The organism is Piscinibacter sp. HJYY11 (genome assembly GCF_016735515.1).
Classification (GTDB): Bacteria; Pseudomonadota; Gammaproteobacteria; order Burkholderiales; family Burkholderiaceae_C; genus Rhizobacter.
This window is the reverse complement of sequence record NZ_JAERQZ010000001.1, coordinates 3,446,844-3,501,267: the sequence shown is the minus strand read 5'-3', so window position 1 is coordinate 3,501,267 and position 54,424 is coordinate 3,446,844. Positions and strand designations below refer to the sequence as shown.

Sequence of the window (54,424 nt, the reverse complement as noted above, 5' to 3'; positions counted from 1 at the left end):
CTCCAGGCTTACGGCAAGGGCCGCGGTGTTGTCGAGCACCCGGCCGCGCTGCACCACCGTCGCCCCCTGGGCCGAGATGAGGCCGAGCGAACGAGGCGCCCCCTGCGGCGGCACGGCCCAGAGCTCCAGGGCCTTGTCGGCCTGCAACGACACCTGCTGGATCGGCCGCGTGACGAGTGCACGCCCGTCGCCGCTGATGCTGGCGACGAACGACGCCGGCACCACGCCGTCGGCGCCGGCCTGAGCTCCGGCGGCCGACAGCACGACGACGATCGGCGGCTGCGCAGGCGGCGGCTGCACCAGCAGCACTGCGAGCGTGACCGCCGCGGTGGTGGCGATGCCTGTCAGCGCGCGCCACACCGCAAGCCGCCCCCACCAGCCCGGCTGCGCGGCCGCAGGGCCGGACGCGACCACCGGCGCAATGCGACGCTGGATGGCCTGCCACACCTGCGGCGGCGGCGTCACCGGCTCGACCGCGGCGGTGAGCGGCATCAGCCGCGCTTCCCAGTCGCGCACGGCCTGGCGCAAGCCCGGGTGCACGCGGGTCAGCGCGACGAAGCGGCGGCGCGCCGCACCACGCAGCGTGCCGGCCACGTAGGCGGCGGCGAGGCGGTCGGCGAGTTCGGGGCGGCTGTAGTCCATCGTCGTCATTCCGCCTGCAGGTCGCGCATGTCACGCACCACGGCGCCATCGAGGCAGGCCTTCAAGGCCAGCAGCGCCCGCCGCACCCACGACTTCACCGTGCCCAGCGGCTGGCGCATCTGCTCGGCCACCTCGGCATGGCTCAGGCCGTCGTAGAAGGCCAGCGCCACGCTCTGCCGTTGCTGCGGGCTCAGGCCCTGCATGCACTGGCCGAGCGCGCGCGCATCGGCAGCCTGGCTCAGCAAGGCCAGCGGCCCGGGGGCGGTGTCGGCCACATCGTCATACACGTCTCGTTCCTCATCGCCCTCGCTCGACAGCAGCGCGGGCTGGGTCTGCGGCTCCGCCTGCCGGCGGCGCAGGCTGTCGATGGCCCGGTTGCGCGCGATGCTGGTGAGCCAGGTCAAGGGCTGGCTTTGCGCCGCATCGAAGGATTGCGCCGCCCGCCACACGTTGACATAGACCTCCTGCAGCACGTCTTCGGCCTGGGCCCTGTCCCGGTTGATACGCAGCACCACCCCGAACAGATGCGGGCTGGTGCGCTCGTAGAGCTGTGCGAAAGCCGCACGGTCGCCGAGGCCGCTCTTGGCCAGCAACTGGGAGAGCTCACGGCTGCGTTCGGTCCAGGCGGTGGGATCAGTGCGCATGATGGACGTTTGATGAGGTGGGGATCATGCCGGCGTCTTGCGTGCAAAGCGAGGCCCGTCCGTACAATTCCGCGCCATGCCGCCGTCCACTGCACCGCGCTCGCGCGAATTCGTCCTCACGCTCTCGTGCCGCGATGCCAAGGGCATCGTCTACGCCGTCTCGGGCCTGCTCTACCAGGCGGGCTGCAACATCGTCGACTCGCAGCAGTTCGGCGACCTGCCCGACCAGGGCAGCGCGCACGCCACCGGCCTCTTCTTCATGCGGGTGCACTTCGAGGCGCCACCGCACCTGGCCGACACCGACACGCTTAACCGCCTGTTCACCAGCGTGCGCGAGCAGTTCGGCATGGAAGCCAAGTTCCACAGCCTCGCACGCAAGCCGCGCCTGCTGCTGATGGTGAGCCAGCACGGACACTGCCTGAACGACCTGCTGTACCGCTGGCACTCGGGGCAGCTCGAGGTCGACATCCCCGCGGTGGTCTCGAACCACGCCGTGTTCGCCGAGCTGGCGGAACGCTACGGCATCCCCTTCCACCACCTGCCGCTCGCCGCCGGCGCCCCGGCCGAGGCCAAGCGTGCGCAGGAGCAGAAGGTGGAGGCGCTGGTCACCGAGCACGAGGTCGACCTGGTCGTGCTCGCGCGCTACATGCAGATCCTGAGCCCCGGGTTCTGCGCCTTCCTCAAGGGGCGCGCGATCAACATCCACCACAGCTTCCTGCCGAGCTTCAAGGGCGCCAAGCCCTACTTCCAGGCGCACGACCGCGGCGTGAAGCTGATCGGCGCCACCGCGCACTACGTGACGCCCGAGCTCGACGAAGGCCCCATCATCGAGCAGGACGTCGCGCGTGTGGATCATTCGCTCAGCGCCGAAGACTTCACGGCGGTGGGCCGCGACGTCGAGTGCATGGTGCTCGCGCGTGCCGTGCGCTGGCACGTGGAGCACCGCGTGCTTCTCAACGGCCAGAAAACCGTCGTCTTTCACTGACGTCGTCTTTCAGAAGAGACAGGAACCCGATGCCGCGTCCGAACAAGCCGCCCGAGATCGCCCTGATGACCTCGTCCGACGATGCCGAGGCGCAGTTCTACGAAGCCCTGCAGCGGGCCGACATCGAGAAGCTGATGGCCGTGTGGTCGGACGAAGACGACATCTGCTGCGTGCACCCCAACGGGCCGCGCATGATCGGCCCGGCGGCCATCCGCACCGCCTTCGAGGCGATGTTCGGCAACGGCGCCATCGACGCCCGCCCCGAGCGCGTGCGCCGCGTGCAGACGCACGACAGCGCGGTGCACAGCGTGGTCGAGCGCATCCAGGTGCTCACCGACGAAGGGCCGCAGATGGCCTGGGTGCTGGCGACCAATGTGTACGTGAAGACCTCGCTCGGCTGGCGCCTGGTGGCGCATCATGCAAGCCCGGGCACTGCGCAGGAGTTGCCTGAGGTCGGCGAAACGCCTTCTGTCCTGCACTGAAGCATGATTGACTACCGCGCGCCGCGCTGGCTCGCGGGCGATGGCCCGTGGGGCGGCAACCTGCAGACGATCTGGCCCGCGCTGTTCGCGCGCAGCCACCAGGGGCCGCGGCCGGTCTACCGGCGTGAGCGCTGGACCACGCCCGACCAGGACTTCATCGACGTCGACTTCCAGGTCACGCCGGACGACGACGGCCGGGTGCGCCCGATGCTCGTGCTCTTCCACGGCCTCGAAGGCTCGTCCGACAGCCACTACGCCCGCGCCTTCGCCCACTGGGCGCGGCAAAACGGCTGGCGCTATGCGGTGCCGCACTTCCGTGGCTGCTCGGGCGAGCTCAACCTCGCCCCGCGGGCCTACCACTCGGGCGATTTCGAGGAGATCGGGTGGGTGCTGCAGCGCCTGCGGGCCGGCCACACCGGGCCGATGGTGGCGGTGGGGGTGTCGCTTGGCGGCAATGCGCTGATGCGCTGGGCCGAAGAAGCGGGCGAGACCGGCTCGCAGACGGTGAGCGCGGTGTGCTCGGTCTGCTCGCCGCTCGACCTCGCCGCGGGCGGGGCCGCCATCGGGCGTGGCTTCAACCGTCAGGTCTACACCCGCATGTTCCTGCGCACGATGGTGCCCAAGGCACTGCAGAAGCTGCAGCAGCACCCTGGCCTCTTCGACGGCCAGGCGCTGCAGCGTGCGCGCGACCTCTACGACTTCGACAACATCTTCACCGCGCCGCTGCACGGCTTCCGCAACACCGAGGACTACTGGGCCCGCGGATCGGCCAAGCCGCACCTGCACCGCATCCGCATCCCCGCACTCGCGATCAACGCACGCAATGACCCTTTCATCCCTGCTGCCAGCCTGCCGAAGCAGCACGAGGTCGGCTCGTTCGTGACACTGTGGCAGCCGGAGCATGGGGGCCATGTGGGCTTCCCGCGCGGCCGCTGGCCCGGCCATGTGCTCACGCTTCCGGAACAAGTGATGGGCTGGATGGGGCAACACGTCGGAGACCGCCATGGATGACATCGTCAAAGCCGCATTGAAGAAGTGGCCCAACGTGCCGGCCTGCTACGGCTGGCTGGCGCTCGACGCGCGCGGCGACTGGTACATGCGCGACGACCGCATCCAGGCCGCAGGCCCCTTCCCCACGGTGAAAGGCAGCCGCATCAACCACGACAAGCTGCGCGAGTTCATCGAGCGCAACTACGAGCACGACGAACACGGCGACTGGTTTTTCCAGAACGGCCCGCAGCGTGTCTACGTGGAGCTGGAGTCGGCGCCCTGGATCTGGCGCCTCGACGCACGCGCAGGCCAGGCACCCGGCATCCGCTCGCACACCGGCCGCGACGCCCGCTTCGAGGCGGCCCTCGTCGACGAGAACGGTCGGCTCTACCTCGCCACCGACCTCGGCCTCGGCATCGTGCACACGCTCGACATGGAAACCGCGGCCGACGCGATCGAAGCCGGCCACTGGCGTCCTGAAGACTGCAGCGCGGCCGAGCTGCCCCGCCGCTACGGCCACCGCCTCAGCCCTCAGCGTGAGCGCGGTGCCGCAGCCGCCGCTCACATGCCGTAGAACACGTAGTCGGCCGCGTAGGCCACCTGCTGGCGCTGGCCCTTGGCGGCTGCGGTGCAGGCTGCGCTCGGCGCCACGCCGCCCTTGGTGTTCAGGCGCTGGATGTAGGCCACGCCTTGCATGGCGCCATTGCCCGTCGCCGGGTCGGCCTTCACCAGCTGCAGCGGGATGTTGCCGGCGCCGCCGGGCGCCACGGCGACCTGCTTGCCGGTGACCTTCGAGCCGTCGTTCGACTCCCAGGTCGGGCCGCCGTAGTACTTGCCGACGACCTTGTCACCGGGGCCATAGAGCGTGGCCACCGGGCCGACGAAGGCCCACTCGAACTGGCCGGGCATGTCCTTCTTCTCGCGGCACTCGTAGGTCAGCTCGCCGCGGCCCACCGTCCACATCGTCTGCTTGGTGCCGGCCGGCGCGCGCACCGCGTCGGGCAGCGCCATGTTGTCGACCATCATCGGGGCAGGGGTGGTGGAGCAGGCCGACACGAGAGCGGCCAGGCCGGCGAGCAAGAGGGTGTTTTTCATGGTCATCTCCAGGCATTCAGTGGAAAGGGATGGAGCGGCCGGGCAGCCGCTAGAGCCCTCTACGCAGCACCGGCGCAACTGGATGCATGACCCTTTCCGGGCATGAAAAAGCCGACCCGCAGGTCGGCTTGTTCGGGAGCGTGAAGGCCGCTCAGTTGGACGCTGCCGAGGCCGCCGCGGGCGCCTTCGGCTCGGCCAGCTTGCCGCCGCTCTTGTTGCCGAGGAACACCACCGCGCGGGCGATCTCGAAGTCGCTGAAATCGCCGCCGGCTTGCGGGCCCATCGCGCCCTTGCCCTTGAGGGCGCTGTTCAGCAGCACCTCGAAGCCCTGCGCCAGGCGCGGGGCCCACGCGGCGGTGTCGCCCAGCTTGGGCGCACCGGCCACGCCGGCCGCATGGCAGGCCGCGCATTGCGTGGTGAAGACCTTTTCGCCACTGGCGAGCGACGCGAGATCGGAGGCGTCCTTCACTTCCACGGTGGCAACCGGCTGGATGCGGCGGGCCACGGTCTCAGGCTTCAGGCTGTCGCTGCCGGCACCGGCACGGGTGTCGGCGCCCACGCGGCTGACCAGCAGCACGATGACGGCGATCGGCACGACGAAGGCGAAGATCACCGCAGCGACGAGCTGCTTGACGTTCTTGATCGGCCCTTCATGCGGGGCGTCATCGTGTTCGGTGGCGTGATGGTGGTCGCTCATGAAATCCTCGAAGGCTGGCCGCTTCAGTGGTTGGCGTAAGGGCGTGGCGCAAAACCGCGGGATTATAAACAGCCGACCCCGCGCCACCGGTCGTGAAAGAGGCGCGCGCTAGAATCGCGGCCCTGCGCGTCCGTAGCTCAATGGATAGAGTACTGCCCTCCGAAGGCAGGGGTTGCTGGTTCGATCCCAGCCGGACGCGCCAAGTCTTCAGCGCACCCCGCGCCGCCGCACCGCCCGGCTGCCCAGCGCCACCCCGAGCGCAAACCCCGCATACACCCACACCAGGCCCTGCACCGACAGGCGCTTCTCGAATCCGGGCGTGAACCGCTTCGGCGTCATCACGAAATCGACCGTCGCGGCCGCTGCAGTGGCCACCGCCGCATCGCGCAGGTCGGCATGCAGCGGATGCGCCGGTTGCCGGCTGGCGAAGAAACGTTCGTAAAGAACGCCCCAGAACAAGGCCGCGCCCTGGTGCACGAGCAGGCCGACACCGGTGTAGCGCCAGCTTGCGTCGTCGCGCCGCAGGGCGCGGTCGCTCCAGAGCCAGTGGCTCGGCGCGTTGACGGGTGCGAACGCGCTGCCCGTCTCCTTGCGGCCGCGCCAGGCCAGCATGCCCAGTGACAACACCCCGGCCGCCATGCCCGGCCACACCCCCGCGCGCAGCGCCTGTGTCCATGTCTTCATCGTCTCTCCTTGATGTGCGGCGAGAGGCACATGCCTTGCCGGACTCCTGCATGACGGACTTCGGCAAATGCCATGCCTCGGCCACCGGGGGCGCGCGATGAAGGTGCTGCTGACGGGTGCGACCGGCTTCATCGGCCGTCATCTCGCGATCGCACTGGCACAGGCCGGGCACGAGGTGGTGGCGGCAGTGCGCACGCCCGGCCGGGCGCTGCCGGGCGTGCGTGCGCAGATCGCGGGTGATTTCACGCGCGACCAGCAGCCCGCCGACTGGCAAGGTCGCCTGACAGGCATCGACGTGGTGGTGAACACGGTCGGCATCCTGCGGGAGCACGGCGCCCAGCGTTTCGACACGCTGCACGAAGCCGCGCCGATCGCGCTCTTTCGTGCCTGCGTGGCCGCGGGCGTGCGCCGGGTGGTGCAGCTCTCGGCGCTCGGGGCCGACACCCATGCGCGCAGCCGCTACCACCTGAGCAAGAAGGCCGCCGACGACACGCTGCTCGCGCTGCCGTTGCAGGCGAGCGTCGTGCAGCCGTCACTCGTCTACGGGCCCGGTGGTGCCAGCGCCCGGCTCTTCAACCTGCTCGCGAGCCTGCCGGTGCTGATGCTGCCGGGCAAAGGCTCGCAGCAGGTGCAGCCGATCCACATCGACGACCTGGTGCAGGCGCTGGTCAAGCTCATCGAGCGGCCCGAGGCGCGCAGCCGGCGCATCGCGCTCGTCGGCCCCGAGCCGCTCGCGCTGCGCGAGTTTCTCGCCCGCCTGCGCGCGGCGCTGGGGCTGCCACCCACCGCCGCATGGCCGGTGCCGATGCCGCTGGTGCGCCTGGTCGCGAAGGCCGGCCGCTGGTGGCCAGGCGCGCTGCTCGACGACGAGAGCCTCGCCATGCTCGAGCGCGGCAACACCGCCCCGGCCACCGACACCACCGCCCTGCTCGGCCGCCCGCCGCGCCCCGTGAGCCAGTTCATCACGCGCGAGCAGCTGCCGGCCGCGAGCGTGATGGCCCAGCTCGGGTGGCTGCTGCCGCTCCTGCGCGTGAGCATCGCGCTGGTGTGGATCGTCACCGGCGTGCTTTCGCTCGGCGTCTACCCGGTCGAAGGCAGCTACGCGCTGCTCGCGCAACTGGGCGTCGGGGGTGCCCTGGCGCCGCTGCTGCTCTATGGCGCCGCGGTGCTCGACCTCGCGCTGGGCGTGCTCACGCTCACGCTGAAGCGCCATCGTCCGCTCCTGTGGCTCGCGCAGATCGGCCTGATCCTCGGCTACACGGTGCTCATCACCTGGCGCCTGCCCGAGTTCTGGCTGCACCCGTTCGGCCCCATCCTGAAAAACCTCCCGATGCTCGCCGCCATCGCCTTGCTGATGGTGCTCGAGCGTCGCCTCGAGAGACCGCCATGGAATACCTGATCGTCAAGTGGCTGCACATCCTGTCGTCGACGGTGCTCTTCGGCACCGGCATCGGCTCGGCCTACTACCTGCTCTTCACGAGCCTCGCGGTGCGCAAGACGGGCGACCCGCGGCCTGTCGCGGTCGTCGCGCACAAGGTCGTGCAGGCCGACCTGTGGTTCACCACCACGACGATCATCCTGCAGCCGCTCACCGGCTGGTACATGGCGCACCTCGCCGGCCTCCCGCTCACCAGCAAGTGGCTGATGTGGAGCTACGGCCTCTACCTGCTCGCCGGGGCGTGCTGGCTGCCGGTGGTGTGGATCCAGCTCAAGATGCGCGACCTGGCGCGCGAGGCCGATGCGCGCGGCCAGCCCCTGCCGCCGCGCTACTGGCGCTTCCTGTGGATCTGGACGGCGCTCGGCGTGCCGGCCTTCTTTGGCCTGGTCATCGTGTTCTACCTGATGGTGGCGAAGCCGGTCTGACCGCCCGCGCGCGTTGCCACTCCTGCAGGAAGGGCAGCACCACCATCAGCGCCGCCCCGGCCAGCACCGCCGCCTTGGCCGCGGCGGGCACCGGCGGCTCGCGCAGGCGAAGCGACCAGTCGACCGCCTCGGGGCCGAGCCCGAGCAGCGCCAGCGCCTGCCCGCGATGGGCAATGCACAGCGTGAGCAGGCCCAGCCAGGGCAGTCCCATCTGCAGGCCGTGCACCCATTGCTCGATGGGTGGGATCACGCGCTTGCTGCTCGCATAGGTGAGGTCGAGCCAGAGCGTGATCTCGTGCAGCACGCAGGCCACGAGCACCAGCAGCAGCACCGTCGCGGTGACCTGGCACCAGAGCAGCAGCAGCACCGCGAGCCCGAGCTCGCCGAGCATCAGCAGGTGCAGGGCCGATTCCTTCCAGCCCGCGCTCAATTCGATGCGCTCGCGCCGGTGGCAAGCCCAGTCGGCCAGCCCGGCCAGCATCCACACCGGCAGCAGCGCACCGAGCAGCAGGCGCTCCAGCAGGTGGGCGGTGGGGTCCAATCCGCTCAGCGCGGCCGGCGCGCCGCCTGCAGGCCCAGCCACACCGCGCCGCCCACGGCAGCCCAGAGCCACCACCTGGGCGACTCGGCGCCCTGCCGGTAGCCGCCGTCGATGGCGTTGCCGAGCGAGGGTGCGTAGAGGTTGCCGTCGCTGCGCGGCGCGGGCTCGGCCTGCTTGAGGTAGCGCTCCACCACCTTCGCGCCGACCCAGCCCGACAGCGCCGGCGACACCGCGTGCCCCATGCGCAGGGCCGTGGCGGCCGTGCCCACCGTCACCGACGGCCGTGGCTCGCGTGCCAGCGAGACGATGGCCTCGGCCGCGAGCCGCGGGTCGTACAGCGGCGGCGCCGGCTTGAGGCGGCGGCCTGTGTAGTTCGCGGCGTGCGCCATGCCGGGGGTGTCCATGAAGGCCGGGTAGACGTCGCACACGTGGATGTCGGGCCAGCCCGACATCTCGCCGCGCAACGCCTCGCTGAAGCCGCGCAGGCCGAACTTGCTGGCCGAGTACGCGGCTGCATAAGGCACCGCCGCCCAGGCGCCGACCGAGATCATGTTGATCAGCACGCCACGCTGGCGCGCCACGAAGTGCCGCAACACCGCATGCGCACCGTGGAAGTGGCCGAGCAGGTTGGCATCGATCACGCGCCGGTGCGCCTCGATCGGCGTTTCGGTGAACGAGCCGACCGCCCCGACACCGACGTTGCTGACCCACACGTCGATGCCGCTGAAGCGCTCGACTGCGGCCGCTGCGAGGGCGCGCACCTGCTCGGCCTGGGTCACGTCGGTCGGCACGACGAGCGCCTGCGCATTGCGGGCGCGGCACTGTTCGGCCACGTCCTCCAGCGCCGCCTGGTTGCGCGCAGCCAGCACCAGGTGCGCGCCAGCGTCGGCAAAGGCCAGCGCCGTGGCGCGGCCGATGCCACTGCTGGCGCCGGTCAGGACGACGACGCGGCCGCGCAGGTCGCGCGGCTTCACTGGCTCGCAGCCGAGGCCGCGGGCGACGGCGTGGTCGGGCTCATGCTGCCCGGGGTGCCCGTCGAGCTGGTGTCGCCCGGGGTCGTGGTGCCGCCACCCGGGGTGGTGGACGTGCCGCCCGGCGCGGTGCTCGTGCCCGGGCCGGCGCCGGTGGCCGGCATGTCGTCGCGCTTGTTGCAGCCGGCGAGGGTCAGGCCGGCCGCGGCCAGCAGAGCGCAGGTGAGTGTGGTGAGGCGTGTCATCGGTTCTCCTTCAGGGTTGTTTCGACTAGAGCGCTTTCCGGCAACGGTAGGTTTTGCCGAAAAGCGGATCGCGAGGACCTCGCACAGGGATGAAACGAGTCCACGGCCGATGTCGCGGCAAGCGATGTGCCGCGAAAGTGAACGCTCAGCGCGCCGGCAACGAGGCCGGGCCCTCGCCCAGACCCTGGATCACCCCGGCCACGAGCCGGCCCGCCTGCACCCGCCCACCGCCCGCCTCGTGCGTGAGCCCGAAGCGCACGATCACGAGGTGCTGGCTCGGCACGACGATCAGGTACTGGCCGAGGTAGCCATAGCCGAAGTACGCGTCGGCCGGCGCGCCCGGCAGGCCCCAGGGGAAGCCAAGCGGGTGCCGGCTCGTGGCCGCCACGTTGAGCCAGAAGCCCGCGCCGTAGCCGACGTCGAGCGTCTGCGTGGCCGCCTGGCGCGCCCAGTCCGTCGGCAGCAGGCGCTGGCCGCCCGCCTCGCCGTTGTGGAGGTAGAGCAGCCCGAGCTTCGCCCAGTCGCGCGCCGTGCCGTAGAAGTGGCTGGCACCCACCGGCGTGCCGGTGGCGTCGAACTCCATCACCACCGAGCGCATGCCCAGCGGGCCGAAGAGCTCGGTGTGGGCGAAGCGCTGCACATCGGCCGCACTGCCGCCCACCGCATCGCGGATCGCTTTCGACACCCGCTGGTAGCCCGGGTCGCTGTAGTCCCAGCGGGTGCCGGGCGGCACCGCCTGCGGGCGCGACTCGGCGTAAGCGGCCATGTCGGGCTCGAGCGACCACATGCGTGTCGCGTCGTCGAAGCCGGTGTAGCCACGGAAGGGCGCCTTGCCCTCGGTCATGCGCAGCAGCGGGTCGAGCGGCGTCGGGTCGAGCCGGCCCTTCCACGCGAGGATGCCCACCATCGCGTGCGTGGCCGACTTGCTGATGGAGTGGGCGTGCCAGGGGGTGTGCATCGTCACGTCGGGCGCATAACGCTCGGCGACGACACGCCCACGGTGCACGACGACCACCGCCTTGGTGGCCTGCCACGATGGGTCGAAGGCCGCATCGACCGCTGCCTTCAGCACCGGGCTAGCCGCCGCCACCGGCTGCGGGCCGGCGATCTCGGGCAGCAGCACGGCCACGGGGTCCGGCACGAACGGGCTGGCTGGCGGGATGCGGCCGTGATCGATCAGGCAGCCCATGCCATCGCGGTAGACGGAACGGCTGGGGTACGCGCCATAGACCCGGGTGCGCACCTCGCGCCGCTCGCGGTCGAGCTCGTAGTGCAGGCCCCAGTCGACCATCCACATGCCGCCTTGCGGGCGCATCTCCTCGCGGTAGGCCTGGTCGATGTCGCGGCCCGACACGAAGACCGCCGAACACAGCGTCTGGCTGACGCCGGCCGTGGCCACCTTGAGGCCGTGGCCGGGCGACAGGGTCGTGCAACCGGCCAAGGCACCGAAGGCCGCCCCGGCGGCCAGCAGCCCGCCGAGCCGCCAAGAGAAGGTCGTGGTCATGAAAGCTCCTGTGGATGTGGAGCCCTCAGGATGCGAAGCGACGCGTCAGCGGTCTCGCCGATGCCGGAATCGGCTGGTCGATTCCTGGAATCGACCAGCGAAACGGCGAAAAAGCCTCAGGCGGCGCCGGTCTGGCCCGCCTTGCGGAATTCCGTGGGGGTCTGGCCGGTCTCGGCCTTGAAGGCGCGGTTGAACGGGCCGAGCGACTGGAAGCCGGCGTCCATCGCCAGCGTCAGCACCGGCACGGTCGCCTGGGCCGGGTCGGCGAGCGCTGCTTTCACCTCGTCGACCCGGTAACGGTTGAGGAAGGCGTTGAAGTTGCGGTACCCCAGGCGCTGGTTGATCGCCCGGCGCAGCCGGTACTCCGGGACGGCCAGCCGCTGGGCGAGTGCGGCGATGGTCAGCCCTTCTTCGCGGTACACGCGCTCGGCCTGCATCAGTGATTCGAGCCGGCCGACGAGGGCCGCCTCGGCCGGGTCGTCGGGCTTGTCGTCCCCCCGCGGCTGCGGCAGCCGGGCCTCGGCGACCGTGCCGGTGAAAACGTCGTCGGCCACCCGGAGGATGCGCCCCGCCGCCACCACCGCGATGGCCGAAAGCGCCAGCAGATCGAGCTGGCCGCGCCAGACCTCGCCGGCGGTGCCCGGCAGCAGCCGCAGCCCCATGTTGACGAGCGTGTAGGCGCCCCCCGCCCCGACGATGAAGACCCGCAGGCGGCGCCGCCGCTCCACCAGGTCGGCCCCCCAGGACGCCAGCGACTGCACGATCGCCAGGCCCGCAAAGCCCAGCGTGGCCAGCGCCACCGCCAGGTCGATCGCCGGCCGTGCCGGCACGAACCGGTAGGCCAGCGCGAGCACCGCCATGGCCGCCCACGCCAGCGCGTGCGCCGGCCGCAGGCGGAACTCGTCATCGAACACCGAGCGCGAGAAGAGCCAGAACACCACCGCGTTGCCGGTCGACAGCACCGCCAGCGGCGCGCGCACCGCGACGGGCCAAGCCATGAAACCGGCGCTCGACTGCAGCGCATAGGCGGCGACGCCGACGCACAGGGCAGCGCCCAGGCCGAGCGCCGTGCGCACCCGGCCCGGCGGCAGGCCGGCGCAGCGGCCGGCGAGCAGCGCCGCGACGAACACCATCAGCGTCACCAGGCCGATGCGCAGCACGAAGTCGAGCGTGTGAAGAGGCGTCTGGGTGTCCATGCCGGAAGGGCCGAATCCGGAAAACGGCGGGCGCATCGTAGCCGGCCATGGCACGATCGCCGCCTCCTGGTCCACTGCCCAGCCATCGATGAAACCCCTTGCCCTGATCAGCACCTTGGCCCTGGCCTGCGCTGCCCACGCCGCCCCGGCCACCTACACCGTCGACCCGACGCACACCTTCCCGAGCTTCGAGGCCGACCACATGGGCATGTCGATGTGGCGCGGCAAGATCAACAGGAACGCCGGCACCATCACGCTCGACAAGGCCGCCGGCACGGGCAGCGTCGACATCACGATGGACATGGCCAGCATCGACTTCGGCCTCGACATCATGAACAGCAAGGCCCGCGAGCCCGACCTGTTCGACACCGCCAAGTACCCGCAGGCGCGCTACAAGGGCCGGCTCGAAGGCTTCCAGAACGGCGCGCCCTCGCGCGTGGTGGGCGAGCTCACACTGCACGGCGTGACCCGGCCGGTCACGCTCACCATCAACACCTTCAAGTGCATGCCGCACCCGATGTTCAAGCGCGACTGGTGCGGCGCCGACGCCTCGGCCACGATCAACCGTGCCGACTTCGGCATTGATGCGGGCAAGGACTGGGGCTTCAAGATGGACGTCGGCCTGCGGATCCAGGTCGAGGCGGTGCAAGCGGAGTGATGACTACCCCTCGTCCGTCGAGTACGCCGGACGATCCCCCGAGGGGATGCGGGCCGGCTTGGGGCGGCCCGGCGCTCGGCCCGCCGGAGGGATGACTACCCCTCGTCCGTCGAGTACGCCGGACGATCCCCCGAGGGGATGCGGGCCGGCTTGGGGCGGCCCGGCGCTCGGCCCGCCGGCTCGCGCTTGAGGCTCAGGAGCGCCAGCGCCATCAAGCCAGCACCGGCCAGCTGCACGCCGCTCAAGGCACGGCCATACACCGCCCAGTCGACGACGATGGCCGCGAGCGGGTAGACGAACTGCAGCACCGCGATGCGGTGTGTCGGCAGCAGCGCCATGCCGGCGTACAGCACCACGTAAGCCAGCCCCGTGTGCAGCACGCCCAGGCCGGCCAGCCAGGCCCAGGCAGCCGGCGTGGCGGGCCAGCCGTGCAGCAGCGGCCAAGCGGCGAGCAGCAGCGTGCCGACCAGGCACTGCCACCACGCCATCGCGAACGAGCTCACCTCGCGCGCGGCCTTCGCGATCAGGGTGACCAGCGCGTAGCTGAGCGATCCCCCGAGGCACATCAGCAGGCCCGCGCTGTAGGCCTGCGCATCGGCCGGCCAGGCTTCGTCGAGCAGGCCGGACGCGAGGGCCAGCCCCACCAGCGCGAGCAGCACCGCGCCCCACTGCCGGCCCGTCACCGGCTGGCGCCACCACCACGCGCCCAGCACCAGCACCCACAGCGGCTGCACGTGGAACACGACCGTCGCCACGCCGATCGAGGTGCGCGGAATGGCGGCGAAGAAGAGCGCCCAGCTGGCAATCATCAACAGCGCCGCCGCCACCGCCCAGCCCCACGCACGCCATCGCAGGCGCAGCTCGCTGGAGCGCCGCACCGCCAGGCCCCACAGCGTCAGGGCCAGCAGACCGAAGGCGCAGCGGCACCACACGGTGGTGAGCGGGTGGGCGCCGGCCTCTTCGACGAACACCCCGAGCGTGCCCAGCAGCAGGCCACCGGCCACCATCAGGCTGGCGCCGCGGTTGGTGCTCCGTGAGGTGCTGCTGGCTTGCGGTGACATGCCGTCACTGTCGCGAGGCGGCACCCTCCCGTAAAGCGCATAGTTCTGACGCTTACCATTCGCTTTTCGAATGGAGGGACTCGCGATGGCCTCAAGCGACCTGCAGCTCGACTGGCTGCGCGCCTTCGTGGCGGTGGTGGACGCCGGCTCGCTCACGGCCGCGGCGCCCCTGGTGCACCGCTCCCAGTCGGCGCTGAGCATGCAGATCAAGAAGCTCGAAGACGCCATCGGCCGCCCGGTGCTGAGCCGCGGCCCGCGCCTGCTCGAGCTCACGGCCAGCGGCCACGAGCTGCTCGGCCATGCGCGCCGCCTGCTCGCCCTGCACGACGAAGCGGTGGCCGCCCTGCGCGGCCCGGCGCTCACCGGCCGGGTGACGCTCGGCGTGCCCGACGACTACGCCGTGGCCTACCTGGCGCCGGTCCTGCGCAGCTTCGCGGCACGCCATGCCGGCGTGGAGCTCACGCTGGTGTGCGAGCAGTCCACCCTGCTGATCCCCAAGCTGCAGCGCGGCGAGCTCGACCTCGCCGTGGTCACCCGCGACCGGCCGCAGCGCGGCACGCTGCTCTTCCATGAGCCGCTGGTGTGGGTGGGCGCGGCGCAGCACGAGGCGTGGCGACGCGAGCCGCTGCCCGTCGCCGTCTACGAGCCCGGCAGCCATGCACGCCGTGCCGCGCTGGCGGCCTTGTCGGCCCAGGGCCGCCGGCACCGCATCGTCTACAACAGCTCCAGCCTGCCCGGCCACGTGGCCGCGGTGGAAAGCGGCCTGGCCGTCGCGGTGCTCACCCGTTGCAGCGTGCCGCCGGGCCTGCAGATCCTGGGCGAACGGCACGGCCTGCCGCCCTTGCCGGCGATGGCGGTGGCGGCGCTGCGCAGCAAGGCCTCGGCGGGTTCGCCTGCGGCGCAGGCCCTGCACGAGCAGCTGATCGCCACGCTGCGGCGGCCGGACGGCACCCAATGATGCAGCGCCGCAAATCCGCCGGCTGGTGACGGTCGGACGGCGGGTTGTCCTACAGGCAAGCGCCGCCGGCTTTGCCACCATGGCACCAACGTTGTCACTCACACACGGAGTACCGAATGTCCCTCGCCACCGCACAGCCCTACGGCCGCCACCCCGCCGGCGCCCATCACGGCCTCACCCGCCATGAAGTCCTGCGCGACGCGCTGCTCGACACCGTCGACCTGCTGCAACGCCGCCGCGCCGACCTCGTCGACGAGACCTTCATCGACAACTACGTGGCGCTGGGCTGGCTCGAATGGCATGGCGGCCAGCTGCGCGTGAGCGCGCTCGGCAGCACCATCTGCCAGCAGATGGCCGAACGGCTGGCGCCCCTCGATTCCTGACCCAGAGACAGGACCGAGGCCGCTCAGGCCTCGATCGTCGAGGCGGCCGGCTCGGGCAATGGAAACAGCGTGACGAAGCGCCTGACCAGGGGCTTGTCGCCCTCGACCACCAGCTCCCCCGCCTTCACCACGTCGGTGAGCTTGCGTTCACCGTAGATCACCGACGCCAGCGCTGCCGTGGAGCCTGAGACGAGCGCCTCGGGCGCCGCGGCTTCGCCACGCGCCACCACCAGGCTGCCCTGCGACAGGGTGGCGTGGAAGCGCTCCTCCCCCAGCTGAAAACCGACCGTGCCCCCGAGTTCGCCCGCGCGCTCGGCGCTGAACATCGCCTGCAGCGATTGCATCAACGAGCTCGTCGACACCGGCAACCCCTGCGCGAGCAGCGGTGAGCGCGCGCCCCAGCGCCCGAGTGCCAGGAGGATGGGCGCCAGCTCGCGCCCCCAGTCGGTGAGCTCGTAGACCGAGGTGGCAGCCGGCGGCAGCAGGCGGCGCCGGCGCAGCACCGAGGCCTGTTCCAGCTCCTCGAGCCGCAGTGTCAGCACGTTGGGGCTGATGCCGGGCAGGCCGGCGCGCAGGTCGGTGAAGCGCTTCGCGCCGAACACCAGCTCCCGCACGATCAGCAAGGCCCAGCGCTCACCGATCAGGTCGAGGGCGTGGGCGGCGGCGCACCCGTCTTCATAACTGCGCTTGAAGCTCATGCTGCCAGTCTACCGTCAAATCCTGACTTGCAACTTGTCAGTTGTTTTTCAGGAGTAATCTGCCTAGACTGGCCTGCCACCCCTCCCACTTCCAGGAGCATGACCATGAGCACCCCCACCATCGACGCCTACTTGAACTTCGACGGCAATTGCGCCGAAGCGATGCGCTTCTACGAGAAGACGCTCGGCGCCAAGCTGGAAATGATGATGACCTTCGCCGAATCGCCCGACCCGGCGATGTGCCCGCCGGCCGGCTCGCCGCCCGAGGTCGGCAAGCGCATCCTGCACGCCTCGCTGCTGATCGGCACGCAGCGGCTGATGGCGTCCGACACCTTCCCCGGCCAGCCCTACGAGGGCCAGAAGGGCGTGGGCCTGGCGATCACCTACCCGACGGTGGACGAAGCCCGCAAGGTGTTCGACGCCTTCGCCACCGGCGGCCGCGTCGACATGCCGCTCGCCCCCACCTTCTGGGCCGAGGCCTTCGGCTCGGTGGTCGACCGCTTCGGCACCTGCTGGCTGGTCAACGGCGGCCCCAAGGAAATGGGCTGACAGCCGAGCCAGCGCATGACGACCCACACCTTCGACGACAAGAAACGCTGGACGGCGCTCGCGGTGCTCTGCATCGGCGTGCTGATGATCGTGCTCGACACGACCATCGTGAACGTCGCCCTGCCCTCCATCCGCGCCGACCTCGGCTTCACGGAAACGTCCCTCGTGTGGGTGGTCAACGCCTACATGCTGACCTTCGGCGGCTTCCTGCTGCTCGGCGGCCGGCTGGGCGACCTGTACGGCCACCGCCGGCTCTTCCTGCTGGGCATCGTGCTGTTCACGCTCGCCTCGGCGGCCTGCGGCCTGGCGCAGAGCCAGGCGGTGCTGATCGTGGCGCGCGCGGTGCAGGGCGTCGGCGGCGCGGTGGTGTCGGCGGTGTCGCTCTCGCTGATCATGAACCTCTTCACCGAGCCGGCCGACCGCGCCAAGGCGATGGGCGTCTACGGCTTCGTGTGCGCCGGCGGCGGCAGCGTGGGCGTGCTGCTGGGCGGCCTGCTCACCAGCAGCTTCAACTGGCACTGGATCTTCCTCGTCAACCTGCCGATCGGCGTGCTGGTCTACGCGCTCAGCGCGAGCCTCTTCCCGAAGGCGCGCGGCCAGGCCCATGGCGAGAAGCTCGACGTAGCCGGCGCCATCACCGTGACGGCGGCGATGCTGCTCGCCGTCTATGCGGTGGTCAACGGCAACCAGGCCGGCTGGATGTCGACGCAGACGCTCGGCCTGCTGGGCGTGGCGGTGGCGCTGCTGGCGGTGTTCGTCGCGATCGAGGCGCGGGTGCAGCACCCGCTGATGCCGCTCAAGCTCTTCCGCTCGCGCAACCTCGCCACCTCCAACGTGGTGGGCGTGCTGTGGGCCGCCGGCATGTTCGCCTGGTTCTTCATCTCGGCGCTGTACCTGCAGCTGGTGCTGAACTACACGCCGATGCAGGTCGGACTGGCCTTCCTGCCGGCCAACGTCATCATGGCCGTCTTCTCGCTCGGCATCTCGGCCAGGCTCGTGATGCGCTTCGGCCTGCGCGCGCCGCTGGGCGTGGGGCTGCTGATGGCCGCGATCGGCCTCGCCCTCTTTGCCCGCGCCCCGGTGAACGGAAACTTCTGGCTCGACGTTCTGCCCGGCATGACGCTGCTGGGCCTGGGCGCCGGCATCGCGTTCAACCCGGTGCTGCTGGCGGCGATGAGCGACGTGTCGCCCGCCGACTCGGGCCTGGCCTCGGGCATCGTCAACACCTCCTTCATGATGGGCGGCGCCCTCGGGCTTGCGGTGCTCGCGAGTCTGGCCGATGCACGGCGCGATGCGCTGCTCGCCGCGGGCGCGGCCCCGCCGGTGGCGCTGAGCGGCGGCTACGGCATCGCCTTCGTCGTCGGCGCGGGCTTCGCCGCGCTGGCCGCCCTGATCGGCGCCGGCCTGCTGCGCACGGCCAGCCCGACCGTGCAGCACCACGACGGGATGGGCTCCGCCGCCGTCTGAGGCGATCAACCCCGGCACCGCAAGGCTCTTGAAGCGAATGAGAATTAATCGCAAATAGAATGCCGCGGTGTCGGGCCCGCCTTGCTGCTGGGGGCCCGGCGTCTCCATCGCCGCACACCGCCAGCCGCGTGCCAGCCGTGCCTTTCTTCTTCACAAGGAACGCTGCACGTGCCAGCCCTGCACCACTCCCGCCCGCGCCCCCACGCCCCGCATCGCCACCTGCGACCCGTCGCCCTGGCTTCCCAGTTGATGCTTCTCGCCCTGCAGGCCGTGCCGGCACAGGCGCAAGGGCAGCCTGAGACGGCCGCGCCGGCGCAGCCTTCCGCCTCCGCGCCCTCGGCCACGCCCCCGGACGCCGCGCTGCCGACCGTCAGGGTCAAGGCCCGGTCCGACACCGCCACCACCGAGGGCACCGGCCAGTACGGCGCACGCGCCGCCACCACGGCCACCAAACTGCCCTTGTCGCTGCGCGAGACGCCGCAGTCGATCAGCGTGGTGTCGCGCACGCTGATGGACGACTTCTCGCTCAACGACGTGAACGACGTGCTCACCAGCGTGACGGGTGTGAACGTGGAGCGCGTCGAGCCCGACCGCACCTACTTCTCGGTGCGCGGCTTCGAGGTGTCGAACTTCCAGATCGACGGCCTGGGCCAGCCGTTTGCCACCGGCGACCAGCTCGGCAACCTCGACACCGCGCACTACGACCGCGTGGAAGTGCTGCGCGGTGCCAACGGCCTGATGTCGTCGACCGGCAACCCGTCGGCCACGGTCAACTTCGTGCGCAAGCGCCCGACGAGCGACTTTCGCGCCGGCGGCGCGCTGAGCCTGGGCTCCTGGGACCGGCGGCGCCTCGACGCCGACCTGTCGGGCTCGCTCAACGCCGACAGCAGCGTGCGGGGCCGCATCGCCGCCGCGGCGGCGGATGGCGACTCCTACCTCGACCGCTATTCGCTGCGCAAGCACCTCTTCTCCGGCATCCTGGAGATCGACCTCGCGCCCGGCACGCTGCTCACGCTCGGCCACTCCGAACAGCACAACCGGCCCAAGAGCGTGATGTGGGGCGCGCTGCCGCTCTTCTACAGCGACGGTTCTCCCACCCGCTACCCCGTCTCGGCCAACCCGGCGCCCGAGTGGACCTACTGGAACACCGACGACAAGCAGACCTTCGGCGAGCTCAGCCAGCGCCTTGGCGGCGGCTGGAAGGCCACCGGCACGGTCACGCACCGGGTGCTGTCGTCCGATGCGGAGCTCCTCTTCGTGACCGGCACGCCCGACCCCGGCGGTGCGACGGGCCTCGGCACCTGGCCCTCGAAGTACGACCACAAGGAATCGCAGTGGATGGCCGACGTACATGCGAGCGGCCCCTTCACGCTTGGCGGCCGCCGGCATGAGCTGGTGCTTGGCCTCAACGTGAGCCAGAGCGACAACCGCCTCAACTCCAGCGACGACGGCGCCGGACCGATCACCGAAGACGAGATGCTCAACGGCAGCATCCCGCGACCGGCCTTCGACCAGGGGCTCACCGGCTACGCCGACTTCCGCAACCGTCGTGCCTCGGTCTATGGCGCGGCGCGGCTCTCGCTCAGCCCGACCTGGAACGTGGTCGCCGGGGCGAATGCCACGCGGGCGACCAGCACCGGCACCCAGTACGGCCTCACGCACGACTACCGCACGACCAAGGCCACGCCGTTCGTCGGCGCCACCTGGGACTTCCACCCCCAGCACTCGCTCTACGCCAGCTACGGTCGCATCTACAACCCGCAACACCAGACCGACGCGTCCGGCCACCTGCTCGGCCCGATCGAAGGCAGCAACGCCGAGCTGGGGGTCAAGGGCGAGTGGCTGGACGGCCACTTGCACGGCAGCGTCGCCGTCTTCCAGGTGCGACAGGACAACACGCCGGAATCCGTGGGCTTCATCAACGGACAGACCCGCTACCGCGGCATCGACGCCCGCTCCACCGGCTTCGAGCTCGACCTCGCCGGTACCGTGCTGCCGGGCTGGGAGCTGAGCGGCGGCTACACCCGGCTGCGCCTCGAAGACCCGGCCGGCAACGCCGTGCGCACCTACGTGCCGCGCCAGACCTTGCGCCTGACCTCGAGCTACCGCGTGCCGGTGCTGCCGGGCCTCAAGCTCGGGGCGAGCGTCAAGTGGCAGAGCGCCTACGAGCGCACCGACGGCACCGTGGTGACGCGGCAGCAGGCCTATGCGCTGCTCGACCTCGCCGCCACCTACGCGGTCACCCGCCAGTTCAGCGTCGTGGCCAAGCTGGAGAACGCCACCGACGAGACCTACCTCAACAGCCTCATGTGGCCGGGCCAGACCTTCTACGGCGCACCGCGCAACGCCACCGTCGCGCTCAAATGGACGTACTGAAAGGCTCTGCGCGCCGGCTCGGCCAGGTGTATGCCGAGCACCGCACGCAGCTGAAACGCGCCGCGCACCACATCGTGGGCGACGCGCACCTGGCCGAAGACCTGGTGCACGACGCCTGCGTGCGCGCGCTGGAGGCCGGCGCGGAAGACGTGGCATTCTTGCAGCCGCTGTCGTATGCGCACCGGGTCGTGCGCAACCTCGCGATCGACCGCTACCGTCGCAACGCGCTCGAAGCCCACCTCTTCGAGCCCGAAGACAGCGGCGCGCTGGTGCCCGCTCCGGCCGCGCACACACCCGAGGCAATGGCCATCGGGCACGAGACGCTCGCCTGCGTGGCACGTGCGCTCGCCGCGCTGCCCGAGCGCGTGCGCCGCGCCTTCGAGCTCTACCGGCTGGAGGGCCGCACGCAGCGCGAGATCGGCGCGGAGCTCGGCCTCTCGGCCGCCACCGTCAACCAGCTGATCCACGAGGCGCTCGACAGCTGCCGCGCCGCCCTGCGCGCCTCCTGATCCCAGGCCCCGGCCTACACTCCCCGCATCTCACGGGGACGCGCAATGGCCGGCAAGGCACAGGAAACGATCGACGACGCGGCGCTGCGCTGGCGGATGGCCGTGCACGACGCGCCGCAAGACCCGCAGGTGCGCGCAGGCCTGGCCGCGTGGCTGGCCCTCTCGCCCGCCCACCTCGCCGCCTACGACGAGGCCTGCCGCTTGTGGATGCTGACCGGCCTGCTCGCCCCGGCCGCCAACGAGGGCGACGACTCCGCGGAACGCCGCTCCTCCTGAGCGGCCCCGGCCAGCGCGCCGCCCATCGCGCGGCGGTACCAGGCGTGGAAATGCTGCATGCCGTCTTCCAACGGGCTCTGGTAGGGCCCAGCCTCGTCGTCCCCCCGCTCGTACAAGGCCAGCCGGCCGGCATCCATGCGCTCGCCGATCTCGTCGTCTTCGGCGCAGGTCTCCATGTACGCGGCCTGGTGGGCGCCGACGAACTCGCGCTCGAAGGCCGCGATCTCCTCGGGATAGAAGAACTGCACCATGTTGAGGGTGTGGCGCGGCCCCTTCGGAAAGAGCGTCGACACCACCAGCACGTGCGGGTACCACTCCACCATCACGGTCGGGTAGCAGGTGAGCCAGATCGCGCCGTGCTCCGGCGGGCGGCCGCCGCGGTAGGCGAGCAGCGCGTCGTGCCAGCGGCGGTAGACCGGGGAGCCAGGGCGCTCGAGGTCGTGGTGCACGCCCACCGTCTGCACGCTGTGGCCGCGGCCGAACTCCCATTTCAGGTCGGCGCAGGTGACGAAGGCACCGAGCCCCGGGTGGAACGGGCCCACGTGGTAGTCCTCCAGGTACACCTCGATGAAGGTCTTCCAGTTGTAGCGGCACTCGTGCAGCTCGGTCTTGTCGAGGACGTAGCCCGAGAAGTCGAACTCGGCGGCCGGCCCGGCCTGCGCGAGCTCGGCGCCGAGCTGCCGGGCGCCGGCGTCGAACAGCAGGCCGTTCCAGCGCTGCAGCGGATAGCGCTGCAGGTGCAGGCAGGGGTCGGTCTCGAAATGCGGCGCGGCGGCGAGCTCGCCGTGCAGTTCGTAGGTCCAGCGGTGCAGCGAGCAGACGATGTGGCGGCGGGTGTTGCCGCGCCCGCGCAGCATGAGGGCCTGGCGGTGCCGGCACACGTTGCTCAGGAGCTGCACGCCTTGCGGCGTGTGCACCAGCACGCGCCCTTCGCCCTCTTGCGCCAGCGTGCAGTAGTCGCCCGGCTCAGGCACCGACAGTTCGTGCCCCACGTAGCGCGGCGACGGCGCGAAGACGAGCGCCTGCTCGGCCCGGTACACCGCCTCGTCGAAATAGCTGCGCACCGAGAGCTGCGGGCGGACCTCGCGGAAGAGCGCGATCGGGTTCGAGGTCGTCATGCCACGGCCTCCTCGGCGTGCAGCCGCCGCACGCGCTCGTGCTGTGCGAGCCGCGGGCAGGTGCTGCAGCGCTCTGCGCCACGCCGGCGGAAGTGCAGGCAGCACACCTTGCGTTCGGGGGCCAGCGCCACCGCGCCTGCCGCGTCGCGGTAGACGAAGTAGCTGTGTTCGCCGTGCAGGCCGAGCGCCGCGAGCCACTGGTCGCCCCAGGCGAGCGTCTCGTGCGCGGGCCGGCGCGTGGACCTGCACGCGGCGAGCAGCGCCGCCAGCACGCAGTCGGCGAGCGTGCGCCGCGCGGCCTTGGCCTGCAGCGGTGCGAGGGCCTGCCAGGCCGGCAGCAGCCGTGCCGTGCCGGCCAGCAGCTGGCGGGCACCGTCGTGCAGGCGCTGCGCCTCGTCGCCCGGTCGCAGCGCATGTGCGGCCACCGCATAGCCACCGACGTCGCCGGCGTGCATCTCGAGCGAGAGCCGCTCGAGGTCGACCTGCCCGTCGGCCAGATGGGCGCCGAACACCGCCAGGTACGCCGGCTGCCACACGAGCAGGCCCCAGCCGCGCAACGCCGCGTAGTGCGCCCCGGCCTCGGGGTGCGCCGCGGCCCAGCGTCGATGCAGCGCGGCGAGCCGCGTCTCGGCATGCCAGGGTGCCGCCGCGCTGCCCGGCTCGACCACCCGTCCGGCCAGGCCCGGCGCCACACGCGCCGCGGCCGCGAGCAGCGCGTGCAGCGCCGTCGTCATGCGAGGCTCAGCCCCGCCGAGACCGCCATCGGCTCGCCCGCCCCAGCGCGGCGCGGCCGGAACTTCGCGATCGGGTTGGCCAGGCGGCCGGCCATCTGGAGGCTGGACGCCGGGTCGGCGATGTTGACCATCTGCTGGTTGTTGGCGAGCTGCAGGCGGTTCAGGCACGAATGCAGGAAGTCGGGCGCGAAGAGGTCGTGCGCCTCGTACTTCGCCGCGTGTTCCGGGTGCGCCTCCTGGTAGCCGGCCACGCAGTCGGCCACCAGCCGCCAGAAGGTTTCTTCGTCGCAGGTGTGGCTGTCCACCAGCGTGTGCGCGAGGAAGCGGAAGAAGCCGTCGAACACGTCGATGAAGATCGCGAGCAGCTTGAACTCGTGCGGCACGTCCACCGCGAGGCGCTTGACGCGCTCGGGCAGCGCCGCATGCTTGTCGAGGATGGCCGACTCCTCCGCGATGTCCTTCATGATCGCGCGCACCGGCACGTGGCCGTCCATCACCAGGATCAGGTTCTCGCCGTGCGGCATGAACACGAGGTCGTGCGCATAGAAGCAATGCACGAGCGGCGCGAGGTAGGCCGCCAGGTAGCGGCGCAGCCATTCCTTCGCCTCCAGGCCCGAGCGGCGGATCAGCACCGGCAGCAGGGCCTGCCCCGCGCGGTCCACGTGCAGCAGCGCGGTCATCGTCATCAGCCGCTCGCCGGCCTGGAGCCGGGTCACCGGGCTTTCGCGCCACAGGCACGACAGCATCTTCTTGTAGGGGCTGTCGGTCGGGATGGCCGCCTCGTAGTAGCGGTGGCGAAAGCCGATGGAGGCCACCTCGCGCAGGATGGAGAAGCCCATCGCGCGCAGCGTCGCGTCGCCATCGACGAGGCCATGGATCCACTCGTTGATCGCCGGCGTGCCCGACATGTAGTAAGGCGACAGGCCGCGCATGAAGCCCATGTTGAGGATGGCGAGCGAGGTCTTCACGTAATGGCGCTCGGGGTGCCCGGCGTTGAAGTACGTGCGGATCGACTGCTGCGCCTGGTAGTGGTCTTCGCTGTGGCCCAGGCAGACGATGTCGCGCTGCGCGACATGCGCCGCGAAGGCGATCGACAGCTTGTTGAACCACTGCCACGGGTGCGCCGGCATGTAGAGGTAGTCGGCTTCGTCCAGGCCCAGGCCTTCGAGCTGGGCGGCGAAGCGCCTGCGCTGCGAGGCGCCCAGCTCCTGCGCCATCAGCGCCTCGTAGTCGAGCGTCGACAGGCTCGCGAACGCCGCCCGTTCGCGCCGCACCGCGAGCCAGAGCAGGCGGAAGGTCGTGCCGACCTCGGGCGCGTAGACACGGTAGTCCTCGGCGTCGAAGCCGAGGCGGCCGTTGTTGGCCACGAAGCCGGGGTGGCCCTCGGTCATCGCGTGCTCGAAGGTCTGGAACTCGGCATCGGCCAGCGCCTCGCTGTCGGGGCCGTCCTTGCAGTGCTTGAAGGCGGCACCGTAGAGCGTGCTGCTGATCTCGTCGAGGTACACCGGCAGCACCTCGGGCCGCAGGCCGAGCGCGTCCTTCAGGTCGATGACGAAGGTGAGCGCCTCCAGCGGCTGCTCGCGGTCGTCGACATGGCGGCTGATCGTGCCCGCGTCGATGCGCCAGTGGCGCAGCGCCATCGGCTGCGCCTCGAAGCGGTATTCGGTACGCTCGCCGGCCTGCAGCACATAGCGCTGCCAGCCGGGCCGCGCCGCGCTGCCGAGCGCACGCGGCACGAGCAGCAGCTCGTGCGAAAACTCGGCGATCGCCTTGCGCACCAGCAGGCGGTTGACGTGGCGCCAGACCTCCGGCGTCAGGTGGGCCGCGGCGTCGGCGGGGTTCTTCAGCGTCGACGGGTTCATGGGATGGATTCCTCTCGTTGGGCCTGGAAGAAGCCCTCGCGCGTGCACAGCGCGAGGGCGGCGAGCTTGTCGGGCAGCTGCACCGTGCCGCGGTAGGCGAAGCCCATCTCGCGGTTGAGCACATGCACCTTGTCGTTGCGCAGGTCGGGCTCGACCACCACGCGGCGCGCTCGGAGCCGCTCGAAGATGAAGCGCATCAGCACGCGGAACACCCGCCGCGTGTGGCCGTGCCGCGGCTGGCGCGGCGGCCCGACGAAGAAATGCATGCCCACGTCGCCCGGCATCACGCGGTAGTGCTGCCCGAGCACGTCGTGCGCGGGGTCGTAGCACTCGACGAGGAAGGCCGGCTCGCCGTCCATCAGCCCGGTGTAGGCCATCGCATGGCCGCTTTGCACCAGCGCGGCATACAGCGCGTGCACCTCGTGCTCGGTCTTGTGCTGCAGGCCCCAGAAGCCGGCGTATTCGAGGCCGAACCAGCGGTGCAGGAGCGCGATGTCGGCAGCGAGATCGATCTCGCGCAGTTGCAGGCCTTCGCTGATGAAGGGGCGCCGGTCGAGCCCGGCGGCGGCGAAGTCAACCGGCATGGGTCGCCTCCAGGGAGGTGGGGGCAGCAGGCGCCCGCGGTGGGATGCGGTCCAGCCGGCAGAACAGCCGGTCGAGCAGCGCCGTCAGCGCGAAGCCGGCCGCACCGAGCACGAAGGTGATGCCGGTGCCGTGCCGCTCCACCAGCGCACCGGCCGCGAACGACGACAGCACCACGCCGAAGTTCTGGAAGAAATTGAAGACGCTGAAGTCGCGCGCATACGCGGCCGGCGTGCTGAAGCGGAACAGCATCACCTCGAACTTCACGATCAACTGGAACAGCGCCCAGCCGTACAGCAGGCGCCCGGCGAGCAGCGCCGCCTCGTGTGGCGCGGCCTGCAGCAGCAACCCGGCCGCACCGAGCATGAGGTTGGGGAGCACCTTGTCGTGCAGCCGGGCGCCGGCGCGGCGCGCACGCTGGTTCGCGATGAGCGCCGCCAGCCCCATCGCCGCCGGAATGGCGAAGACGAGTCCACTCACCAGCTGGTCGTTCGAGCCGGAGAGCCGCTCCCAGTGCACCGAGAAGAAGGGGCGGACCAGGTAGGCGCCGAAGTCGAGCAGCATGACGAGCCCGCACAGCTGCAGGATGCGCCACCGCAGCATCGCAGGCCGGGCCGGGAGCGCGGCCACGGCATCGTCGGCGGCGACCCGCACGACGCGGCCGGTGCGGATGAGCCAGGCGCACATCGTCATCTGCGCAAAGTCGCCCGCGGCCATCAGGCCGATGCAGGCCGCCGGGCCGATGTGCTGCAGCGCTGCGCCGCCGGCCACCGCGCCGAAGATGCCGCCGAGGTACACCACCACCGACAGGAGGCCGATCGTGTGGCCGTGCGACTCGGCCGGCTCGAGGCGCATGAGGTAGGGGTACATCAGCAGGTAGCTGCTCTTGCACATGAACATCGCGAGCGACAGCACCCAGAAGCCGGCCACGCTGTCGGCGAACCAGCTCAGCGCACACAGCAGGCCGGCCGCGCCCTGGGTGACGAGGAGCAGCTGCATCGTCTCGACGCGCCGCGCCACCCGCGCCCACAGCGGCAGCGTGCACATCACCGCGATGGAGATCGCCGCGATGTAGGCGCCGACGTGCAGCGCGCTCGTCACGCCGTAGCGGCGCTCGAAGAAATGCGGGTAGAAGGCGATGAGGATGGCGTCGCTCACCACCGCGCAGGCCGACATCGCGATCAGCGTGGAACGCAGCACCGTCATGCGGCCAGCTCCACGAACGCATCGTCGCCGCGCGGGGCGAAGTCCTGCAGCGTGGTGCGCGTCTCGATGGGGTAGGCCTCCACGCCGGTCAGCCCGCGGATGATGTGCGCGTTGCGGTGGCAGGCCAGGCCCAGGTCGGGGTTGGTGACGCCATGGCTGTGCGAGCCGGCGTTCTGCACGAAGATCTCACCGCCTGCGGCATCGACCGCGTAATTGCGCTGCTGCCGGTAGCGGCCGTGGGCATCCCACGCAATGCGGTGGCGGATGCCCTCGACGAAGGCCGGCACCGCGGGTGCGTAGCCGGTCGCGAAGACGAGACCGTCGGCCTCGTGCCGGTAGCGCCGGCCGAGCTCGGTGTGCAGGAACTCGAGCTCGTGCACGTCGCCCTGGCGGCGGCACGCCTCCAGCGCCATGTTGGGCAGCAGCCGCGTGCGGCCGCGCAGCTCGTCGCGGCGCTCGTCGAGCAGCTCGTAGATGGCGTCGACGAGCTCGGCGTTGATGCCGTTGTAGACACTTTTCTGGTCCTGCACGATGCGCTCTTTCGCGGCGTCGGGCAGGTGGAAGAAATGCTCGGCGTAGTCGGGCGAGATGAGCTCGAGCACGAGCTTGGCGTTCTCCATCTGGAAGAAGCGCGACGAGCGCGTGACCCAGGTCAGGCGGTAGCCGAAGCGGTCGATGTCCTGCAGCAGGTCGCGGTAGATCTCGGCGGCGCTCTGCCCGCTGCCGACGATGGTGATGGCGCGGCGCTGCTGCAGCGCCGCCTTGCGGCGCAGGTAGTGCGCGCTGTGCAGCTCGGTGGCCTCGGGGCAGCACGAGGGCAGGCGCGGCGAGGCGCCCACGCCCAGCACCAGCTTGCGCGCGAGGTGCTCGAACGGGCGGCCGCTGCGAAGGTCGCGCCCCTGCACCACGTAGACGCCCAGCCTTTCATCGTGCGCGAGCGAACTCACCTCGTGCTGGAAGCGGACCGACTCGAGGCGGCTCGCCGCCCATTGGCAATAGCGGTTGTATTCCTGGCGCGTGAGGTAGAAGTTCTCGCGCACGTAGCAGGAGTAGATGCGGCCCTGCTGCTTGCAGTAGTTGAGGTAGCTGAACGGGCTCGTCGGATCGGCCAGCGAGACCAGGTCGGCAAGGAACGGGTTCTGCAGGGTGCAGCGCTCCACCAGCATGCCGGGGTGCCACTCGAAGCGCTCGCTGCGCTCGAGGAACAGCCCGCGGCACTCCTTCAGCGGCGCCATCAGGCACGCCAGGCTGAGATTGAACGGCCCGAGGCCGACCGCGACGAAGTCGTGGACTTGCATGTCGTCTCTCCCTTCGCTGCGCCATGGAAGGCGCGCTCAGGAGAGAAGACGAATCAGCGCGGCCGGTGTTCGGCGGGCGCGAAAAAAAATCAGGAGCTCAGCAGCTTGTCGAACGCCGCCATCTCCAGCGGCCGGCCGAACAGGTAGCCCTGCGCGAGGTGGCAGCCGGCGTTCTTCAGGTACTCGGCCTGCTCGACCGTCTCGACCCCCTCGGCCACCAGCGCCATGTTGAGCGAGCGCCCCACCGACACGATGGCCTTCACCAGCTCGGCACTCTTGCCGTTGTGCGGCAGCTCCGAGACGAAGCTGCGGTCGATCTTCAAGGTCTGCACCGGCAGACGCGTGAGGTAACCGAGCGCCGAGTAGCCGGTGCCGAAGTCGTCGATCGCAATCGTGATGCCCATCGCCGCCAGCGCCTCCAGGCTCTGGCGCACGCCTTCGCTGCCGTCGAGCAGCAGGCTTTCGGTGATCTCGAGCTCGAGCCACCTGGGCTCGCAGGCACTGGCGGCCAGCGCGCCCTGCACCGCTTCGACGATGTTGTGCCCTTCGGCGAACTGGCGGGCCGACAGGTTGACGGCAATCTTCAGCGGGTCGTTCGAGCGCTCGCGGTTCCAGCTCGACACCGCATGACAGGCCTCGTGCAGCGCCCAGGTGCCCATGCGCACGATGAGGCCGGTTTCTTCCGCCAGCGGGATGAAGCTCATTGGCGACACCATGCCGCGCTGCGGCTGGCACCAGCGCATCAGCGCTTCGGCGCCCACGAGCTTCTGCGTCATGAGGTCGAACTTGGGCTGGTAGTGCAGCAAGAGCTCCTGCCGCTCCACACCGCGGCGCAGCTCGCTCTCGAGCATCAGGCGGTGCGAGGCCTGCGCGGTGAGCTGCGGCGAATAGAACTGCACGTTGTTGCGGCCGCGGCCCTTGGCGTGCGAGAGCGCGGCGTCGGCGTGCTGCAGCAGGGCTTCGGCGCTGTTGCCATCGCTCGGGTAGAGCGCCGCGCCGATGCTGGCGGTGACGAAGACATCGGTGCCGTTCAGGTCGAACGGGGCCGAGAGCGCCTGCAGCAGCTTGCTCGCCACACGCGCCAGCGCATCGGCCTGGCGCACCTCGGGGGCGAGGATGGCGAAGGTGTCGCCGGTCAGCCGCGCCACCACATCGGTCTCGCGCATCGAGTTCGACAGACGCGCGCCCACGAGCTTGAGCAGCTCGTCGCCGGCCGAGTGGCCGAGCGAGTCGTTGACCTTCTTGAACTGGTCGAGCCCCAGCATCAGCATGCCGAACTCGGCCGAGTGGCCCTGCGCCCCTTGCGACAGCGCCTGGTGCAGGCGCTCGACCAGCCAGCTGCGGTTGGGCAGCGCGGTGACCGGGTCGAAGAAGGCGAGCGAATGCACTTGCCGGCGGTAGTCGCGCAGCTCGGTCACGTCCTGGATGGTGCCGAGCATGCGGCGCAGCTTGCCGCCGCCGTCGTAGACGAGCTTGGCGCGGCCATGCAGCTCGCGGCGCTGGCCCGCAGCATCGGCCACGTGATAGTCGTAGCGCACGGTGGGCAGGCGGTCGCGCACGGCGCGCTTGAACATCTCGATGACCGCGTCGCGCTGCTCGGCGGGGATGAGCGCGGCGGCCTGGTCCAGCCCCGAGGACACGGTGGCACCGTGGCTCATGCCGGTGATCCGCAAGGCCTCGGCGGAGTAGATCGCGCGGTTGCGCTGGAAGTCCCACTCCCAGGAGCCGAAGTCGGCCATCTGCTGCGCTTCCTCGAGCCGGCCTTCGGCGGCGGTGAGGGCGGTCGACAGCGCTTGCGCGAGCGTCACGTCCTGCAGGGCGGCAACGACCTGGCGCACCTTGCCGAGCGGCGTGTACTCCACCACGGCGATCGTGCGCACGTGACGCAGCACGCCACTGGCCAGCACGCAAGGCAGCTCCATCTCGATGCGCCGCTGGCGCATGCCCACCGCATCGGTCCACGCGGTCATCAACGCGGCCTGGCGGCTGCGCCGCACCATCGCGAGCAGGCCGCGCACGCTCGGGGTGTCGCTCGCGCGCAGGCCGAGGATCTGCAATGCAGCCGGCGTGGCGTGCAGGGCACCGGTCTCGTCCCAGCTCAGGTGGCCGATGGCGTCGAGGCCACGCGCCGATTCCTCGTACAGGGCATCGAGGGCCCGTGCTGGCAGCAGCGCGTGCAGGGCTTGAGGTTCGGGATGCATGGTCACGTGGAATTCTTGGTTGGGGCGGCCGGGAGCAGGTCGTTATGGTCGCGGCAAGTGGGTCACTAACACCAGCGTTTCAGCATGGCTGTGCTAACAGAAAGCAGGGCCGCGTGAGTTGAGTCACATCGGCACTTGTCACCTGAACGACACCCTGGCCCATGGAAGTCCTTGAGTGACACCCCGCGGCAAACGCCGCAACATGGTCAGTGCCTGTTCACTCCAGATGGCTGTGCCCAAGATGTCACGACTGCAGCGAGCGCTGACCCTGCGCAGCTTGACGCTGCCCAGCCGCATCGACATGGCGCGGCTGAGCCACCACTACACCTTCCACCGACACCCCAGGAGACACCCATGCTGATGAACGTGAAAGCGATCGCCCTCGCCGCGATGGCCCTGGCCGCCACCGGCGCGATGGCGCAGACCTACCCCGACAAGCCGATCCACATCGTCGTGACCTTCACCACCGGCGGTGCGCCCGACATCCTCGCGCGCCTGATCGGCGAGAAGCTCACCGCCTCCTGGGGCCAGCCGACCATCATCGACAACAAGCCCGGTGCCGGCGGCAACACCGGCGCCGATTCGGTGGCCAAGGCCGCACCCGACGGCTACACGGTGGTCGTCGGCACGGTGGGCACGCACTCGATCAACGGTGCGCTCTACAAGAAGATGCCCTACGACATGGTGAAGGACTTCACCCCCATCACCCTGCTCGCCACCACGCCCAACATGCTCGTCGTCCACAACGACGTGCCGGCGAAGAACGTGAAGGAGCTGGTCGCCCACGGCAAGAAGGACGGCAAGCTGACCTTCGCCTCGTCGGGCGCGGGCACCTCGATCCACGTCTCGGGCGAGCTCTTCAAGACCATGACCGGCATGCCGATGGAGCACATTCCGTACAAGGGCCGCGCCGGTGCCATCCCCGACCTGCTGGGCGGGCGCGTGACGATGATGTTCGACAACATGCCCTCCAGCCTGCCGCTGGTGAAGGAAGGCAAGCTGCGTGCGATCGGCGTGACGAGCGCCAAGCGCTCGGCCGCCGCGCCCGACATCCCCACCATCGCCGAGCAGGGCCTGCCCGGCTTCGAGGCGGTGTCGTGGTTCGCGCTCTTCGGCCCGGCCAACATGCCCAAGGCCGTGACCGACAAGCTCTCCGCCGAGGTCGGCAAGATCATGAAGTCACCCGAGATCACCAAGAAGCTCGCCGAGATCGGCCTCGAGCCCGCGCCCGGCACGCCGGCCGAACTGTCGGCCTACCAGCAGCGCGAGATCACCAAGTGGGCCAAGGTGGTGAAGGACTCGGGCGCGACGGTCGACTGAGCCGCAGTCCGCCTCAGGCGGGCAATACGGAAGGCGTGGCGTCGTCCTCTGCGTCGATCGGGTCGAGCACCGACACAGGCGCGACCCGTGACACCACGCGGTTGCGCCCCGCATCCTTGGCCGCATAGAGCGCCTCGTCGGCGCGGCGCAGCAGCGAGCTGAGCGTGTCGCCGGCCACGAGGCGCGTCACGCCCACGCTGATGGTCACGTGGCGGCCGGGCGTGTGGCGCGACACGTCGAGCGCCGCCACCCGCTCGCGAAAACGCTCGGCGGCGCCCACGGCCTCGTCGAGCGCTGTCTTCGGCAGCACGGCGATGAACTCCTCGCCGCCGAAGCGCGCCAGGCAGGCGCTGCCACTGTGCGTCACGTCACCGCCGATGGCCCGCACCGCGCCGGCCACGGCGCGCAGGATCTGGTCGCCGGCGAGGTGGCCGTGGTTGTCGTTGATGGCCTTGAAGAGGTCGATGTCGGCGAGCAGCAGCGCGCAGTCGGGCGAGGGCTTGGCCATCTGCGCTTCGAGCTCGGTGAGCGCGGCGCGGCGGTTGGGCAGGCCGGTGAGCTCATCGGTCATCGCGAGGCCGCGCATGGCCGCGCTCGTGCGGCGGTGACGCCACAGCAGCACGCCCAGCACCACCAGCAGCACGGCGGCGAGCAGGATCACCGCCGTGAGCAGGCGCCCGGCCAGCCGCTCCTGCGCCAGCGCGTGCTCGGCGGCTTTCTGCGACTGCTGCAGCAGCACCATCTCGCGGTCGCGCGCGGTGTTGTCGTACTCGACCTTGAGGGTGGCGAACCGCTCGTCGAGCTGACGCGTGAGCAGCTGGTCGGACGCCGCCTTGAAACGCGACTGCTGCTCGAAGGCACCGCGCCAGTCGCCCTGCTCGGCCAGCGTCTGCGCCAGTGCGCCATGCGTGGCCGCCTGCTCGGCCAGCGACTCGCCGCTGCTGAAGATCTTCAAGGCCTCCTGCAGCGACTGCGCGCTCTCGGGCAGGCGGCGCAAGAGGCGCAGCGCGATGCCGCGCTGCAGCTGGATCTGCGCGTGCAGGCGCGTGTCGGGCAAGGTCTTCTGCAGGTCGGCGGCCTGGTCGAGCAGCGCGAGCGCCGCCGCGGGCTGCTGGCGGGCGTTCTGCACCGCCGCCTGGCCACGCAGCGCATAGCCGATGCCGCGCGGGAAGCTCAGCTCGCGGCTCAGTTTGAGCACCTGGTCGAAGGCCTGCTGGGCGGCGTCCCACTCTTTCAGGTTCTCGAGCGAGCGGCCGAGGTTGTAGTGCGTCACCGCCTGCTCGCGCTGCAGGCCGGCCGCGGCCTGCGCCTTCAGCGCCGACTCGTAGTAGCGCCGTGCCTGCACATGGTCGCCCATGCGGTTGTAGAGGATGGCGATGGTGTTCTCGACCGTGAGCACGTGGAACGGCATCTGCAGCCGCTCGAAGGACGCGCGGGCCTTCTTGAGGTCGGCCAGGCCATTCGAGAACTCACCGCGCACGCCGCGCAGGTGGCCGCGGTTGAAGAGGGCATCGGCCTGCATCTCTTCGTCCTGTGCCTTCTCGGCCAACGCCACGCCCTGCTCGTAGAGCGCGAGCGCGCGGGCGTTGTCGCCGGCCCCTTCGTGCAGTGCGCCTTCGCAGCCCAGCACGCCGGCTTCGAGGCCGCGCCGCTGCAGCTGCGGCACGAGCGCGCGCGCCGCGGCCAGCTGCCGCTCGGCCGCTTCGCGGTCACGCTCGGAGTGGTAGTCGCACAGCAGCAAGTGGGCGCGTACCTGCAGGTCTGCGTCGGGCTGCGTGGCGAGCTGCTGCAGGGCCTGCTCGGCGAGCTGGCGGCTGCGCTCGGGGTCGACCTTGACCTGCGCCTGGCTCTGTTCGACCAGGCCGCGCGCGTGCGGGCCGACGTCGCTGGCCGCGCCGGCGAGCGGCACGCAGATCCACGACAAGACCGAAGCAACGACGAGGTGACGCACCAACGCTCGCAAGGCAAAAACCCGAAAAGTCCGCATTGTCGCTTTGCGATCGCTGAACCAGAATCACCCACCATGATCACCGAAAGCGACATCAGCCTGGCCGTGCCCGACGACGCGGTGGCCATCGCCGCGCTGTCGCGCCGGGTGATCGAGCACGGCCTGGAGTGGCGCTGGACGGCGCCGCGCCTGCTGGCCAGCATGGCCGATGCCGACACCAACGTGGTCGTCGCCCGCCGTGGCACCGACCTGCTGGGCTTCGCGGTGATGAAGTACGGCGAGGAAGAAGCCCACCTGCTGCTGCTCGCCACCCAGCCGCGCTGCCGGCGCCAGGGCGTGGGCAGCACGCTGCTCGCCTGGCTGGAAGGCACGCTGAGGGTGGCCGGCATCCGCACCGTGAAGCTCGAGACGCGCAGCGGCAACGCCGGTGCGCAGGCCTTCTACCGCCACCACGGCTTCGTCGAGATCAACCGGCGCAGCGGCTACTACCAGGGTGTGGAAGACGCGGTGAGCTACCTCAAGCAGCTCGGCCTGCCCGGCGCCTGAGGGCGGGCCTTCCATTTCATCAGCGGGCCTGGCGCAGCAGCTCGCCGTAGCGGGCCGCGTCGATGTTCGAGCCACAGACGATCAGCGCCACGCGCCGGCCGTCGAGCCGCTCGCGCAGCGGGCCGAGCAGGGCCGCGGTGGCTGCCGCCGCGGCGGGCTCGGCGGCGAGTTTCATGTCGAGGAAGAGGTGGTGCATCGCGCTCACCAATGCGTCGTCATCGACCCGCACGATCTCGTCGACGAAGCGCCGGCACACGCCGTAGCTGTAGGCCATCGCATAGGGCGCACTCAGGCTGTCGGCGATGGTGTCGACGCCTTCCAGCCGCACCGGCCGGCCGGCCTGGAAGCTGCGGTACATGGCATCGGCGCCATGAGGCTCGACGCCGAACACCTGGCAGCGCGGGTTGATCTGCTTCACGATCGACGCGATGCCGCCCGCGAGCCCGCCGCCGCCGACCGGCACCACCACCGCGTCGAGCCCGCGCACCTGGCGCATGAGCTCCAGGCCGATTGTGCCAGTGCCCTCGGCGGTGCGCGGCCCGTCGTAGGGGTGGACCATGCTGCGGCCTTCGTCGACCATGACGCGGTCGGCCAGCGCAAAGGCCTCGGCCAGGGTGTCGGTGAGGATCAGCTCGGCGCCGTAGCCGCGGCAGGCGTCGAGCCGCACCGGGCTTGCGAACTTCGGCATCACGAGCTTGGCATGCGAGCCCACGGCGCGCGCCGCACACGCCACCGCCACCGCGTGGTTGCCGGCACTCGCGGCCACCACGCCACGCCGGCGCTGCTCGTCGCTCAGTGACTGCACCGCGTTGAGCGCGCCGCGCAGCTTGAAGCTGCCGGTCTGCTGGAAGAGCTCGAGCTTGAGCCAGACCTCGGTGAGCGGGTTGAACTGGCGGGCGATCACGCCCGTCTGCCAGCGCCACACCGGCGTGGGCATGATCTGGCCGGCCAGGCGCAGGGCGACGCGCTCGACTTCATGCAGGCGGGGATAGGGCTGCTCCGGCTTCGACGGCGGAAGGGAGGGCGACACCGGCGCAGCAGCGCCGGCTTGAAGCAATGCGGACATGGGAGAACTCCATTCGATGCGAGGGATGTGCGCGAAGGCGCACACGGCGGCAGGCATGCGGGACCGCCAAGCACCGGCCGAGGCCGCAGCTCAACGGTCCAGTTGAATTCGAATGGAAATCGAGGTGGGGGCCGTCCCTTTGAACAAGACGGCCGCGCGGCGCAGCACCACGCTCGCGAGGTGCGAGACGGTGGGGGTCGGTGCGGGCAGCGGGTTCACGGCGTGCATGATGGCACAGGCCTCGTGTTGGCGGCAAGCTCGGCCACCACGCTGCGCGCACGGCCACTTTCCTTTGCACGGTAGAGCGCCGCATCGGCCCGCTCGATCGCGGCGTGCAGCGCTTCGCCCGGGGCACAGGCCGCGATGCCGGCCGAGAAGCTCACGCCGCGCGATTCGCCGCCACACGGGAAGCTCAAGGCCCGCATGCGCTCATGCACCCGGTCGAGCACGCACAACGCGCCGGCCGCATCGGTCTCGGGCAGCATGACCATGAACTCCTCGCCACCCCAGCGGCCCAGCACGTCGGTGTCGCGCAGCGTCTCGCCGACGGCGAGCGCAAAGGCCTTGAGCACCTCGTCGCCCTGCACATGGCCGCAGCTGTCGTTGATGCGCTTGAAATGGTCGATGTCGAGCAGCGCGATCGACATCGGCCGGCCGCTGCGCCCGGTGCGCTGCACTTCCTTCTGCATCAGGGCCATCAGGTGGCGGCGGTTGTAGAGCCCGGTGAGCTCGTCGCGGATGGCGAGCTGGCGGTTGTGCTCCAGCGCCTGCTCCAGGTCGTGCCGGTGCTGGCGCAGCTTGTGGCGCATGGTGCTGAGCTGACCGGCCAGCACCGCGATGGCCGGCAGCACCACCGAGATCAGCATGAAGTGCAGCACCTCCTCGGCGATCGGGAAGCGCTCGGGCCATTGCCGGTGGGCGCCAACCATCGTGATGCCCAGCAGGAGCACCGCGAAGAGGGTGAGCCGGCGCACCTGGCCCGGCTTGAGCGCGAACATGCCGCACACCAGCGTGATGGCCATCGCGAGCAGGCTGGCACCGCGCACCGGGCCGCAGATGAGGTAGGCCATCACGGTCGAGAAGACGCTGAACACGCCTTGCGGCATGGTGAGCGCCGGGTCCTCGGGGTACAGGCGCAGATTCCACCCGCTGCGGATGACGACGTAGAAGCCCAGCACGCCCAGCAGCGTGAACAACGACCAGGCGAGCGCCATCTGCGCCTCGATCAGCCCGGCCCACACGCCGAAGCCGCAGATGAACGACAGCAGCACGTCCACCAGCACCACCAGCAAGGCCTGCGAGGCACGCAAGCGCTGCCGCGCCTCGCGGCCGAGCACGAGGGTGGTGACACGGGTGTGAAGGCCTGGGCCCATGCTGCGATATCGGCCGGCCTCGGCCGCGCTTGAGCCGCGGCGGTCAGCGGGGGTGGCTCTTCTCCACACTCGCGGCGAGTGCCGCGTCGATCGCCTCGTTGAGCTTGGCCACGTGGATGGGCTTGGTGAGGTACTGGAAGAAGCCGGCCTCCAGGCCCTGCGCCCGCGCACGCGGCATCGCGTCGGCCGTGACGGCGATCACGGGGATGTGGCGCGTCACCGGGTCGGCGGCGAGCAGGGCCCGCGCGTCGTGGCCGCTCAGGCCCGGCAGGTGGATGTCCATCAGGATGATCTGCGGCAGGTGCGCACGGGCCAGCTCGATGCCCAGCTGCGCATCGGGTGCCGAGAGCATGCGCAGGTCGCCACGGAAGGCCACGATCTCCTCCACCAGGCGCAGGTTGGCCGGGTTGTCCTCCACATAGAGCAGCAGCGGCATGTGCGGCATCGCCAGCGCATCGCGCGGCAAGAGCGGCATGCGGTCGGTCTCGGCGGTGACTGGCGAGTCCTGCGAGCGCTGGAGCTCGATCCAGAACTCGCTGCCCACGCCCGGCGTGCTATGCACGCCGATGCGACCGCCCATCAGCTCGACCAGCCGCTTGGTCACGACGAGCCCGATGCCCGTGCCTTCCACCGAACCCGCCTCCTGGCCCAGCCGGTTGAAGGGCTGGAAGAGCGAGGCCACCTGGTCGGGCCGCAGGCCCGGGCCGGTGTCGCGCACGACGATGCGTGCCGTGCCGCTGTGGAACGAGGCGCACTCGACCACCACCGCGCCCTGCTCGCGGTTGTACTTGATGGCGTTGGAGAGCAGGTTGAGCAGCACCTGCTTCAGGCGCGTGCGGTCGGCCACCACGGTGAGCGTGGCGTCGAAGGGCAGCAGCATGTGAAGGCCGCGCTGCGCTGCCGCCGGCTCGAGCATGGTGTGGCATTCCTTCAGCAGGGTCGCGACCTCCACCGGCTCGGGCGAGAGCATGAGGTTGGCCGACTCGATGCGCGCGAGGTCGAGCACCTCGTTGATGAGGCTCAGCAGGTGGCTGCCGGCCTTCAGGATGTGCTGCGTGAACTCGGCACGCTTGGTGGCCGACAGCGAGATGCCCTCGGTGGCCAGCAGCTGACCGAAGCCGAGGATGGCGTTGAGCGGCGTGCGCAGCTCGTGGCTCATGCTGGAGATGAACTCCGACTTCGCGCGGTTGGCGCGCTCGGCGGTCTCGGTGGCCTGGGCCAGCTCGCGGTTCGAGGCTTCGAGCTGCGCCGTGCGCTCCCTGACGCGCGCTTCCAGGCGCTCGTTGAGCCGCATCACCTCGTGCTGCGCCTCGCGGCGGTCGTTCACCTCGCGTGCGATCGCGCGCAGCGCGGCCTCGTTCTCCTTCGCGCGGCGCTCGATCTCGGCCATCATGTCGTTGAACGATTCGGCGAGCGTGCCCACCTCGTCGTCGCTCATCTTCTGCGCGCGGCGCGAATAGTCGCGCTTCTGCACAACCTCGCGTGCCGTGGTGGCGACGGCCAGCACCGGCCCCGTCACCACCCGCGCCAGCCGGCGCGAGAGGCCCCAGGCCACGCCCATCGCCGCCACCAGCACCGCGAGCGCGATGACGGCGTAGCTGGCGATGTGGTCGTAGAGCGCGTAGTCGGCACGCAAGTAGACGGTGCCGAGCGTCTCGCCCTTGCTGACCACGGGGGCGACCACGTGCAGCTCGCGGCGCTCGATGCGCACGCCGGGCGGTGGCGCGGCGGTCGGCAACGTCGTGGCAGGCGCCTCGGCCGGGTACCTCGCGAAGAGCGCGCCACGCTCGTTGTAGACGGCAGCCGCGCGCACCTGCGGGCGCGAGCGCAGCAGCGCGAGGTTGTCGCCGGCGACCCTGGCATCGTCGAAGGCGAGCGCCGGGGCCACCGTCTGGCCCAGCAGCTCGGCCTGCGTGGTCATGTCGCCGAGCCAGCTCTGGTGGTAGGTCCGCAGGTCGTACGCGATCATCGCGCCGAGCGCCACCAGCAGCGACACCAGCGAGGTGAGCAGCACCACGCGGATGAGCTTGGCCTGCAGCGAGGCCGGCCGGCGGGTGGCGGACGTCGTCATGAGGGCGCTCCCACCACGCGCCGCGCCACGCCGAGCAGGCGCGAGCTGATCTTGACCTCGCTCGCCTCGGCCCGGCGCACGGCCACGTCGAAGCGCACGCGCTTGTCTTCGACGGCGAAGCTGATCATGCTGCCGGCGGCAAAGCCTTCTTCGGTCTCGGTGACGGTGAGCGTGGGCTGCTTCTCGGCCGCGGCCAGCAGCGCCCCCAGCCGCGCCGCCGCCCCACGGCCGACGAAGAGCACGTGCAGGTCGGCCGGGCTTTCGCCCGGGCGCAGCCGCCGCGCCACCACCGGCCGCCCATTCGGCCGGCGCCGCGCGACCAGCACCTCGAGCTCGTCGGCCAGCGCGTCGGCGCCGGCCACGCCGATGACGTAGGGGCTCTGCTCGGTGCCGAAGGCGGTGGCCGGCCACTCGACGAAGTCGAGGAACTTGTGCAGGTAGGCTGCCTTGACCTGGTGCTCGGCCACCAAGGGGTCGGCCTGCGCCCACGCGACGGCGGGCATGGCTCCGGGCACCACGGAGAGCGTCGCGCCCCAGCCCGCGGCGTGCAGCCAGGCGCACACCGCGGCACGACGTTTCACAACGACCACCTCAGCCAGATGCCCACGCTGCGCTCGACCTCGCTGCGGCCGGGCGCGGCGCCGAACTCGGCATGCCCCGGGTCGCCGAGGTTCTGCGCCACGAGCGACAGCTCCAGCGCCCGGCTCACGCGCCAGCCGTAGCGGGCATCGACGGCGGTGTAGGCCGGCACGGCCGCTTGGGGCAGCGCGGCCACGCGCCGCACGGCCACGTCGAACTCGTGGCCTTCGGCCGGGTTCCACGCCGAGCGCAGCGTCCACTGGAACGACGGGTCGTCGCCGAGGTTGGGCGGGCCGACGGGGTCGGTGCTCTCGGGGCGTTGCGCCAGGTCCTTCCGGAGCGTGGTCAGGCCGCCGCTCAGGCGCCAGCCGGGCAGCAGCTGCCAGGTGGCCCAGGCCTCCACGCCGTAGGTGCGGCCGTCGATCATGTTCTGCACCTGCGCATTGGGCGGGGACTGGCCGCTGCGCAGGCGTTTCCAGTCGCTCACGTAGGCGGTGGCCGAGCCGCTCCAGCCGGCGGCCAGCTGCAGCCGGTAGCCGAGCTCTAGCACGTTGGCGACCTCAGAGACGAAGTCGGGCCCACCGGCAATGATGTAGGGCGGGCGTGGCGGCAGGCGGATGTCGCGGTCGAGCCGCGCCGGCGCCCGCACCGCGCGCGAGAGCGCGCCCCACACGAGGTGGCCGGTGCGCGGGCGCCAGGCCAGTCGTAGGTTGGGCAGGGTCTCGAGGCCGGTGAAGTCGTTGTGCTCGAACTTGAGGCCGAGCGTGACGCCGAGGTCGGGGGTCACCGCCACCTCGTCCTGCACGAAGAGATTGGCCCAGTCGAGGCTGCGCTGACCGGGCTCGAAGCCGAAGAAGAGCCCGGGCCGAATGTCGTCGCGCGCGTGGCGGTAGCCGCCGCCCCAGACGAGCTTGTGCGCGCCCGCGGTCGTGCTGTGCTGCAGCTCCAGGTCGGCCACGTCGACCTCCGGCCGGTAGAGCAGTGCGTCGTCGCGCTCCATGTGGTCGAAATAGGCCTGCACGCGCAGCTCGCCGCCCCCGGCCAGCCGGCGTGTCCAGCGGCCGAGCAGGTTGGCGCCCGACGAGCGGATGGGCGTCATCTGCGTGCCGAGGACGATGCCACGGTGCTCGGCGCGGGTCTCGTACGTGTCGCCCTGCAGCGTGAGGGTGTCGGCGCCCAGCACCCAGTCGGCGCGCAGGCCGGCCTGGTGGCGCTCGTTGGCATCGTGGCGGTCGGCACCGGCGGCGGTCTCGGTCTGCCGCAGGCGGCCGGTCTTGAAGTAGGTGCGCAGCGTGCCGTGCTCGCCGAGCGCGCCGCCATGCCGCAGGCTCAGGCCGTGCTCGCGGTCGCCGCCGCCGGCGACGACGAGGCCGCCGGTGGTGTCGGCGCTCGAGCGGGTGAGGATGTTGATGACGCCGTTGACCGCGTTGGCGCCCCACAGCGTGGCGCCCGGGCCGCTGATGACCTCGATGCGCTCCACGTCGTCGAGCATCACGTCCTGCTGGTCCCAGAACACGCCCGAGAAGAACGGCGTGTAGACCGTGCGGCCGTCGACGAGCACCAGCAGCTTGTTGCCGATGGCATTGTTGAAGCCGCGCGCGCTGATGGCGTATTGCGTGGCGTCGATGCGCGCCACCTGCAGGTTGGGCGCGAGGCGCAGCGCCTCGGGCAGCGAGCTCACCCCAGAACGGCGTATCGCCTCGGCGGTGATCACGTAGATGGAAGCCGGCGCCGCCGACAAGGGCTCTCCGCGGCGCGACACCGAGGTGACCTCGAGCCGGCCCAGCTCTTCGAGCGACAGGTCGGCGATGTCGCGCGACGCCGCCCCGGCGGATGTGGCCAGGCACAGGCCGAACACACAGGCGAGCGCTTGCCGTCTTCTCGTGTCATGGATCAGGATGCAAGCTCCTCAAAGCCGGTGTGCACCACACGGCCCCGACCCAGCGACCGTCCCCAACGATTCGAGCAGGGGCGACAGTACTACGCCACTGTCAGCTTTGACAGGAACGTGGGCATCAAGTCCACAGCTTGAGGAGGAGTTCTTTCACGAGATCGATCGACTGGTCGATCAGCGGGCCGCGGTGGCGCTGCGCCGAGGTGGCGATCCACAACGTGGTGGTCATCTTCGGCCGGCGGATGGGCCTGACGGCAAAGCGGTTTTCCTGGCCGCTGGAGCGGATGGCGTTGAGCGCCAGCACCGCGTGCGCCTGGCCTTGCTGCACCAGGTCGAGGATGGCGGGGATGCTTTCCACCTCCAGGGAAACCCTTGCCTTGCGGCCTTCGTTGGCCAGGGCCGTCTCGAGCAGCATGCGAATGGAGTGCGGCAGGCTCGGGATCACGAGCTCGTGCTCGGCCACTTCGGCCAGCGTGACGGGCGGGCCGATCAGCTTGCCGCCCTTCTGCCGGGCCGACACCAGGTAGAGCTGCTCGTCGAGCACCGGCACCAGGTCGATGGCGGCGGAAGGCGCCACGTTGTAGACCACGGCGCAGTCCACACGACCGATCGCCAGCCATTCCAGCACGTAGGTCGACAGGCCTTCCACCACGCTCAGCGTGGCCTTGGGAAAACGGGCGCGGAAGGAGGCGACGAGCGGCGTGGTCAGCGTGCGGCTCACGCTGGGCGGCAGGGCCAGCACCAGGCGGCCGGTGGCGGCGCCGCGGTGGTCTTCCATGTCGAGCCGGGCGCGTTCGACCTGCTGCAGGATGCCGCGGCCATGGGCCAAGAGGCGGGTGCCGGCTTCGGTGAGCGTGACGCCCCGGCCGTTGCGTTCGAAGAGGGATTGGCGCAGCTCGACTTCGAGCGCGCGCACCTGGCGGCTGAGGGCCGGCTGGGCGATCGACAGGAAGCTCGCCGCACGGGTGAAGCTGCCGAGTTCGGCCACGTGCACGAAGTATTCGAGCTGCTTCAAGTCCATGGCGTCCAGTATGCCGGATGGGCATAGCTGCTATGTGGGCTATCTCGTTGCTGCATGAGAAGTGCTGCGCAAGAATCGTTTGCAGATCGCCCCCACTGCGCTTGCATGCGCCTTCGACATGAGCCTCATCATCGACATCCACGGCCACTACACCACCGCCCCGAAGGCGCTGGAGAACTGGCGCAACCGGCAGATCGCGAACCTGAACGACAAGGCCAACCTGCCCAAGGCATCGGAGCTGTCGATCAGCGACGACGAGCTGCGCGAGACCATCGTCTCCAACCAGCTCAAGAAGATGCAGGAGCGCGGCAGCGACCTCACCATCTTCTCGCCGCGCGCGAGCTTCATGGCCCACCACATCGGCGACTTCGAGGTCTCCTCCACCTGGGCCGCGATCTGCAACGAGCTCTGCTACCGCGTGGCGCAGCTCTTCCCCGACAACTTCATCCCCGCGGCGATGCTGCCGCAGTCGCCGGGCGTCGACCCGAAGACCTGCATCCCCGAGCTGGAGAAGTGCGTCACGCAATACGGCAACGTGGCGATCAACCTCAACCCCGATCCCTCGGGCGGGCACTGGACCTCGCCGCCACTGACCGACAAGGCCTGGTACCCCATCTACGAAAAGATGGTGGAGCACCGCATCCCCGCGATGATCCACGTGAGCACGAGCTGCAACGCGTGCTTCCACACCACCGGCGCGCACTACATCAACGCCGACACGACGGCCGTGATGCAGTTGATCCAGGGTGACCTGTTCAAGGACTTCCCGGAGCTCAAGTTCATCGTGCCGCACGGCGGCGGTGCCGCGCCCTACCACTGGGGCCGCTACCGCGGGCTGGCACAAGAGCTGAAGAAGCCGCTCTTGAAGGACCACCTGCTCCACAACCTCTTCTTCGACACCTGCGTCTACCACCAGCCGGGCATCGACCTGCTGACCACCGTGATCCCGGTCGACAACATCCTCTTCGCGAGCGAAATGATCGGCGCGGTGCGCGGCATCGACCCGGAGACCGGCCACTACTACGACGACACCAAGCGCTACATCGAGGCCTCGAAGGTCCTCTCGGCCGAAGACAAGCACAAGGTCTACGAGGCCAACGCGCGCCGCGTCTACCCGCGCCTCGACGCGGCACTCAAGAAGAAGGGGAAGTAAGCCATGTACGAACTGGGCGTCGTCTACCGCAACATCGAGCGCACCAACAGCGCTGTCGCCGACAAGCTGGCTTCGCTCGGCAGTGCGACCGTGCACGAAGCGATGGGCCGGGTCGGCCTGTTGAAGCCCTACATGCGGCCGATCTACGCGGGCGCGCAGGTCTCGGGCACGGCGGTCACCGTGCTGCTGCATCCGGGGGACAACTGGATGATGCATGTCGTGGCCGAGCAAATCAGGCCGGGCGACATCGTCGTGGCGGCGATCACCGCCGAATGCACCGACGGCTACTTCGGCGACCTGCTGGCCACCTCGTTCCAGGCGCGTGGCGCACGGGCGCTGATCATCGACGCCGGCGTGCGCGACGTGAAGACGCTCACCGAGATGAAATTCCCGGTGTGGAGCAAGGCGATCAGCAGCAAGGGCACGATCAAGGCGACGCTCGGCTCGGTCAACATCCCCGTGGTGTGTGCCGGCATGCTGGTCACGCCCGGCGACGTGATCGTGGCCGACGACGACGGCGTGGTCTGCGTGCCGCGCGGCATCGCGGCCAAGACGCTGGAAGCGGCGGTCGCGCGTGAGGCCAACGAAGGCGAGAAGCGCAACAAGCTGGCCTCGGGCGTGCTGGGCCTGGACATGTACAAGATGCGTGAGCCGCTGGAAAAAGCTGGCTTGAAGTACATCGATTGACGCCGACCCGTTCGGTGACGAAGGAGCGCTCCATGAACACCGATCCCAAGCAGTGGCACATCGGCCTCGTCGGTTATGGCGAGGTCGGCCGCATCCTGGCCGAAGACCTGCGCAAGCAGGGCGTGAAGGTCAGTGCGCATGACCTCAAGCTGAAGAGCGAAGCCGGCTCTCCCTTGCGTCAGCATGCCGCTGTCCACGGCGTGACGCTGCACGAGTCACACGCCGAGCTGGCCGAGCACGCCGACTTCATCATCAGCGCCGTCACCGCCAGCCAGGCCGTGCCGGTGGCCGAAGCCTGCGCGCCGAGCATCCGCCCGAGCGCCTTCTTCCTCGACTTCAACTCCGCCTCGCCCGGCGCCAAGATCCGCGCGGCCGACATCGTCAACCGCAATGGCGGGCGGTATGTCGAAGGCGCGGTGATGACGTCGATCCCGCCCTATCGCATCAAGGTGCCGCTGCTGCTGGGCGGGCCGGATGCGAACGCGCTGATGCCGCTCCTCAACACGCTCGGCTTCGACAGCAAGGTCACGAGCGAAAAGCTCGGCGTGGCTTCGGCCACCAAGATGTGCCGCAGCATCATGATCAAGGGCCTGGAGGCGATGGTGATCGAAAGCTTCACCACCGCCCGCGCCTACGGTGTGGAAGACGCGGTGATCGCCTCGCTCTACGAGACCTTCCCCGGCGTCGACTGGGAGAAGCAAGGCGCCTATTTCTTCCAGCGCGTGATCGAGCACGGCCGCCGCCGCAGCGAAGAGGTGCGCGAGGTGGCGCAGACCGTGCGCGAGATCGGCCTCGAGCCCTGGTCTGCGAGCGGCACCGCCGAGCGCCAGGCCTGGGTCGCCGACCTTGCCGACGCCGGGCTCTTCGGGCCGAAGGGCACCCAGGCGTTCGCCCGCAGCGCCGACTGGCGCACCGAAGCCGACCGCCTGCTCGCCCAATTCAAACCGATCGACTGAACCATGACCTTTGAGAAGACCCCCGGCTGGCTCGACTGGTACGCCGGCCCGAGCCAACCCGCCTTCAGACTGCCCGCGGGCAGCGTCGACGCGCACTGCCACGTGTTCGGCCCTGGCGCCGAGTTTCCCTACGCCCCCGAGCGCAAGTACACGCCTTGCGATGCATCAAAGCACCAGCTCTACGCCCTGCGCGACCATCTGGGCTTCGACCGCAACGTGGTCGTGCAGGCCACCTGCCACGGGGCCGACAACCGCGCGATGGTCGATGCGCTCATCCATTCGAAAGGCAAGGCACGCGGCGTGGCCACGGTCAAGCGCTCGGTGACCGATGACGAGCTGAAGGCGATGAACGAAGCCGGCGTGCGCGGCGTGCGCTTCAACTTCGTCAAGCGCCTGGTCGACTTCACGCCGAAAGATGAGCTGATGGAGATCGCCGCGCGCATCGCCCCGCTGGGCTGGCACGTGGTGATCTATTTCGAGGCGGTGGACCTGCCGGAGCTGTGGGACTTCTTCACCGCGCTGCCCACCACCGTGGTGGTCGACCACATGGGCCGGCCCGACGTGACCAAGCCGGTCGACGGGCCGGAGTTCGAGCTCTTCGTGAAGTTCATGCGCGAGTACCCCAACGTGTGGAGCAAGGTCAGCTGCCCCGAGCGCCTGAGCGTCTCGGGCCCGCCCGCGTTGAACGGTGAACGCAACGCGTACCGCGACGTGATCCCGTTCGCGAAGCGCATCGTCGAGACCTTCCCCGACCGTGTGCTGTGGGGCACCGACTGGCCGCACCCGAACCTGAAGAACCACATGCCCGACGACGGCCTGCTGGTCGATTTCATCCCCCACATCGCGACGACGGCCGAGCTGCAGAAGAAGCTGCTGGTCGACAACCCGATGCGGCTCTACTGGCCCGAAGAGGCCCGCTGACCCATCGCACCGGCGAAGGAGACACGCCATGATCCGCTCGATCCTCTGCATGGGCCTCGCGGCCTCGCTCGCCGGCTGCGCCTCCACCGGCGTGCTGACGAGCGCCGACCCCAAGACGGGCTGCACCTCGCTCACCGGCAGCACCATCGGCGCCGACCGCATCGGCCTGCCGAGCGGCGTGGCGCGCGTCACCTCGGCCACCTGGGTCGCGGCCAGCAAGATCGCGGTGGCCGAACGCGGCCCCACGCCCTCGGCCACCATCACACCCGCCAACCCCGAGCACTGCAAAGTGCTCGGCAGCATCGCCCCGCTGGACCCGGCCGCCCCCGCCATCAACTTCCAGCTCAACCTGCCGGCCCATTGGAACGGCCGCTCGGTGCAGTACGGCGGCGGCGGCTTCAACGGCACGCTGATCACCGGGCTCGCCCTGCTGCCGGCCGCACGCTTCGACGAGCCGGCGCCGCTGGCGCGCGGCTACGCCACCTACGGCACCGACTCCGGCCACCAGAACCAGCCGGGCCAGCCGCCGCAGGTATTTGCGCTGAACGACGAGGCGCTCGTCAACTTCGCGCACGCGTCGTACAAGAAGGTGCGCGACGTGGCCGTGGCGCTGATGCAGGCGGCCTACGGGCGAGGCCCGAGCCGGCTCTACTTCGTCGGCAGCTCCGAAGGCGGCCGCGAGGGCCTGACCATGGCGCAGCGCTACCCCGAGGCCTTCGACGGGATCTTCAGCCGCGTGCCGGTGATCCACTGGACGGGCCTGCAGCACGCCGGCCTGCGCGACGGCCTGGCCACCATGGGCGAAGGCTGGATCCGCCCGCCGCAGGTGAAGCTGGTGCACGAGGCGGTGCTCGCCGCCTGCGATGCGCTCGACGGCCTGGCTGATGGCCTGGTGAGCGACCCGATCGCCTGCAAGGCGCGCTTCAACGTGGAGGCGCTGCGTTGCACGGGTGCGCCGGCCGACACCTGCCTCTCACCCGCGCAGGTGCAATCGGTGAAGGTGCTGCACTCGCCGCTGCGCTTCGACTTCGACCTCGCCCACGGCCTGCGCGAGTACCCGGGCCGCGGCCCGAGCGGCGAAGGCCTCGTCTCCTATGGCCCGACCGGCGGCTGGACGGCCTGGTGGCTGGGCAGCACCCCACCCTCGCTGCCGCCCCAGCAGAGCAACAGCATCGCCTGGTACTACGGCGCGGGCGCCATCCAGTACTTCTATGCGCGCGACCCGGCCTACGACCTGCTGAAGTACAAGGCCGCCGACCATGAGAAGCGCATCCGCGAGGTCTCGGCGCTGATGGACGCGACCAACCCCGACCTCAGCGCCTTCCGCGCGCGCGGCGGCAAGCTCATCGTGCTGGAGAACATGGCCGACTACGCGCAGAGCCCGTATGTCGGCATCGGCTACCACCAGGCGGTGGTGCAGACGATGGGCCAGGCGGCGGTCGACGGCTTCTTCCACCTCTACACCGCGCCCAACGTCGACCACGTCGGCACCGGCGGCCCGGCCAACGTCGACATGCTGGATGCGCTCACCGATTGGGTGGAGCGCGGCCAGGCGCCGGCCAAGCTGCAGCTGGTGGAGCAGAGCGCGAAGCCGCCTTTCACCGTGTCGCGCGCCCGGCCGTTGTGCCGCTGGCCGCTCGTGCCCCGCTACCGCGGCAGCGGCGACGTCAACGCCGCCGCCAGCTTCGAATGCCGCCCCTGATCACAGGACCTCTCCCATGTCTCTCGACAAACCCTACCTCGACATCCCCGGCACCACGATCTTCGATGCCGAACAGTCCCGCAAGGGCTTCCACCTCAACCAGTTCTGCATGTCGCTGATGAAGGCCGCGAACCGCGAGCGCTTCAAGGCCAACGAGCGTGCCTACCTCGACGAGTGGCCGATGAGCGAAGAGCAGAAACAGGCCGTGCTCGCGCGCGACCTCAACCGCTGCATTGCGCTGGGCGGCAACATCTACTTCCTCGCCAAGATCGGCGCGACCGACGGGCGCAGCTTCCAGCAGATGGCGGGCAGCATGACCGGCATGTCCGAAGAGGAGTACCGCAACATGATGATTGCCGGCGGCCGCTCGGCCGAAGGCAACCGCAAGCTCGGCGAAGACGGCGACGCCCAACCCCACCGCCAGCCGCAAGGCGCTGCCGGAAAGAAATGAACTGACATGGCCCACATCACCGCATCCGTCTACACCTCGCACGTGCCGGCCATCGGCGCGGCCCTCGATCAGGGCAAGACCGGCGAGCCCTACTGGCAGCCGCTCTTCAAGGGCTACGACTTCTCCAAGCAATGGATGAAGGAGAACACGCCCGACGTCGTCTTCCTCGTCTACAACGACCACGCGACGGCCTTCAGCCTGGAGATGATCCCCACCTTCGCCATCGGCTGCGCCGACCGCTACCAGCCGGCCGACGAAGGCTACGGCGCACGGCCGGTGCCGGTGGTGGAGGGCGACGCCGAGTTCGCCTCGCACATTGCGCACTCGGTCATCCAGGACGACTTCGACCTCACCATCGTCAACAAGATGGACGTGGACCACGGCCTCACCGTGCCGCTGTCGCTGATGTTCGGACAGCCCGACAAATGGCCGTGCAAGGTCATCCCCTTCGCCGTCAACGTGGTGCAGTACCCCGTGCCCTCGGGCCAGCGTTGCTACAACCTCGGCAAGGCCATCGGCCGCGCGATCGCGAGCTACGACAAGCCGCTGAAGGTACAGATCTGGGGCACCGGCGGCATGAGCCACCAGCTGCAGGGGCCGCGTGCCGGCCTGATCAACAAGGAGTTCGACAACAAGTTCCTCGACCGCCTGGTGAGCGACCCCGAGGGCCTGGCCAAGGTGCCGCACATCGACTACGTGCGCGAGGCCGGCAGCGAAGGCATCGAACTCGTGATGTGGCTGATTGCGCGGGGCGCGATGTCGGTCAAACCGCCCAAGCAGGTGCACCGCTTCTATCACGTGCCTGCATCGAACACGGCCGTCGGCCACCTGATCCTGGAGAACCAAGCATGACCCTCAAGGTTGCACTCGCCGGCGCCGGCGCGTTCGGCATCAAACATCTGGACGCGATCAAGCAGATCGACGGCGTCGAAGTCATCTCGCTCATCAGCCGCGACCTCGGCAAGACGCAAGAGGTGGCCGACAAGTACGGCATCCGGCACGTCACCACCGACCTCGCCGACAGCCTCAAGATCAAGGAAGTCGACGCGGTCATCCTCTGCACCCCGACGCAGATGCATGCGGCCCAGACCATCGCCTGCCTGGAAGCCGGCAAGCACGTGCAGGTGGAGATCCCCCTGTGCGACGTGCTGAAGGATGGCGAGAAGGTCGTGGCAACGCAGAAGCAGACGGAGCTCGTGGCCATGTGCGGCCACACCCGCCGCTTCAACCCCAGCCACCAGTACGTGCACAAGAAGATCGTCGCGGGCGAATTCAACATCCAGCAGATGGATGTGCAGACGTATTTCTTCCGCCGCACCAACATGAATGCGCTGGGCCAGCCGCGCTCGTGGACCGACCACCTGCTGTGGCACCACGCGGCGCACACCGTCGACCTCTTCGCGTACCAGACCGGCTCGCCGATCGTGAAGGCGAACGCGATCCAGGGCCCGATCCACCCGACGCTCGGCATCGCGATGGACATGAGCATCCAGCTCAAGGCCGCCAATGGCGCGATCTGCACGCTCAGCTTGAGCTTCAACAACGACGGGCCGCTCGGCACCTTCTTCCGCTACATCGGCGACACGGCCACCTACATCGCGCGCTACGACGACCTGGTGAACGGCAAGGAAGAAAAGATCGACGTGTCGAAGGTCGATGTGTCGATGAACGGCATCGAGCTGCAGGACCGCGAGTTCTTCGCCGCCATCCGCGAGAAGCGTGAGCCCAACGCCAGCGTGGCGCAGGTGCTGCCCTGCTACCAGGTGCTGCACCAGCTCGAGCAGCAGCTCAACGCGTGATGCAACAGCGCCGGCTCGGCCCGTTCACCGTCTCGGCCCTCGGGCTGGGCTGCATGAACCTGAGCCATGCCTACGGCGCGCCGCCTTCGAGGCAGGATGCCGAGGCGCTGCTGCTGCGGGCGCTCGACCTCGGCGTCACGCTCTTCGACACCGCCGCGCTCTACGGCTTCGGCCTCAACGAGACGCTGCTCGGCGAGGTGCTGAGCCCACACCGCTCGAGGTTCACGCTCGCGAGCAAGGGCGGCCTGCACGGCGACGCCGAAGGCAAGCGGGTGGTCGACGGCCGGCCCGAGACGATCAAGTGGAGCTGCGAGCAAAGCCTGAAGCGCCTGCGCACCGAGGTCATCGACCTGTACTACCTGCACCGCTGGGACAAGCGCGTGCCCATCGAAGACAGCGTGGGCGCGATGGCCGACCTGGTGCGCGAGGGCAAGGTGCGCACGATCGGCCTGTCGGAAGTCTCGGCCGCGACGATCCGGCGTGCCCACGCGGTGCACCCGATCACCGCGGTGCAGACCGAGTACTCGCTGTGGACGCGCAACCCCGAGATCGCGGTGCTCGACGCCTGCCGCGAGATCGGCGCCGCGTTCGTCGCCTTCAGCCCGCTGGCGCGCGGCTTCCTGTGCGGCGAGCTGCGCGACGTCGCCACGCTCGGCGAGCGCGACATCCGCAAGACCATGCCGCGTTTCTCGCCCGGGAACTACGCGGCCAACCTGAAGCTGCTCGAGGGCTACAGCGCCATCGCGGCGCGGGTGGGCTGCACGCCGTCGCAACTCGCGCTCGCGTGGCTGCTGCACCGCGCGGATCACATCATCCCCATCCCCGGCACGCGCAGCGTGGCGCACCTGGAAGACGATCTCGGCGCCGACCGCGTGAGACTCGACGCGGCGGTGGTGCAGCAGCTCGAGGCACTGATCAACCGGCACACCGTCGTCGGCCCGCGCTACGACGCGCTGGCGCAGGCCGGGGTCGACACCGAGGAGTTCCCCGCATGAGCCATACGACGCCTCTGGTGCTGCTGCCCGGCCTGGTGTGCGACGGAGCCGTGTGGGCGCCGCAGATCGACGCGCTCGGCCGGCGTGTCGACGCGCACGTCGTGCACTACGGCGAACGCGACAGCCTCACCACGATGGCGCAGCACGTGCTCGACACCGCCCCGGCCCCGCGCTTCGCCCTCGCCGGCCATTCGATGGGCGGCCGTGTGGCCTTCGAGGTGTGGCGCCTCGCGCCCGAACGTGTCACGCACCTGGCGCTGCTCGACACCTCGTACCACCCGCTGGCGCAGGGCGAGGCCGGCGAGAACGAGAAGCTCGGCCGCCACACCCTGCTGGAAAAGGCCCGCCGCGAAGGCATGCGCGCGATGGCCGACGAGTGGGCGCGCGGCATGGTGCATGAAAGCCGCCTCGGCGGCCCGGTGTTCCAGGCCATCCTCGACATGTTCGAGCGCAGCTCGCCCGAGGTCTTCGCCGCGCAGATCAAGGCCCTGCTCGAGCGGCCCGACGCCGACCCGCTGCTGCCCACCATCACCTGCCCCACGCTCGTGCTCTGCGGCCGCGAAGACGCCTGGAGCACCCCGGCGCGCCACGAGCACCTGCACGCCCGCATCGCGGGCTCCCGGCTCGTGGTCGTCGAACGCTGCGGCCACATGAGCACGATGGAGCAGCCGGAAGCGGTGACCCAGGCATTCCGCGACTGGCTGGGGTGATCACACCATCGGACACACGGGTCGTGTCCAGGTTTGGGAAGATCGTGCGCCATGACCCGCCCCCTGTTGTTCCCCTGGCTCCTTGCCTGTGTGCTGGCCCTCGCCGCGTGCAGCTCGACGCCCACGCGCGACGGCCCCGAAGCCAAGCCCCCCGCCGGCCTCGACAAGACACCCGATGCGCAGCCCCGCGTCGAGCCCATCCGCACGGGCGGGCCCAACAAGCCTTATGAGGTGAATGGGCGCAGCTACACGCCCGTCGCCACCGACAGGCCGATGGTCGAGAAAGGCCTGGCCTCGTGGTACGGGCGCAAGTTCCACGGCCGGCCCACGGCCAGCGGCGAGCGCTACGACATGTATGCGATGACGGCCGCGCACAAGACCATGCCGCTGCCGAGCTACGCGCGGGTGCGCAATCCGGCCAACGGGCGCGAGGTGATCGTGCGGGTGAACGACCGCGGCCCCTTCCACGAGGGCCGCATCATCGACCTCAGCTACACCGCCGCGATGCGCCTGGGCGTGCTGAACGGCGTGGCGCCGGTGGAGGTGGAGCGGCTCACGCACGAGCAGATCCGCAGCGGCGCGTGGAAGGCGGGCGCGGCGGTGGAGCTGCCGGCCGCAGCGGCGGTCGAGGTCGCCGCCCGCCAAGACAGCAGCCCGGCCGCCGCCACCCCGCCCCGCGAGGCGCCGGCCCCCGGCTTCTGGGTGCAGCTGGGCGCCTTCCGCGAGCGCGGCGGCGCCGAGCAGCTGCAGCGCCAGGTGGCCGACGAGCTCGACTGGCTGCAGCCGCTGCTGGCGGTGTGGGGCGAGCCGCAGCTCTTCCGCGTGCAGGCGGGGCCATTCGTGTCGCGCACCGAAGCGCAGGACGCCGCCTCGCGCATCCGCGAGGCCTTCAAGCTGGTGCCGGTGATCGTCGAACGGCGCTGAAAACACGGCAAATTGCACGACCGACGAATATTCCAATTCGCCGGAGACACTCCTCTGGCCAAAAGCCTCAGCAAGCCCTCGCAAACCAAGGGCTTACCCGCGGTTCTGGGCCAGATGTGACAAGAAGTACACGAACGAAATGAAAACCCGAAAGCGAAGATTGGACCACCGTGCAACATTGACTCCACCCTGAACTGTCTCAGGGCAACAAGAGGGCGGAAGCCAGAGACGCCGTCCACACCTCAAATGGAGATCGTTGCCATGCACTCTCGTCTGATCCGCATCGCTGCCCCCCTCGTCGGTCTTGCTGCCGCCCTGCTGGGCACCACCGCCCAGGCCGCCGACTTCACGTCCTCCTATTCCGCTGGCCTCAGCACCCACAGCATCAAGGGCACCGAGCCCGCCACGGGCAAGCACCCCGTCTTCATCTACACCGTGGGCACCACGGAGAGCTATGACAACGCCCAGGCCATGGGCGCAGTGGCCGAGATGGCCGCCAAGGGCTTCGTCGCCGCCGCCGTGCAGTACGACAGCTCCGCCTTCGGCACCTGCTCGCAGATCCTGGCCAAGGCCAAGTACATCTACAACAGCGGCTCGACCTCGAGCGCCATCTCGAAGCTGTGCGCTCGCTCGACCGCCGACTGCTCCAAGGGCATCGTCGTGGCCGGCTTCAGCCAGGGCTCCATCATCGCGGTCAACGCGAAGAACTTCGACAGCCGCGTGCGCGCCGCCTACGGCATGGGCTCGCACACCTCGTACACCACCTACCTGATGAGCTCGTGCATGACGCCGGGCAACTACACGATTTCGAAGGACAACGTGCGCATCGTCAACGGCCAGAGCGACAGCTTCCCGGTCGTCAGTGTGCGCTCGTCGTCCGAGGCGGTCGCCGGCCGCAGCTGCGGCTCGCTCGCCTACGAGTGCCTGGCCAGCAACGGCAGCGGCTGGATCATGATCCGCGACAGCGCCGTCGGCGACGGCTCGGCCGACCACTGCTACCAGCGCGTCGGCGGCTGCCTCGGCCTGCAGAGCGTGACCGACAGCACCTGGCGCAATGGCAGCACCAACTGGGGCCTGAAGGCCAACCTCACCTGGCTCAACGGCTTCGTGACCCACTGAGCCCTGAGCACCCAAGAGCGAGCGAGGAGGCAAGGCCATGGCCGTCACCGTGACAGCGACCCGCACGTCGTTCAGCACGCCCTTCTGGGGCACCGTCGCCGGCATCGCGGCGGTGGCGGCGGTCGTGGCCCACCTGTCCTCCCCATCGCCCGACGCCGGGCGCGGCAGCCTGGCGGACCGGCTTGCCGCGATCGACCGCCACACGCCGGCCCTGGCCGACGTGGCCGTGCCGGAGACGGACGAGGACCGGCCCGTGTCGGGCACCTCGATCGCCCTCCGCGTGGAGCCCCGCGGTCGCCCCACCCCGGCGGTGGCGACGCCGGACCTGTCCCATGTGAAAGAGGCACGCCAGCGCTACGCGGCGGAGGTGGCCCGCATCCTCGCCGACCCGACACTCAACGAGGCCCAGCAGCAGCAACGCTTGCTGGCCCTGCGCATGAGCCTGCCGCCCGAGGTGGCGGCACAGGAATTCGGCGGCTCCGAGTTTTCGCTCGCGATGGAAAAGCTGGCGGCCGAGATGCGCGCGCGCGGCGAGAGCGATGACGAGGTGGTGTTCATGCGCCGCCAGTTCGTCGAGGTCGAAGGCGCGAAATCGGTGGTCGAGCTCGAGCGCGAGAAGCTCGAGACCGAGCGCCAGGCCTGGGCGCTGCGCCACCCGGGCTTCATCCGCGAACGCGGCCAGGTCTACGCCGCCGACCTGAGCGTGCCCGAGAA

55 protein-coding genes, 1 tRNA gene and 1 pseudogene (2 of these 57 only partly in view) are annotated in these 54,424 nt (G+C 70.0%); 30 read left to right on the top strand and 27 right to left on the bottom strand.

Annotated features, from left to right (window positions below; all coding sequences use genetic code 11):
• Both JI745_RS16245 and JI745_RS16240 read right to left on the bottom strand, forming a co-directional pair.
• Positions 1-642 carry the 5' portion of an anti-sigma factor domain-containing protein gene (locus JI745_RS16245; RefSeq protein ID WP_201809059.1) on the bottom strand. It extends 69 nt beyond the left edge of the window, so 642 of the gene's 711 nt are visible here — the first part of the coding sequence; it begins with the start codon at positions 640-642; the stop codon falls past the left edge of the window.
• A gap of 5 nt (positions 643-647) precedes the next feature.
• On the bottom strand, positions 648-1,286 hold the full coding sequence (locus JI745_RS16240; protein WP_201809040.1) for a sigma-70 family RNA polymerase sigma factor: 639 nt from the start codon (positions 1,284-1,286) through the stop codon (positions 648-650).
• Positions 1,287-1,362: 76 nt separating this feature from the next.
• Here JI745_RS16240 and purU point away from each other — a divergent pair, with 76 nt between their 5' ends.
• Genes purU through JI745_RS16220 form a run of 4 tightly spaced genes read left to right on the top strand, consistent with a single transcriptional unit; the run spans position 1,363 to position 4,317 of the window.
• Positions 1,363-2,271 (top strand): formyltetrahydrofolate deformylase, encoded by a 909-nt coding sequence (gene purU, locus JI745_RS16235; RefSeq protein WP_201809038.1) that lies wholly within the window; start codon positions 1,363-1,365, stop codon positions 2,269-2,271.
• 29 nt (positions 2,272-2,300) lie between these two features.
• Positions 2,301-2,753, top strand: coding sequence for a nuclear transport factor 2 family protein (locus JI745_RS16230; protein WP_201809023.1), 453 nt, complete (start codon positions 2,301-2,303; stop codon positions 2,751-2,753).
• Between the two features lie 3 nt (positions 2,754-2,756).
• A complete protein-coding gene (locus JI745_RS16225; protein ID WP_201809021.1) occupies positions 2,757-3,764 on the top strand; it encodes a YheT family hydrolase in 1,008 nt (335 codons plus the stop codon).
• Positions 3,757-4,317 (top strand): DUF2946 family protein, encoded by a 561-nt coding sequence (locus JI745_RS16220; protein ID WP_201809014.1) that lies wholly within the window; start codon positions 3,757-3,759, stop codon positions 4,315-4,317. The genes JI745_RS16225 and JI745_RS16220 overlap by 8 nt, the downstream gene beginning before the upstream one ends.
• Here the strand turns inward: JI745_RS16220 and JI745_RS16215 are convergent.
• Together JI745_RS16215 and JI745_RS16210 are read right to left on the bottom strand one after the other, a co-directional pair.
• Positions 4,305-4,838 (bottom strand): DUF3455 domain-containing protein, encoded by a 534-nt coding sequence (locus tag JI745_RS16215; protein WP_201809012.1) that lies wholly within the window; start codon positions 4,836-4,838, stop codon positions 4,305-4,307. The genes JI745_RS16220 and JI745_RS16215 overlap by 13 nt on opposite strands.
• A gap of 151 nt (positions 4,839-4,989) precedes the next feature.
• Positions 4,990-5,535 (bottom strand): cytochrome c5 family protein, encoded by a 546-nt coding sequence (locus tag JI745_RS16210; protein WP_201809009.1) that lies wholly within the window; start codon positions 5,533-5,535, stop codon positions 4,990-4,992.
• Between the two features lie 126 nt (positions 5,536-5,661).
• Between JI745_RS16210 and JI745_RS16205 the strand changes: the two genes are divergently transcribed.
• Positions 5,662-5,737 (top strand) — tRNA-Arg (locus JI745_RS16205).
• Positions 5,738-5,742: 5 nt separating this feature from the next.
• Here JI745_RS16205 and JI745_RS16200 read toward each other — a convergent pair.
• On the bottom strand, positions 5,743-6,219 hold the full coding sequence (locus JI745_RS16200; RefSeq protein ID WP_201809006.1) for a hypothetical protein: 477 nt from the start codon (positions 6,217-6,219) through the stop codon (positions 5,743-5,745).
• Positions 6,220-6,316: 97 nt separating this feature from the next.
• Between JI745_RS16200 and JI745_RS16195 the strand changes: the two genes are divergently transcribed.
• On the top strand, positions 6,317-7,618 hold the full coding sequence (locus JI745_RS16195) for an NAD(P)H-binding protein (RefSeq protein ID WP_201809003.1): 1,302 nt from the start codon (positions 6,317-6,319) through the stop codon (positions 7,616-7,618).
• On the top strand, positions 7,606-8,082 hold the full coding sequence (locus tag JI745_RS16190; protein ID WP_201809000.1) for a DUF2269 domain-containing protein: 477 nt from the start codon (positions 7,606-7,608) through the stop codon (positions 8,080-8,082). Before JI745_RS16195 ends, JI745_RS16190 begins: the two co-directional genes overlap by 13 nt.
• Here the strand turns inward: JI745_RS16190 and JI745_RS16185 are convergent.
• The 5 genes from JI745_RS16185 to JI745_RS16170 all read right to left on the bottom strand — a co-directional run bounded on the left by JI745_RS16185 (position 8,045) and on the right by JI745_RS16170 (position 12,539).
• Positions 8,045-8,623, bottom strand: a complete 579-nt coding sequence (locus JI745_RS16185) for a diguanylate cyclase (protein WP_201808997.1) — start codon at positions 8,621-8,623, stop codon at positions 8,045-8,047. The two genes, JI745_RS16190 and JI745_RS16185, sit on opposite strands and share 38 nt — an antisense overlap.
• A gap of 5 nt (positions 8,624-8,628) precedes the next feature.
• Positions 8,629-9,597 (bottom strand): SDR family oxidoreductase, encoded by a 969-nt coding sequence (locus JI745_RS16180; RefSeq protein WP_310738660.1) that lies wholly within the window; start codon positions 9,595-9,597, stop codon positions 8,629-8,631.
• Positions 9,594-9,839 (bottom strand): hypothetical protein, encoded by a 246-nt coding sequence (locus JI745_RS26435; RefSeq protein WP_236675017.1) that lies wholly within the window; start codon positions 9,837-9,839, stop codon positions 9,594-9,596. Before JI745_RS26435 ends, JI745_RS16180 begins: the two co-directional genes overlap by 4 nt.
• A gap of 145 nt (positions 9,840-9,984) precedes the next feature.
• Positions 9,985-11,343 carry a serine hydrolase gene (locus JI745_RS16175; RefSeq protein WP_201808993.1) on the bottom strand — a complete coding sequence of 453 codons (1,359 nt, stop codon included), beginning with the start codon at positions 11,341-11,343 and terminating at the stop codon, positions 9,985-9,987.
• A 116-nt stretch (positions 11,344-11,459) separates the two neighbouring features.
• Positions 11,460-12,539 (bottom strand): helix-turn-helix domain-containing protein, encoded by a 1,080-nt coding sequence (locus JI745_RS16170; RefSeq protein ID WP_201808982.1) that lies wholly within the window; start codon positions 12,537-12,539, stop codon positions 11,460-11,462.
• Between the two features lie 88 nt (positions 12,540-12,627).
• On the opposite strand from JI745_RS16170, the gene JI745_RS16165 reads away from it, so the two are divergent.
• The gene (locus tag JI745_RS16165) at positions 12,628-13,197 is read left to right on the top strand and encodes a YceI family protein (protein ID WP_201808980.1); all 570 of its coding nucleotides are present in this window, start codon (positions 12,628-12,630) and stop codon (positions 13,195-13,197) included.
• Positions 13,198-13,292: 95 nt separating this feature from the next.
• On the opposite strand, the gene JI745_RS16160 is transcribed toward JI745_RS16165, so the two are convergent.
• On the bottom strand, positions 13,293-14,258 hold the full coding sequence (locus JI745_RS16160) for a DMT family transporter (RefSeq protein ID WP_201808978.1): 966 nt from the start codon (positions 14,256-14,258) through the stop codon (positions 13,293-13,295).
• Between the two features lie 85 nt (positions 14,259-14,343).
• On the opposite strand from JI745_RS16160, the gene JI745_RS16155 reads away from it, so the two are divergent.
• Together JI745_RS16155 and JI745_RS16150 are read left to right on the top strand one after the other, a co-directional pair.
• A complete protein-coding gene (locus JI745_RS16155) occupies positions 14,344-15,216 on the top strand; it encodes a LysR family transcriptional regulator (RefSeq protein WP_201808975.1) in 873 nt (290 codons plus the stop codon).
• A gap of 116 nt (positions 15,217-15,332) precedes the next feature.
• Positions 15,333-15,599 carry a hypothetical protein gene (locus JI745_RS16150; protein WP_201808961.1) on the top strand — a complete coding sequence of 89 codons (267 nt, stop codon included), beginning with the start codon at positions 15,333-15,335 and terminating at the stop codon, positions 15,597-15,599.
• A 23-nt stretch (positions 15,600-15,622) separates the two neighbouring features.
• On the opposite strand, the gene JI745_RS16145 is transcribed toward JI745_RS16150, so the two are convergent.
• Positions 15,623-16,297: a winged helix-turn-helix transcriptional regulator gene (locus tag JI745_RS16145; RefSeq protein WP_201808958.1), complete on the bottom strand. Its 675-nt coding sequence runs from the start codon at positions 16,295-16,297 to the stop codon at positions 15,623-15,625.
• A gap of 105 nt (positions 16,298-16,402) precedes the next feature.
• On the opposite strand from JI745_RS16145, the gene JI745_RS16140 reads away from it, so the two are divergent.
• From JI745_RS16140 to JI745_RS16120, 5 genes are all read left to right on the top strand, one after another.
• Positions 16,403-16,846, top strand: a complete 444-nt coding sequence (locus tag JI745_RS16140) for a VOC family protein (RefSeq protein WP_201808955.1) — start codon at positions 16,403-16,405, stop codon at positions 16,844-16,846.
• A gap of 15 nt (positions 16,847-16,861) precedes the next feature.
• Positions 16,862-18,313, top strand: coding sequence for a DHA2 family efflux MFS transporter permease subunit (locus JI745_RS16135; RefSeq protein WP_201808953.1), 1,452 nt, complete (start codon positions 16,862-16,864; stop codon positions 18,311-18,313).
• A 249-nt stretch (positions 18,314-18,562) separates the two neighbouring features.
• Complete coding sequence (locus JI745_RS16130) at positions 18,563-20,689, top strand: TonB-dependent siderophore receptor (RefSeq protein ID WP_201808941.1); 2,127 nt, start codon at positions 18,563-18,565, stop codon at positions 20,687-20,689.
• Positions 20,677-21,198: a sigma-70 family RNA polymerase sigma factor gene (locus JI745_RS16125; RefSeq protein WP_201808938.1), complete on the top strand. Its 522-nt coding sequence runs from the start codon at positions 20,677-20,679 to the stop codon at positions 21,196-21,198. Before JI745_RS16130 ends, JI745_RS16125 begins: the two co-directional genes overlap by 13 nt.
• A 45-nt stretch (positions 21,199-21,243) precedes the next feature.
• Positions 21,244-21,474 carry a DUF4880 domain-containing protein gene (locus JI745_RS16120; RefSeq protein WP_201808935.1) on the top strand — a complete coding sequence of 77 codons (231 nt, stop codon included), beginning with the start codon at positions 21,244-21,246 and terminating at the stop codon, positions 21,472-21,474.
• Here the strand turns inward: JI745_RS16120 and JI745_RS16115 are convergent.
• The 7 genes and pseudogenes from JI745_RS16115 to JI745_RS16085 all read right to left on the bottom strand — a co-directional run bounded on the left by JI745_RS16115 (position 21,381) and on the right by JI745_RS16085 (position 30,475).
• Positions 21,381-22,592, bottom strand: coding sequence for an aromatic ring-hydroxylating dioxygenase subunit alpha (locus tag JI745_RS16115; RefSeq protein WP_201808932.1), 1,212 nt, complete (start codon positions 22,590-22,592; stop codon positions 21,381-21,383). The genes JI745_RS16120 and JI745_RS16115 overlap by 94 nt on opposite strands.
• A complete protein-coding gene (locus tag JI745_RS16110) occupies positions 22,589-23,326 on the bottom strand; it encodes a siderophore ferric iron reductase (protein ID WP_201808929.1) in 738 nt (245 codons plus the stop codon). The genes JI745_RS16115 and JI745_RS16110 overlap by 4 nt, the downstream gene beginning before the upstream one ends.
• Positions 23,323-25,188, bottom strand: a complete 1,866-nt coding sequence (locus tag JI745_RS16105) for an IucA/IucC family siderophore biosynthesis protein (protein ID WP_201808926.1) — start codon at positions 25,186-25,188, stop codon at positions 23,323-23,325. The genes JI745_RS16110 and JI745_RS16105 overlap by 4 nt, the downstream gene beginning before the upstream one ends.
• Positions 25,185-25,772 (bottom strand): GNAT family N-acetyltransferase, encoded by a 588-nt coding sequence (locus tag JI745_RS16100; protein ID WP_201808923.1) that lies wholly within the window; start codon positions 25,770-25,772, stop codon positions 25,185-25,187. The genes JI745_RS16105 and JI745_RS16100 overlap by 4 nt, the downstream gene beginning before the upstream one ends.
• Positions 25,762-27,021, bottom strand: a pseudogene (locus JI745_RS16095) (hypothetical protein); the annotation flags it as partial. The gene JI745_RS16100 and the pseudogene JI745_RS16095, both read right to left, overlap by 11 nt.
• Positions 26,973-28,274, bottom strand: a complete 1,302-nt coding sequence (locus tag JI745_RS16090; RefSeq protein ID WP_236675016.1) for a lysine N(6)-hydroxylase/L-ornithine N(5)-oxygenase family protein — start codon at positions 28,272-28,274, stop codon at positions 26,973-26,975. The gene JI745_RS16090 and the pseudogene JI745_RS16095, both read right to left, overlap by 49 nt.
• A gap of 89 nt (positions 28,275-28,363) precedes the next feature.
• The gene (locus tag JI745_RS16085; RefSeq protein ID WP_201808921.1) at positions 28,364-30,475 is read right to left on the bottom strand and encodes a bifunctional diguanylate cyclase/phosphodiesterase; all 2,112 of its coding nucleotides are present in this window, start codon (positions 30,473-30,475) and stop codon (positions 28,364-28,366) included.
• Positions 30,476-30,829: 354 nt separating this feature from the next.
• Here JI745_RS16085 and JI745_RS16080 point away from each other — a divergent pair, with 354 nt between their 5' ends.
• Positions 30,830-31,795, top strand: coding sequence for a tripartite tricarboxylate transporter substrate binding protein (locus JI745_RS16080; protein ID WP_201808904.1), 966 nt, complete (start codon positions 30,830-30,832; stop codon positions 31,793-31,795).
• A 13-nt stretch (positions 31,796-31,808) separates the two neighbouring features.
• Here JI745_RS16080 and JI745_RS16075 read toward each other — a convergent pair whose 3' ends face one another.
• Complete coding sequence (locus tag JI745_RS16075; protein ID WP_310738655.1) at positions 31,809-33,746, bottom strand: diguanylate cyclase; 1,938 nt, start codon at positions 33,744-33,746, stop codon at positions 31,809-31,811.
• Positions 33,747-33,818: 72 nt separating this feature from the next.
• On the opposite strand from JI745_RS16075, the gene JI745_RS16070 reads away from it, so the two are divergent.
• A complete protein-coding gene (locus JI745_RS16070; protein WP_201808892.1) occupies positions 33,819-34,289 on the top strand; it encodes a GNAT family N-acetyltransferase in 471 nt (156 codons plus the stop codon).
• A 19-nt stretch (positions 34,290-34,308) separates the two neighbouring features.
• On the opposite strand, the gene JI745_RS16065 is transcribed toward JI745_RS16070, so the two are convergent.
• The 7 genes from JI745_RS16065 to JI745_RS16040 all read right to left on the bottom strand — a co-directional run bounded on the left by JI745_RS16065 (position 34,309) and on the right by JI745_RS16040 (position 42,293).
• Positions 34,309-35,355, bottom strand: a complete 1,047-nt coding sequence (locus JI745_RS16065) for a threonine/serine dehydratase (RefSeq protein WP_201808890.1) — start codon at positions 35,353-35,355, stop codon at positions 34,309-34,311.
• A 90-nt stretch (positions 35,356-35,445) separates the two neighbouring features.
• Positions 35,446-35,574 carry a hypothetical protein gene (locus JI745_RS26645; protein ID WP_255545719.1) on the bottom strand — a complete coding sequence of 43 codons (129 nt, stop codon included), beginning with the start codon at positions 35,572-35,574 and terminating at the stop codon, positions 35,446-35,448.
• The gene (locus JI745_RS16060; RefSeq protein ID WP_201808888.1) at positions 35,571-36,728 is read right to left on the bottom strand and encodes a GGDEF domain-containing protein; all 1,158 of its coding nucleotides are present in this window, start codon (positions 36,726-36,728) and stop codon (positions 35,571-35,573) included. Before JI745_RS16060 ends, JI745_RS26645 begins: the two co-directional genes overlap by 4 nt.
• Before the next feature lie 43 nt (positions 36,729-36,771).
• Complete coding sequence (locus tag JI745_RS16055; RefSeq protein WP_201808886.1) at positions 36,772-38,799, bottom strand: ATP-binding protein; 2,028 nt, start codon at positions 38,797-38,799, stop codon at positions 36,772-36,774.
• Positions 38,796-39,380, bottom strand: a complete 585-nt coding sequence (locus JI745_RS16050) for a YfiR family protein (RefSeq protein ID WP_201808884.1) — start codon at positions 39,378-39,380, stop codon at positions 38,796-38,798. The genes JI745_RS16055 and JI745_RS16050 overlap by 4 nt, the downstream gene beginning before the upstream one ends.
• A complete protein-coding gene (locus tag JI745_RS16045; RefSeq protein WP_201808872.1) occupies positions 39,377-41,236 on the bottom strand; it encodes a TonB-dependent receptor domain-containing protein in 1,860 nt (619 codons plus the stop codon). Before JI745_RS16045 ends, JI745_RS16050 begins: the two co-directional genes overlap by 4 nt.
• A gap of 157 nt (positions 41,237-41,393) precedes the next feature.
• On the bottom strand, positions 41,394-42,293 hold the full coding sequence (locus tag JI745_RS16040; RefSeq protein WP_201808862.1) for a LysR family transcriptional regulator: 900 nt from the start codon (positions 42,291-42,293) through the stop codon (positions 41,394-41,396).
• Positions 42,294-42,411: 118 nt separating this feature from the next.
• On the opposite strand from JI745_RS16040, the gene JI745_RS16035 reads away from it, so the two are divergent.
• From JI745_RS16035 to JI745_RS15975, 13 genes are all read left to right on the top strand, one after another.
• A complete protein-coding gene (locus JI745_RS16035) occupies positions 42,412-43,446 on the top strand; it encodes an amidohydrolase family protein (RefSeq protein ID WP_201808860.1) in 1,035 nt (344 codons plus the stop codon).
• Positions 43,447-43,449: 3 nt separating this feature from the next.
• On the top strand, positions 43,450-44,133 hold the full coding sequence (ligK, locus tag JI745_RS16030) for a 4-carboxy-4-hydroxy-2-oxoadipate aldolase/oxaloacetate decarboxylase (protein ID WP_201808859.1): 684 nt from the start codon (positions 43,450-43,452) through the stop codon (positions 44,131-44,133).
• A 14-nt stretch (positions 44,134-44,147) separates the two neighbouring features.
• Complete coding sequence (locus JI745_RS16025; protein ID WP_310738755.1) at positions 44,148-45,089, top strand: DUF1932 domain-containing protein; 942 nt, start codon at positions 44,148-44,150, stop codon at positions 45,087-45,089.
• Between the two features lie 3 nt (positions 45,090-45,092).
• A complete protein-coding gene (locus tag JI745_RS16020; RefSeq protein ID WP_201808845.1) occupies positions 45,093-46,010 on the top strand; it encodes an amidohydrolase family protein in 918 nt (305 codons plus the stop codon).
• A 28-nt stretch (positions 46,011-46,038) separates the two neighbouring features.
• On the top strand, positions 46,039-47,712 hold the full coding sequence (locus JI745_RS16015; RefSeq protein WP_201808842.1) for a tannase/feruloyl esterase family alpha/beta hydrolase: 1,674 nt from the start codon (positions 46,039-46,041) through the stop codon (positions 47,710-47,712).
• 16 nt (positions 47,713-47,728) lie between these two features.
• The gene (gene ligA / locus JI745_RS16010; protein ID WP_201808826.1) at positions 47,729-48,163 is read left to right on the top strand and encodes a protocatechuate 4,5-dioxygenase subunit alpha; all 435 of its coding nucleotides are present in this window, start codon (positions 47,729-47,731) and stop codon (positions 48,161-48,163) included.
• Positions 48,164-48,169: 6 nt separating this feature from the next.
• Positions 48,170-49,015, top strand: coding sequence for a class III extradiol dioxygenase subunit beta (locus JI745_RS16005; RefSeq protein WP_201808816.1), 846 nt, complete (start codon positions 48,170-48,172; stop codon positions 49,013-49,015).
• On the top strand, positions 49,012-49,962 hold the full coding sequence (locus JI745_RS16000) for a Gfo/Idh/MocA family oxidoreductase (RefSeq protein ID WP_201808803.1): 951 nt from the start codon (positions 49,012-49,014) through the stop codon (positions 49,960-49,962). The genes JI745_RS16005 and JI745_RS16000 overlap by 4 nt, the downstream gene beginning before the upstream one ends.
• The gene (locus tag JI745_RS15995; RefSeq protein WP_201812594.1) at positions 49,962-50,957 is read left to right on the top strand and encodes an aldo/keto reductase; all 996 of its coding nucleotides are present in this window, start codon (positions 49,962-49,964) and stop codon (positions 50,955-50,957) included. Before JI745_RS16000 ends, JI745_RS15995 begins: the two co-directional genes overlap by 1 nt.
• Complete coding sequence (locus JI745_RS15990) at positions 50,954-51,667, top strand: alpha/beta fold hydrolase (protein ID WP_201808801.1); 714 nt, start codon at positions 50,954-50,956, stop codon at positions 51,665-51,667. The genes JI745_RS15995 and JI745_RS15990 overlap by 4 nt, the downstream gene beginning before the upstream one ends.
• 51 nt (positions 51,668-51,718) lie before the next feature.
• Entirely contained in the window at positions 51,719-52,591 is an 873-nt protein-coding gene (locus JI745_RS15985; RefSeq protein WP_201808799.1) for a septal ring lytic transglycosylase RlpA family protein, read from the top strand.
• Positions 52,592-52,852: 261 nt separating this feature from the next.
• Entirely contained in the window at positions 52,853-53,710 is an 858-nt protein-coding gene (locus JI745_RS15980) for a hypothetical protein (RefSeq protein ID WP_201808797.1), read from the top strand.
• A gap of 37 nt (positions 53,711-53,747) precedes the next feature.
• A protein-coding gene (locus JI745_RS15975; RefSeq protein WP_201808795.1) for a lipase secretion chaperone crosses the window boundary here: on the top strand, positions 53,748-54,424 show its 5' portion. The gene runs 82 nt beyond the window's last position; only the first 677 of its 759 coding nucleotides appear in the window; it begins with the start codon at positions 53,748-53,750; its stop codon lies off the right edge, out of view.

Bases quoted from the DNA above. Each gene is read 5' to 3' on its own strand.
- JI745_RS16015 (WP_201808842.1), top strand. From the start codon at position 46,039: ATGATCCGCTCGATCCTCTGCATGGGCCTCGCGGCCTCGCTCGCCGGC.
- JI745_RS16160 (WP_201808978.1), bottom strand. From the start codon at position 14,258: ATGTCACCGCAAGCCAGCAGCACCTCACGGAGCACCAACCGCGGCGCC.
- JI745_RS16105 (WP_201808926.1), bottom strand. From the start codon at position 25,188: ATGAACCCGTCGACGCTGAAGAACCCCGCCGACGCCGCGGCCCACCTG.
- JI745_RS15995 (WP_201812594.1), top strand. From the start codon at position 49,962: ATGCAACAGCGCCGGCTCGGCCCGTTCACCGTCTCGGCCCTCGGGCTG.
- JI745_RS16055 (WP_201808886.1), bottom strand. From the start codon at position 38,799: ATGACGACGTCCGCCACCCGCCGGCCGGCCTCGCTGCAGGCCAAGCTC.
- JI745_RS15990 (WP_201808801.1), top strand. From the start codon at position 50,954: ATGAGCCATACGACGCCTCTGGTGCTGCTGCCCGGCCTGGTGTGCGAC.
- JI745_RS16215 (WP_201809012.1), bottom strand. From the start codon at position 4,838: ATGAAAAACACCCTCTTGCTCGCCGGCCTGGCCGCTCTCGTGTCGGCC.
- ligA (WP_201808826.1), top strand. From the start codon at position 47,729: ATGTCTCTCGACAAACCCTACCTCGACATCCCCGGCACCACGATCTTC.
- JI745_RS16060 (WP_201808888.1), bottom strand. From the start codon at position 36,728: ATGGGCCCAGGCCTTCACACCCGTGTCACCACCCTCGTGCTCGGCCGC.
- JI745_RS16070 (WP_201808892.1), top strand. From the start codon at position 33,819: ATGATCACCGAAAGCGACATCAGCCTGGCCGTGCCCGACGACGCGGTG.
- JI745_RS16195 (WP_201809003.1), top strand. From the start codon at position 6,317: ATGAAGGTGCTGCTGACGGGTGCGACCGGCTTCATCGGCCGTCATCTC.
- JI745_RS16190 (WP_201809000.1), top strand. From the start codon at position 7,606: ATGGAATACCTGATCGTCAAGTGGCTGCACATCCTGTCGTCGACGGTG.
- JI745_RS16005 (WP_201808816.1), top strand. From the start codon at position 48,170: ATGGCCCACATCACCGCATCCGTCTACACCTCGCACGTGCCGGCCATC.
- JI745_RS15985 (WP_201808799.1), top strand. From the start codon at position 51,719: ATGACCCGCCCCCTGTTGTTCCCCTGGCTCCTTGCCTGTGTGCTGGCC.
- JI745_RS16080 (WP_201808904.1), top strand. From the start codon at position 30,830: ATGCTGATGAACGTGAAAGCGATCGCCCTCGCCGCGATGGCCCTGGCC.
- JI745_RS16130 (WP_201808941.1), top strand. From the start codon at position 18,563: ATGCTTCTCGCCCTGCAGGCCGTGCCGGCACAGGCGCAAGGGCAGCCT.
- JI745_RS16020 (WP_201808845.1), top strand. From the start codon at position 45,093: ATGACCTTTGAGAAGACCCCCGGCTGGCTCGACTGGTACGCCGGCCCG.
- JI745_RS16065 (WP_201808890.1), bottom strand. From the start codon at position 35,355: ATGTCCGCATTGCTTCAAGCCGGCGCTGCTGCGCCGGTGTCGCCCTCC.
- JI745_RS16090 (WP_236675016.1), bottom strand. From the start codon at position 28,274: ATGCAAGTCCACGACTTCGTCGCGGTCGGCCTCGGGCCGTTCAATCTC.
- JI745_RS16000 (WP_201808803.1), top strand. From the start codon at position 49,012: ATGACCCTCAAGGTTGCACTCGCCGGCGCCGGCGCGTTCGGCATCAAA.
- JI745_RS16210 (WP_201809009.1), bottom strand. From the start codon at position 5,535: ATGAGCGACCACCATCACGCCACCGAACACGATGACGCCCCGCATGAA.
- JI745_RS15980 (WP_201808797.1), top strand. From the start codon at position 52,853: ATGCACTCTCGTCTGATCCGCATCGCTGCCCCCCTCGTCGGTCTTGCT.
- JI745_RS16230 (WP_201809023.1), top strand. From the start codon at position 2,301: ATGCCGCGTCCGAACAAGCCGCCCGAGATCGCCCTGATGACCTCGTCC.
- JI745_RS16115 (WP_201808932.1), bottom strand. From the start codon at position 22,592: ATGACGACCTCGAACCCGATCGCGCTCTTCCGCGAGGTCCGCCCGCAG.
- JI745_RS16100 (WP_201808923.1), bottom strand. From the start codon at position 25,772: ATGCCGGTTGACTTCGCCGCCGCCGGGCTCGACCGGCGCCCCTTCATC.
- JI745_RS16120 (WP_201808935.1), top strand. From the start codon at position 21,244: ATGGCCGGCAAGGCACAGGAAACGATCGACGACGCGGCGCTGCGCTGG.
- ligK (WP_201808859.1), top strand. From the start codon at position 43,450: ATGTACGAACTGGGCGTCGTCTACCGCAACATCGAGCGCACCAACAGC.
- JI745_RS16150 (WP_201808961.1), top strand. From the start codon at position 15,333: ATGTCCCTCGCCACCGCACAGCCCTACGGCCGCCACCCCGCCGGCGCC.
- JI745_RS16035 (WP_201808860.1), top strand. From the start codon at position 42,412: ATGAGCCTCATCATCGACATCCACGGCCACTACACCACCGCCCCGAAG.
- JI745_RS16135 (WP_201808953.1), top strand. From the start codon at position 16,862: ATGACGACCCACACCTTCGACGACAAGAAACGCTGGACGGCGCTCGCG.
- JI745_RS16225 (WP_201809021.1), top strand. From the start codon at position 2,757: ATGATTGACTACCGCGCGCCGCGCTGGCTCGCGGGCGATGGCCCGTGG.
- JI745_RS16220 (WP_201809014.1), top strand. From the start codon at position 3,757: ATGGATGACATCGTCAAAGCCGCATTGAAGAAGTGGCCCAACGTGCCG.
- JI745_RS16085 (WP_201808921.1), bottom strand. From the start codon at position 30,475: ATGCATCCCGAACCTCAAGCCCTGCACGCGCTGCTGCCAGCACGGGCC.
- JI745_RS16140 (WP_201808955.1), top strand. From the start codon at position 16,403: ATGAGCACCCCCACCATCGACGCCTACTTGAACTTCGACGGCAATTGC.
- JI745_RS16040 (WP_201808862.1), bottom strand. From the start codon at position 42,293: ATGGACTTGAAGCAGCTCGAATACTTCGTGCACGTGGCCGAACTCGGC.
- JI745_RS16175 (WP_201808993.1), bottom strand. From the start codon at position 11,343: ATGACCACGACCTTCTCTTGGCGGCTCGGCGGGCTGCTGGCCGCCGGG.
- JI745_RS16165 (WP_201808980.1), top strand. From the start codon at position 12,628: ATGAAACCCCTTGCCCTGATCAGCACCTTGGCCCTGGCCTGCGCTGCC.
- JI745_RS16125 (WP_201808938.1), top strand. From the start codon at position 20,677: ATGGACGTACTGAAAGGCTCTGCGCGCCGGCTCGGCCAGGTGTATGCC.
- JI745_RS16240 (WP_201809040.1), bottom strand. From the start codon at position 1,286: ATGCGCACTGATCCCACCGCCTGGACCGAACGCAGCCGTGAGCTCTCC.
- purU (WP_201809038.1), top strand. From the start codon at position 1,363: ATGCCGCCGTCCACTGCACCGCGCTCGCGCGAATTCGTCCTCACGCTC.
- JI745_RS16200 (WP_201809006.1), bottom strand. From the start codon at position 6,219: ATGAAGACATGGACACAGGCGCTGCGCGCGGGGGTGTGGCCGGGCATG.
- JI745_RS16110 (WP_201808929.1), bottom strand. From the start codon at position 23,326: ATGACGACGGCGCTGCACGCGCTGCTCGCGGCCGCGGCGCGTGTGGCG.
- JI745_RS16170 (WP_201808982.1), bottom strand. From the start codon at position 12,539: ATGGACACCCAGACGCCTCTTCACACGCTCGACTTCGTGCTGCGCATC.
- JI745_RS16155 (WP_201808975.1), top strand. From the start codon at position 14,344: ATGGCCTCAAGCGACCTGCAGCTCGACTGGCTGCGCGCCTTCGTGGCG.
- JI745_RS26435 (WP_236675017.1), bottom strand. From the start codon at position 9,839: ATGACACGCCTCACCACACTCACCTGCGCTCTGCTGGCCGCGGCCGGC.
- JI745_RS16145 (WP_201808958.1), bottom strand. From the start codon at position 16,297: ATGAGCTTCAAGCGCAGTTATGAAGACGGGTGCGCCGCCGCCCACGCC.